Genomic DNA, 57,066 nt, shown 5'->3' with positions numbered 1-57,066 from the left:
TGTTCGATCTGGTGGAGGGCAAGGTCCGCGAGCGGGTGGCGCGCGACTTGAACCGGTTGATCGCGGACAACGATTACCATCTGACGACCGGCTTCGTCGGCACTCCGTATCTGTGCCACGTGCTGTCGGACAACGGCTATCACGATACCGCGCTCAAGCTGCTTCTTCAGGAAAGCTATCCTTCTTGGCTGTACTCCGTGTTGCAGGGCGCGACGACGATTTGGGAGCATTGGGACGGCATCAAGCCGGACGGCTCGTTCTGGAGCGACGACATGAACTCCTTTAATCACTACGCGTACGGGGCGATCGGGGATTGGCTGTACCGCGTCGTCGCCGGCCTGGATTCGGATCCGCGCGAACCCGCCTACAAGCGTTCGCGCATCCGCCCGCGATTTGGCGGCGAGCGGCTGACGAGCGCCCGCGCCCGCTTCGATTCGCCTTACGGGCGAATCGAAGCGTCCTGGCGCGCGGAAGGCGGCGCGCGCGTCGTCGAGGCCGTCGTGCCGCCGAACACGACGGCGGAAGTGCTGCTGCGCGACGCCACGCTCGATAAGCTCCGCGAGAGCGGACGCGCCGCCGCGGACGCCGACGGCGTGCTGACCGCCGCCGACACGGCGGAAGGCGCGCTGCTCACGGTCGGCTCCGGCTCGTACCGCTTCGAATATCCGCTCGCGTAGGGTTTCCGCCCGCGATCCGCCGAGGCTTCCGTTGATGCAGGATTCTGCATGATGCGCACAGCCTCGGCCTGTTTAGTTTTTTTTGATTCTCTGTGGCCTCTTCGATCTCTGTGGCCTCTTCGATCTCTGTGGCCTCTTCGATTCTCTGTGGTCTCTTCGATCTCTTTGACCTCTTTGATCTCTGTGGCCTCATTGGTCTCTTTAGCCTTTTTCAGCCGCTTGATTTTTTGGCCGCTTGCCTCTCCGTGCCGCTTCGATGGAGCGCAGTTCCCCAACCGGCTGATCGTTCGTTCGATGCGGACCGTGCTTCCCTTATGAAGCCGCAAAAGTTCAACATTCGAGGTTTGGCGGACATCGATTCCGTTATGGGGCCTCGAACCCACCGATTTCTGCGGATTGTGAGCCAATAACGAATCTGCTGTCCGAACGCAACGCCAACGCCGCGCAAAATCCGCAAAAAACGGATTCTCGGTCCGCCAGTCCGCCAGAGCTTCATTTCCCGTTGACATCCCGCCGCTTCGGTGCCATAATGTACGCGTGTACATTGTTGTGTTGCATTTTTCCATTTTAACGGCAAGAAAAAGAAAGGAAGCGATTAATGGCAACGCGCAAAGAAGTGGCCCGCATGGCCGGCGTATCGGAAGCGACGGTGTCGCGCGTGCTGAACGGCGTCGGCCCGATCAAGGAATCGACGCGCCGTCGGGTGCTTGAAGCCGCGGAAAAGCTCAACTACCAGCTCAACGCCGTTGCGGCCAGCTTCGCGCGCGGGAGAAGCGGCAATATCGGCGTTGTTCTGCCGCACGTGCCCAAGGTGCATCTGTTTTCCACGTACTATTTCGCGGAAATTCTGAGCGGCATCGGCGAGGCGGTCCAAGGCGGCGAGACCGGCGGCGGCTTGCTGCTGCTGTACCGCAAACCGGGCGAGGCGTACGATTACGTCTCCCTGTTTCGGTCGCGGCGGGTCGATGCCTGCCTCATTCTCGGCGCCAGCTCCCTGGAGCCCGAGCGGCAATCGATTTCGCGGCTGGCGGACGAAGGCGTGCCGTTCTGCGTCGTCGATCAGCGATTCGCCGAGGACCCGCGCATTCCGACGATCGTCGCCGATCATGTCGAAGGGACCTACCGGGCCGCGCGCCTTTTGCTTGACCTGGGCTACCGCAGGATCGGATTCCTCAACGGCGCCCCGCAGTACTCGAACAGCCGGGACCGCTTGGCCGGTTACCGCAAGGCGCTTGAGGAAGCGGGGATCGGCGGCGAAGCGGTTCCGGTCTTCGAAGGAAACTACAGCCGCAAAAGCGGCTACGAGGCGGCCGAGGCCGTCCACCGGGAGATGCACCGCCTGGACGCGATGCTTTGCGCCAACGACCGGATGGCGATCGGGCTCATTCAAGGGCTGCGCGAACGGGGCTGCCGAATTCCGCGCGACCTGCCGGTCGTCGGCTACGACAATTCCGATGCGGCCGCTTTGTTTGATCCGCCGCTGACGACGGTCGAGGTCCCTTTCTTCGAGATGGGGAAGCTCGCTGCCGAAAGGCTGATCAAACGGCTGTCCGGAAACGCCGGAGAAGAAGAAACGTTTCAGGCGGTGCTGCCGACCCGATTGGTCATTCGCAGCTCCAGCCCAATACGAGAGGAGAACGAGTCCGAATGAGAAAAGCGTTGATCGTTTGGGGAGGATGGGAAGGCCATCAGCCCCGCGAAGTGGCGGGCATTTTCCGCGGCATTTTGGAGAGCGAAGGCTTTGAGGTGGAAGTGTCGAACACGCTGGAAGCGTTCGCAGACGCGGACAAATTGAAAACGCTCGACCTGATCATCCCGGTCTGGACGATGGGAAGAATCGAGCAGCAGCTCGTTCAAAACGTGTCCGAAGCCGTGCAGAGCGGCGTCGGACTCGCCGGCTGCCACGGCGGGATGTGCGACGCGTTCCGCGAAAACGTCGATTGGCAGTTTATGACCGGCGGCCAATGGGTCGCGCATCCGGGCAACGACGGCACGGAGTATGTCGTCAATATCAAGCACAGCTCCAGTCCGCTCGTGGAGGGGCTGGAGGATTTTACGGTGAAGACCGAGCAGTATTACCTGCATATCGACCCGGCGATCGAAGTGCTCGCGACAACCCGTTTTCCCGTTGCGCCGGGTCCCCACTCGCTGAACAAGGCCGTCGATATGCCGGTCGTCTGGACCAAGCGCTGGGGGCTCGGACGCGTCTATTACAATTCGCTTGGCCATCAGGCGGACATTATGGAGATTCCGGTCGTCAAGGAGCTGATGCGGCGCGGATTTCTGTGGTGCGCGGAAGGCAAAGAGGCCGCAAAACGGGCCGGCGGCGGCGTCCAGGCCGCATATACGGGCATGGCGGACAACCAACTTTAAACGCTTGGAGAGGAATGAGGCCAAATGGGGAAAATGAAGGTCGGCATTATCGGTACGGGGAATATCAGCGGCATTTATTTTCAAAACGGCAGCCGGTTCGAATCGATGGAAATCGTCGCCTGCGCGGATCTTGACGTGGAAAGGGCGAAGGCCAAAGGGAGCGAATACGGCGTTCGCGGTTGTTCGGTCGAGGAACTGCTGGCCGATCCCGAAATTCAGCTTGTCATCAATCTGACGATTCCCCAAGCGCACGCTTCGGTCTGCATTCAGGCGCTGGAAGCCGGCAAGCACGTGTACGTGGAAAAGCCGCTCTCCGTCACCCGCGAAGAAGGCAAGCGGGTGCTCGAGCTCGCCAGGCAGAAAGGGCTCCGGGTCGGTAGCGCACCGGATACGTTCCTCGGCGGCGGCATTCAGACGTCGATCAAGCTGATCGAAGACGGTTGGATCGGCACGCCGATCGGCGCGACGGCGTTTATGATGTCCGGAGGGCACGAAAGCTGGCACCCGGCGCCGGAATTTTACTATCAGAAGGGCGGCGGCCCGATGTTCGATATGGGGCCTTATTATTTGACCGCGCTCGTGGCGCTGCTCGGGCCGATCGCCCGGGTTACCGGCTCCGCCCGCATTTCGTTCCCGGAGCGAACGATTACAAGCCAGCCGAAAGCCGGGCAAAAGATAACGGTCGAAGTGCCGACGCACGTGGCCGGCGTCATCGATTTCGCTTCCGGTCCGATCGGCACGCTGCTGACGAGCTTCGACGTCAAAGGCGGATCGGCGCTGCCCCGCATCGAAGTATACGGCAGCGCCGGGACGCTGCAAGTGCCGGACCCGAACACCTTCGGCGGCCCGATCCGCTACTGCCGCGCCGGTTCCAAGGAATGGTCCGAGATCCCGCTTGTTTACGGTTATGAGGAAAATGCCCGCGGCGTAGGCGCGGCCGACATGGCCAAGGCGATCATGACCGGCCGCCCGCACCGGGCCAGCGGCGAGCTCGCCTACCACGTGCTGGAGGCGATGCACGGTTTTCACGAGGCGTCCGAGCAAGGCAAGCACTACGTGATGGAAAGCACGTGCGAGCGCCCAGCGCCGCTTCCGCTCGGGCTTGCCCATTTTCAGTTGGATTGAGCTAGAACCAAAGGGCACAAGCCGCCTAAACACGGACAAATGAAGTAGAGCGGAAGCAAGAAATGGCGATGCAGGGATACCCCCCCTTGCACCGCCACTTCTTCATTTTTTACATGCTTGTTTTCAGCAAGCTAGCTGTCCGTCGTGACGTACACCGTTCGGTCCTTGATCTGGTACAGCACCAAGTGCCATTTCTCGACTACCATCTTGTGGTGCTTGTTCGGCGGAACAAACTCGGCTATGAGAAATGGGAATTGGCGCTCACGTCATTGACGGATTGTATTACCGACTAAAGACTAAACGCATAAAAACCCCCCAATTCGGGAAATGGTAACTACGTTCGCAAATCGCGGAGCGGACCAAAAGTTCTTCCGGCGAACGCTTCCGGAAGGGTTCGTTCCCGAAGCGTCATTTTCCCACATCAAGGAGGAAAACCCTATGAATCAAAACCAAAGCCAAAGCTTTCAAGCGCCCCATTACCAGCCTTTGAATGTCCAGCCTCAATATCAAAGCTATGGCGTGCAAAACCAAAATTGGTCGAACCAGCTCCATCAGTGTCAAAACATTATTCAGCAGCTGATCAATCAAACGCAGCAGGCTTCGCAGATGTATCAGCAAATGCTTCAGCAGGAGCAGCAAAATGCGACCCGGCTGGAGGAAATCGCGCAACGCGAGCAAAAAGCTTCTCAAATGATTCAAAACGTGCTTCAAGGCCACCACACGGCGGTTCAGCAAATGCAGCAGGTAGCGCAAATCTGCAGGCAGCTTGAGCAATCCGCGCACAGCTTCAGCCAACAAGCATGGTCTCATCAAGTCCAGCCGAGCCAACACCAGCCGTTCGGGACCGCTTCTTACGGCTCGATGGGTTCCGCAAACAGAAGCTTTCAGTAAATATCGGGCGCCGGCTGCGACGGAAAGGCCGCTGCGATCATCGCGGCGGTCTTTCCGTTTTCCGGCCTTCGGGCGGAAAACAACACGCGGCAGACTGCCTCAAACCTTCACCAGCTCGATCTGATGTTGGGCGCAAAGCGCGTCCCATTCCTCCGGCACCCCGTCATCCGTCACCAGAACATTCGCGGCTTCGAGGGGAGCGAAGAAGTTGAGCGAACGTTGCCCGAATTTCGTCGAATCGGCGACGAAATACGTGCGCGCGCTGGCTTTGGCCATGCAGAGCTTGATTTCCGCTTCGGCGAAATTGGCCGTAGAGAAGCCTTTCTCGGTAATGCCGCCTGTAGCGATAAACGCCTTGTTGACATAAATGTTCTCGAAAAACGAACGGCAGGTGCTGCCGACAAACGATTGGGAACTGTGCCGGAGCTCCCCTCCGCTTACGATCAGGCTGATATGCTCCGCATTCCGCAGCCGGTGGGCGGCGGCAAGAGAGTTGGTGATGACCGTAATATCGCGAATATCCGACTCCGCGATCGCCGTCGCGATCTGGATGGTGGTCGTTCCCGAGTCGAGAATGATGGTGTCGCGCGGCTGCAGTTGGGTCAGGCAGTAGCGTGCGATCCGCATCTTTTCCTCCTGTTGGCAAGCCTCCCTTTTATCCAGGTGCGTTTCATCGACAAACCGGATTCCCCCGTGAAAACGCTGAAATTTGCCGGTCTGCTCCAGTTTCTGCAAATCCCTGCGGATCGTCATGTCCGATACTTGAAAGTAATCCATCAGTTCCTGAACGGACATGCTTCCCTGCTGCTTGATCAGCTCGGAAAGCCTGTCCAGCCGTTTTTCCGACATTCGGGATTCCCCCTTGCATGATCCATCAAAACCAAACGTAAAACTGTTCGTTTACAAACATTTTATTGCAAATGAAGCTTCAATTCAACAAATATTATTTCAAAAACGGTGCCGTTTACGCAAAATTCGGTTTTAAGCCTTGGCGAAAAGGGACGGGATTACCGTGATCAAACGCGCAAAACCGGGACGGATTGGGGGAGGGGGCAAATGAAATTATTTGTTCGTTTGAAAACAAACAAAAAATGTTTTTTAATTGTTGACTATTTGAGTTTTATGATCTATTATAAACGACAAACAAACATGTAAGCGCTACAAAACAAGCGAGGTGGTAAAAAGGATTGGCGATTTGTTTTGCTTGTTTTTCGGAATGATCAATTAGGAAATCGGGAGGGTTTGACTTGAAAGGAACAAAGAAACGGATCGCGGGCTGGCTGGCGGCAATAGCCTTCATTTCAACGGTTGTCGGCGGCTGCGGATCGGGTTCCGGGAGCGGCGGCGCAAGCCCGTCCTCCTCGGCTTCGAAGCCGGCTGACGGAGAGAAGGTCACCATCCGCTTCGCGGGCATCAAGACGTTCGGGGAAGATTCCTGGACCGAGCTGGTCAAACAGTTCGAAGCCCGGAATCCCGGCATTCATGTGGAAGTGCATCAGCTGCCCCCTCCGTCCAAAAGCACGGAAATTCACCAATATCTCGTCACGGCGCTATCCTCCGGCCAGAACGATATCGACGTGTTCACCGGAGATGTGGTGTGGGTGCCGGAGTTCGCTTCGGCCGGCTGGACGGAAGCAATGGACGATTATGTGGAAAAGGATCAGTATTATCCGGGCGTCATCGAGGCTCTGACGTATCAAGGCAAGCTTGCCGCCATTCCGTGGTATGTGGACGGAGGCATGCTGTACTACCGCAAGGATTTGCTGGAAAAGTACGGCCGGCCGGTGCCGAAAACGTGGGAGGAACTGGTCGAAACGGCCAAGCTGATCAAAGAAAAGGAGCAAAATCCGAAGCTGGAGGGCTTCCTCTGGCAGGGCAAGCAGGCCGAAGTGCTCGTGTGCGATTTTGTCGAATTTCTGACCAGCGCCGGCGGGGCGATCGTCGACGAAAACGAGAAGAGCGTCATTAACTCGCCGGAAACGATCAAAGCGCTTTCGTTCATGAAAAGCACGCTTGACAACGGCATCAGCCCGAAATCGCTGTTGTCCTACGATGAGGAGCCGAGCCGCACGGTCTTTACGGACGGGAATGCGATCTTTCTCCGCAACTGGTCGTACGTATGGGACGCTTCGCAGGATCCGGCCAATTCGAAGGTCGCCGGGAAGGTCGGCGTCGCTCCGCTGCCGTCTTTCGAAGGGGGCAAAAGCGCGTCGACGATGGGAGGCTACCAGTTCATGGTGGCGAAAAATGCCAAAAACAAGGAAGCGGCGATCAAGTTTGCGCAATTTCTATCCAGCCGGGAGTCGCAGCTTTATTACGCCAAAAAGGTAGCGTTCAGCCCGACGCGTCCCGCCGTCCTGGAGGACGAGGAACTGCGCAAGGAATCTCCGTTCCTGACCGAGCTGGCCGACGTATTCAACGGTACGGTGGCCCGTCCGGTCACGCCGAAGTATCCGCAAATTTCTTTGAAGCTGCAGGCGACCGTATCGGCCGCGCTCACGGGCTCGCTAAGCGTCGAGAAAGCGGTGGAAATGCTGGACCGCGATATTCAAGCGATTTTGAACTAACGGACGTCAGGGGGGCGTGCAAGAAGCCGCCCCCTGACAGGCCCGAAAGGCGGTTGAATCCATGAAAAGATCGCGCAGGCATCGGGGAGCCGTCCTGACCGGCTACCTGTTTCTCGCGCCGTCGCTGGCGATTTTGACGGCGATCGGATTTTATCCGGTCGTCCGGACGCTGCTGCTTAGCCTGTACGACGCCACCTTTCTGAACGCGCCTTCCCGGTTTGTCGGCTTGGGCAATTATGCGAAGCTGCTGGATGACGTCTGGTTTCATTTGGCCTATCGCAATACGTGGCTGTTTACCGCGGTTTCGGTGGCGCTGGAGACGGCGATCGGACTGAGCTTCGCCGTGCTGCTGGACAAACGCCTGCCGGGCCGGAAGTGGGTTCGGGCAAGCGTGCTGATTCCGTGGGCGATTCCGACCGTCGTTTCCGCCAGCATGTGGCAGTGGCTGTTTAACGCCGATTTCGGCTTCATCAACTACGCGCTGGAGCGGCTGCATCTGATTTCTTCCTATCCGAACTGGCTCGGCGACCGGGCGAGCGCCATGTGGGCCGTCATTATCGCCGACGTGTGGAAAACGACTCCGTTCATGGCGCTGATTCTGCTCGCCGGCATGCAGACGATTTCCGAGGACATTTACGAAGCGGCCGCGATCGACGGCGCGACTTCTCTGCAGCGGTTTCGCCTGATTACGCTTCCGCTTCTGCTGCCGACGCTTGTGACGGCGCTGCTATTGCGAACGCTCGACGCGTTCAGGGTGTTCGACCTGATTTACGTGCTGACCGGGGGCGGTCCCGCCAACGCGACGGAAGTGCTGTCCAGCTATGCTTACAAGACGACATTCTCTTCCGCCCAAGTAGGCTACGGGGCGGCGATGGCGGCGGTCATGGCCGTTTCCGTGCTGATTCTCGCCAGGGTTTTGCAATATGTGCAGCGCCGCGCGTACGGGCGAATCGAAGGCGGGTGAACAAGATGACGCTCAATCGGCAAATAAAGGCTTTGGGACTCGGCCTGGCGGCGGCTCTCGTCGTGTTTCTGAACATTGGCCCGCTGCTGTGGCAAGGGATTACGTCGCTCAAGCTGGACCGGGATTTGAACACGCTCCCCCCGATCCTTCCCCGCGAGGTGACGTTTGACCATTACGCCAACGTATTTCATTCGGTTTTTGTCCGCTTTATCGCCAACAGCGCGATCGTGGCCTTCTCCGTTACCGCAATCAGCCTGCTGCTGGGCAGCATGGCGGCCTACGCGATCGCGAGGCTGCCGATCAAGGGCAAGAGCTTGTGGCTGGGGTTGTTTCTGGCGACGTCGATGTTTCCCCAGATCGCCATCATCGCGCCGCTCTATGCGATGATCCGCAAGATCGGCCTTTACAATACGCATGCCGGACTTGTGCTGTCCTACATGCTGTTCTGCCTTCCGCTTTGCGTCTGGCTGCTGTACGGCTTTTTCAAGGACTTGCCCGCGGGACTGGAGGAAGCGGCGGCGGTGGACGGGTGCGGCCCCGTTCGCACCTTTTGGCAAATTGCGCTTCCGCTGGCGATGCCGGGACTGGTGACGGCGGGATTGCTCGTTTTCATCGCTTCGTGGAACGAATTTCTTATCGCGCTTACGCTGACCAACAAGGTGAGCACGCAGACGATTCCGGTAGGCATCGCCTTGTTTCCGCAAATGTTTTACGTGCCCTGGGGAGATGTGTCGGCGGCTTCGGTCGTGGTGACGCTTCCGCTCGTTGCGCTCGTGCTGCTGTTTGAGAACAAGCTCGCCAAAGGGCTGACGGGAGGGGCGGTCAAAGGATGAAGGGAATTGCCTGCGGATTTACGGCCAATATCGACGCAAAGGCATCGCTCGACGGGAAGCTGCTGGAAAAGCTGCGGAGCCGCTGCGAATCGGGAAGCGAGCCGCCTACGCCTAAGCGGCCGGGCATGTATCTGCATTCCTGGACCGATCTGGCGGGCGCGGTCGAATGGAATATGCGCGCCGGACGCGGCGGCGAGTACATCGTGACCTGCGAGCGCATGCTGCGCGAACTGCGCGGTCTGGCGGACTGGACGTGGTCGGTCGGCGGAACGGGGCTTCAGGCCGCGCGGGCGGCTGCGGCGGCCGGCTGCCCCGCGATGGTCAACGTGCCGGCCTGGACGGCGGAGTACGATTTTCTGCTGAACCATGAAGGGCTCGAAGAGGAGCGGGGGAACGGAAAGGAAGCGCCCGTTCACTATATTCTGGAGTACAACCGGAACGGACGGGCAAACCGGATCATTTTGCGCGGCACCGGCGAATTCGCCGGCGGCCTGATCGCCCCGGAGTTCGCCGCGCGGCTTAAGGGTTCGGCGGACCGGTTCCGCGCCCTGCTCGTGTCCGGCTACAACGCCGCCGACTCGCCGGAGGAGGCTGCGGATCTGATCGGGGAACAGGTCCGGTTTCTTCGGTCGCTTGGCTCGCACCCGATTCCGGTTCATCTGGAACTGGCGGCCTTTTTTTCCCGGGAGGAACAGCTCGGCGTCATCCGTCGTTTCAAGCCGCTGGTGCGGAGCGTCGGATGCAACGAAGACGAGATGGCCGAGCTGCTCGGGCTGGAGGGCGCCCTGCTCAAGCTGCCCGACGCGGAGCTGCTGGACCGGCTCGGCGAAGCGAGAATTCGCCTCGGCGTGCGGAATTTGATCGTGCACACCCATCAGTTCGCGGTCTGCGTCTCGGACGGGGAAGCGCGGAAGTGGGAGCCGGCGCTTGGCGGGGGCATCCGTTTCGCCGCCGCGCGGGCGGCGACCGGTCGGTTTTGCACGGCGGAGGAAATCGAAGCGATCGCCTCCGGGCTTCCGCCGAACGCGAGAGGCGTCCGGCTGGCCGGCGCGGCAGCGGGGATGCGGCATATTTGCGTCGTGCCGGCGCTTGAGGTGAAGCAGGTCGTCGGCACGATCGGGCTCGGCGACACCTTCGCCGCCGGGCTGCTGGCCTTCGCTCCCGGCCTCGACGATTGAAGACGGCGGTTTCGTTTTCGAAAACGAATCGTCTCGGCCAAAACGGACGGGCTCCGGATCGTCGCTTGCGCAGTCGCTGGTCGCGTCTCAGCCATAAGGGGAGATTCGAGCATGCGCGCGATCGCAATTGCCATTTCCGCAACGGCAGCGCCCTTTTCGGTGAGGGAAGGCGATCGAAGTGTCGAAACAGCAACTAAACTTCGTATGAGCGTCCAATATCGTTCGGGCGGATGAAATACATGCGGAAAAGGCAACTGCACAGGCGAAAAAACGGCAACCGGTATCCCTGATTGCGATTGAGGCAACTAGAGAAGGGTTTTGCTCAATGAAAGAGCCGAACCTTCCCTGAAGCCTGAAGCGAAGTTCTGCCTAACCGAACGCGATCAGCCATTTTAAAAATCATAAACATAAGGGAGAGGAACAACTTGTTGATCACGATGAAAGAATTGCTGTCGGTCGCACAAAAGCACAGGTTCGCCGTAGGCGCGTTCAATGTCGGAAACGGGGAGTATTTGCGGGCGATCATGGAGACCGCCGAGCGGCTCGAATCCCCGGTCATTCTGGCCATTCACCCGTCCGAGCTTGAATTTCTCACGGACAGCTTCGTCGCCTACTGCCGGGACATCGCGAACAAGGCGAAGGTGCCGACCGTCATTCACCTTGACCACGGCGGCAGCGTGGAGCACATTGTCCGCGCCATCCGCTGCGGATTTACGTCGGTGATGATCGACGCTTCGACGAAGCCGTTCGAGGAAAATATCCGCATCACCCGGGAAGCGGTGGCGATTGCCAGAGCCGTCGGCGTCACGGTCGAGGCCGAGCTGGGAACGGTAGGCCAGGCGGAAGGCAGCATGGAAGGAGGCAGCGACGAAATCTTGTATACGGACCCGCAGGAAGCCCGGGAGTTTGTCGAGCGGACGGGAGCCGATACGCTTGCCGTCGCGATCGGTACGGCGCACGGCATGTACCCGAAGTCGCGGAAGCCGAAGCTGCAGCTCGACCGCCTCAAAGAGATCGCCTCGCTCGTGCCGGTTCCGCTTGTGCTGCACGGCGGTTCCGACAATTCGCCCGAGGAAGTGGCGGAGTCGATCCGTCTCGGCATTTGCAAGGTCAACATTTCGACGGAGATGAAAAAAGCGTTTTTCGGCCGGCTGCGGCAAAATTTAGCGGAACGGCCGAACGAGTGCGAGCCGACCGTCTTGTTCCCGTCCGCGATCGAAGCGGCGAAGGAGCTGATCGGCCGGAAAATGGAACTGTTCGGCTCCGTCGGCAAGCGCAGCTTGTATGCGTGAGGGGGGCAAGCGATGAGCGGTGGGCTCGATCCAGCCGAGGCAAGAAGGCGGGCGGCGGAGCTGCTGGTGGGCGAAAAGCCGCGTCCGGACTTCGCGGCATAGGGCGCTCAAGCAGCCCGGATGCCAAATTTCGAGGATGAATCTGCCTTTGGAACCATTGACCGCGTTTACGCCATTCAACCATAATGAAAGGGGCCGCATTGGCTTACGATTTTGGCAAGGGAGTGGGACAATGTCCAAAAGGGTGCTGATTTTGACAGGCGACGCCGTCGAGGTGCTGGAGGTTTATTATCCGTATTACCGGCTTTTGGAGGAAGGGTTCGATGCCGTCATCGCCGCTCCGGCGGCAAAAACGCTGCATACGGTTTGCCACGACTTCGTCGAGGGATGGGAAACGTATTCGGAGAAGCCCGCGCATCTGCTGCAGGCCCATGTCGCGTTCGCCGATGTGGATCCTGCCCGATACGACGCGCTTGTCATTCCCGGCGGACGCGCTCCCGAATATATCCGCAACCATCCCGAGCTGCCGCGCATTATCGGCCATTTCATCGAATCCGACAAGCCGATCGGGGCGATCTGCCACGGGCCGCTGGCGTTCCTGGCGCTTCGGGACCGGTCGTACTTCCAGGGAAAAACGATGAGCGCCTATTCCGCCTGCCGGCTCGATATCGAGTCGCTTGGCGCCCGGTATGCCGAAGGAACGGTGCACGTGGACGGCAAGCTCGTCACGGGACACGCCTGGCCCGACTTGCCCGGATTTATGCGCGAGCTGATCAAGCTGCTTCGATAACGCGGACCATCCGCATTTGGCCGCCGGCTGCCCTCGGTCCGCAAAGACCGGGGGCAGCTTTCCTTTTTCTTCGGACGCCGAAAGCGCCGTTCCCGCCGGAGCCGCTCCGAATACCGCTATTTCGATCCGCCCGCGAATGTAATAGAATATGAGTTTGGAAGGATAGGGAGCAAAACGCTTCGAAACGAACAGACTTCAAGAGACAAGCACCCGGGAGTGAAACCGCATTGAGGAAAGGATGGAAAGCGGCTGCGGCGGGGCTGGCGCTTCTTCTGCTCGGCGGCTGCGCAGCCGGCCAGCAAGGGAAGCCCGCCACGGCTTCCATGGAGGAAAATCAGATCGTTTGGGCTTTTACGCAGGCGGATCAGCATCCGGAGCGGGAATTGATCGCCCTGATCGACGGGGCAAAGGAAACGCTCGACATTGCGATTTACAGCCTGACGCATCCGGACATCGTGCAGGCGATTAAGAAAGCGCATCAGCGCGGCGTCGCCGTCCGCATCATTACGGACCGGTCGCAGTTGTCCGGCAAGACGCAAGGGGAAGCGGTCAAGCTGCTCGGCAGCGCGGGCATTCCGATGAAAGTCAACAAGCACGACGGCCTGATGCATTTGAAGATGACGATAGCCGACAAGAAGAAGGCGTCCACCGGCTCGTTCAACTATTCCAAAGCCGCCAGCACGAGAAACGACGAGATGCTCGTGGTGATCGACAATCCCACGATCGCCGGGGCGTTCGCGGACGAGTTCGAGCGCATGTGGAACGACAACGACCGGTTCGAGACGCTGGAAGCGCGGATTGCCCAGCCGGAACGGAAAGCTTCCTCCGGCGCCGGGCGGACGGCGAAGGAAACGGAGGCGGAAGAGGAGGCCGAGGAATCTTCCTCCGGGCCGTCCTCTCCGGCGCCGTGCACGAACCCGCAAATCAAGGGGAACATCAATGCCAAGGGGGACAAAATTTATCACGTTCCCGGCGGCCCGTCTTACGAGCAGACCAAGCCCGAAGAGATGTTCTGCACGGAAGAGGACGCCGTAGCGGCCGGATACCGTCCGGCGAAGTAAGCGCAGACGGCAAGCCGCTTGGTTCGCAGGCTGCCAATACGCGCGCAGCCAAATCTCGGGGGAGGATTCGAATGGAACAGTTGTTGTGGCCGGAAGGAGCGCCTTATGCGATGGGAGACGCGGACGAGGACCGTCCGGCGATTTTTCCGTATTTGCTGGAGGGGAAAGGAAATCCGGCGGTTATCGTTTGCCCGGGCGGCGGGTACGGGATGAGGGCTGCCCACGAAGCCGAACCCGTCGCATTGTGGCTGAATTCCATCGGCATTTCCGCGTTTGTCCTGCGGTATCGCGTCGCCCCTTACCGTTATCCGTGCGCCTTGCTGGACGCCCAGCGGGCCATTCGCACGGTGCGGCACGAAGCGGACCGTTTCGGGATCGATCCCGGCCGGGTGGGCATCCTCGGTTTTTCCGCCGGCGGTCATCTGGCCTCGACGGCGGGAACGCGCTTCGACGCCGGACGTCCGGAAGCGGACGATCCCGTGGAACGGCAGTCGAGCCGACCCGATCTGACGATCCTCTGTTACCCGGTCATCACGATGCGCGATCCGTTCACGCATGCCGGATCGCGCCTGAATTTGCTCGGACCGGAGCCCGAGGACGACCGGATTGCGCTGCTCAGCAGCGAAGATCAGGTTGCGGCGGACACGCCCCCGGTCTTTTTGTGGCATACGTCCGACGACGCGGCGGTCCCGGTGGAGAACAGCCTGATGTTCGCCGCTGCGCTCCGCAAGCGCGGGGTGCCGTTCGACCTGCATGTTTATGCGCATGGCCGGCACGGCCTGGGCCTGGCGGAAGACGATCCGCACGTCGGCGGCTGGACGGACGCGTGCGCTTCCTGGCTGAAGCTGAACGGTTTTTGAGTCGGCATGCGATTTCAACCAACTTCGCGATAAACCGCAAGGGGGGCTCCGGAAACGGGCCGCCGGAATCGGGACGAGCATCCAAATGGTGACAGCGAAGCGGTCGGACGGGCATTCGAACGTTTCTCCGCCTTTCCCGCCGGAGTATATTAATATGAATCGCAACTTTTCAAATCCCGCTGGCGGGAAAGGAGGACGACGTGCCGTGCATCCGCACTTCGGTATTGCATGCGTCATCTGCGGGTCCATACTGACGTTTGCTTTTGGAGTCTGGCCGGAATCGCTGACGTTTTTGCTTGTCGTGATGGGCATCGACTACGTGAGCGGAGTTGCCGCGTCGCTGCGGGAAGGGAAAGGCCTGAGCAGCGCCTTCGGATTTTGGGGGTTGACCAAAAAAGGACTCATGCTGCTCGTCATCCTTTTGGCGCACCGGATCGACGTATTGCTCGGCACCGAGCTGGCGATGGGCGGCGCGATTCTGTTTTATACCGCCAACGAGCTGCTGTCCGTTCTGGAAAACTACGGCAGGATAGGGCTGCCGATTCCCCCGCGCCTTCGTCAGGCCGTCCTCATTCTGCGCAACCGTGCCGAAGGGGACAAAAAGAACGATGCCTCCGGTTCCGGAAACGGTCCCCCGCAATCCTGAAATTGCCATCCTTTCCCTTTTTCCGGTCGTTTGAACGTTTTCTGCAGCCGATTGTTCATCATTTTGTCATATGTGAAAAAAAGTTGACGATATTTCCCAATCAATAGTTGAGTTCGATTGCCCATTTTAGGTAGAATAAGTGATGGACATTTGAAGAAGCAGGGGGAGCATCAATGCACAAGAGGATTATGCCAGCCTTGATTATCGTCGCCTGTCTGTTCGGCGTTTACTTGCTTGCGACCGGATTGCCGGAAAGACCGAAGGAAGAGGAACTGGCGGAAGGACAGGAACTGTTGAAAATATCGGCGACCAACTTCAATTTTGACCAAGCGGAATACCATGTGAAAGCGGGCACGACGTACGTCCTCAGTTTCTCGAACAAATTGGGCAACCACGGCGCGGAAATCAAGGAACTGGGCATTAACCTGACCAAGGACAATCCGAGAGCGGAAGTCACCTTCGACACCCCGGGTACGTATGAAATGCACTGTTCGATTATGTGCGGACAAGGCCATGCTGGCATGGTGTCCAAAATTATTGTAGAATAACAATAAAAAGGAGCCGCGCGGGCTCCTTTTTTGACGGATTCAGGTTTGTTTCGCGCCGCGGGACCGCTCCAGCAACCGATCGCACAAATAGCCGATAACCGCCCAGCTGAGCACCGTGAGCACGTACACGGTTCCTGTGCTGACCCGGTGTATGTCGGAGAAGACTTCGACGAACCAGACGGGAACGCTGAGCATAAACAGAAAGATGTTATGGGGATCGTAACCGGTGGCGTTAAACAGGCACAGCGCCAACCCGAAAAGCGTACACGTCAAGGTGACGGCATAGCGCATGCAAGTCTTCCTTTCTCGATGCGGCGTTTCTTCCGCCTTAGTATGCGCTTGGAGGAAAGCGCTCATTCGGCGAAGTCCCGGACATCTTCAAACTTAACCGAAGGAGACATGACCGATGATCACGCATATCGTTTTGTTCAAACTGAAGGACCGCAGTCCGGAGAGCGTCGCCAGAACGGCGCAGGTGCTGCGCGATATGGAAGGCAAAATCGACGAACTGCTCTCGATCGAAGTCGGCGTCGACGTGCTGCACTCGGAGCGTTCGTACGATATCGCGTTGACGACCAAGCACGCTTCGCTGGAAGCGCTGCAGGCTTACCAGGTGCATCCGGTACATAAAAAGGTTATCGAGCATATGGCGGCGGTGCGGGAATCGTCCGTCAGCGTGGATTACGAAAGCTGAGAGGGAGAATTGCGGTGAATACGACGGATTCCGGTGCCGGCGATCTGTATGAAATGCTGACGTATTTGCTCGTCATTCTCATCAGCGCCGTCGTAATGGTGGTATGGCTGAAACGGAAAAACAAACGCAAAGGCCGCGACGACAGGGGTTGAACCGAAATGTACTACGTAAACCGCGAAGGTATCGAACGCCGGCTCGACTGCATTCCCGAACTGGTCGCCGCGCAGCGGGAATTGAACGAAAGCTGGACGGCGTCGACGCTGCAGGGACTGGCTCAGGAACGAATTCTGCATCTGGCGCTGGAAATCGTGACGGATATCGGAAGCTCGCTTATCGACGGATTCATGATGCGCGACGCCAGCAGCTACGAGGATATCGTCGATGTCATCGCCGGAGAGGGCGTAATTCCGGAAGCGCGCGCGCAGGCGCTGCGGCGGCTGGTGACGCTGCGCAGACCGCTTGTGCAGGATTACGACCGCTGGCCGCGCCGCGAGCTGCATCCGCTGTCCGGCGAATTGCCGGAGCTTTTGACCGCCTTTGCGGAGGACATCAGGGCGTATTTGCGCCGCGAGCTTGATCCTTGGGAAAAGCGGTAGCGGGGACGGCGTTCCGCGAAAAACCGAAAAATCGTTTCGGATCATCCGAACGTTTCACGGGCCGATGCCGGCCCGTTTTTTTATGCTTTCCGTTCCTTTGTTCCGGCGTGGCGCATCGCCATGGCTAACTTTGCGAACGTTTATGTTTCATAAATAAATTTACGCGCCGGGCCTCTTCCGCTACAATAGGCTTATAAGTCCAAGTCAGGACGACAACTCGCGGCGCCGGTCTCAGGCCGAACCGGAAGGAGTGGGATGCACATGCTGCAGCAGGAAGAGGGATCGACGCGTTACCGCCTGATCCGGCTTCTGAAGACGCAGGGCGGCTTAAGCATAAGCGAGCTGTCAAAGGCGCTGGCGATTACCGAGGTGGCGGTTCGGCGCCACGTTCATACGTTGGAGAAGGACGGCCTGGTACGCTCGTCGCTTGTCCGACAGGCCATGGGCAGACCGTCCTATCGCTATAGGCTGACCGAACGGGCGGACGATTTGTTTCCGAAAAATTATCCGCACCTGACGCTTGAGCTGCTGTCCGAGCTGGAAGAGACGGCAGGCGCGGACGCGGTTGACCGGTTGTTTGCCGGCCGTCGGGATAAGCTTGCGTCCCGTTACCGCGACCGCATGACCGGAAGAAGTCTTAAGGAGCGCGTTGCGGAGCTGTCTTCCATTCAGAATGCCGGGGGGTACATGGCCGAATGGGAGTCCGGCAACGAGGAAGAGGTCTACTACCTGTACGAATACAACTGCCCGATCGCCATGGTGGCGGGCAAGTATCGTCAGGCCTGCCAATGCGAGAAATCGCTGTTCCGGCAGCTTCTGGAAGCCGACGTCGAGCGCACGGAGTGCCTTGCCGACGGCGGCATTCGCTGCGCCTACGCGATCAGGCCCAAAACGTAAAAAATAACGGCCGAATGGAACGGCCGTTATTTTTTGTCGGCGTGTGTCAAGACGAGCCCAATCTTCTTATACTGGTTGTAGCCGCATAGGCATTTGTCACGGCTGCCTGCGGCGGATGCCGCAACAAGGGGATGGGGAGGTGCTTCCCAAATGGCGTGGGAGCTGGCTGGTTACGCGGTGGCGTTCTTGTGCTTGACGGCCGCTGCGGCGATTGCGCTTGCGGTTGTCGCCTTGCTTCGGTCGCTTGACCGCTGGAACGCGGCCGTAAGCAGGCTCGACCGCGAAGCGGAAACGGCCCTGCGGCAATGGCGCCGTCTTGGCCGGGAAGCGGCCGAGTCAGCCGCCAAGGTCGGAGCGCTGCTGCAAGGACTCGAGGCGCTTGCGGAAGGGGGGCGGGCGCTCGGCGAGGCCGCCCGGCACGCGGCGCGGACGGCGGCGGATGCGGCCCATATGTGGAGCGGGCGAATCGCGCAGCATATGTCCGAAGCGGCGGAACGGCAGAGGCGCCATATCGGGGAAGCGATCGACTGGTCGGAGACGCTGTGGAGCCTGTGGCAGTACGCGCGCCGGCGCGGCAGCGGCGCACCGAACCCTCCGCCCGGGCAAAAGGACGAATGCGGGCGACAATAGGCGGGTCCGCTTGGAATCCGGGACGCGGGATCGCGCCACGAAGATCGACGGCGGCTTTCGCAAGGGAAGGAGAAAAACGAAAATGGCAGACAGAAAAATCGTCAAATCGTTCGTTTGGGGAACGGTGGCGGGCGCGCTGACCGGGGCCGTAACGGCTTTGCTGTTTGCGCCGAAGCCGGGCAAGGAGCTGCGCAAAGATATTGCCGACACGGCGCAGCTGACGATCGAGAAAACCGCCGATCTGGGGCGGCAGGCCGGGGCAACCGCCCAGTCGATCGCGAGAAAAACCTCCGATCTGGCATCCGGCTTGCGTTCGAAGTTCGGCAAAAAAGACGGCGGCGAAGAGACGGCTTTCGTTGCTTCCGCCGATCAGAACGAATCGGAAGAAACATCCGCTCTCTGACGCGCGTTGCCGCGCCAGACCGAACCGCCCGCTCCCGCAGGGCGGTTTGTTCGCGTAAGGGCCGAATAGGCGTCAACATAGGTACCTTTTGTCGCGCGGACTCATAAAGTATCATGTTCCTTTATCAACTCATGCAGAAAGCGGTGTTCACGTGCAACAAGCGATCGCAGTCCTGGACTCCGGCGTAGGAGGGCTGACTGTCGTTCGGGAAGTGATGCGTCAGTTGCCCAGAGAGAAAATATTGTATTTCGGCGACACCGCACGTGCCCCGTACGGTCCGCGTCCGGCGGAGGAAATCGTTCGCTTCACCCGCGAGATCGTCGATTACTTGATTCAGTACAAGCCGAAGATGGTTGTCATCGCCTGCAACACCGCTACCGCGATCGCCCTGGAGGATATCCGGTCAAGGGTCGGCATTCCGGTCATCGGCGTCATCAATCCGGGCGCCCGCGCCGCGATCGGGCGGACCAAAACAGGGGTCGTGGGCGTCATCGGCACCGAAGGAACAATCAACAGCGGGGCTTACGAGCAGGCGCTCAGGCAATTGTCCCCGCTTGTTCGCGTAGTGACCAAGGCCTGTCCGAACTTCGTTCCGCTTGTCGAAGACGGCCATTACCGTTCGCAGGACGCGCGCGATACGGTCGCGAACGATCTGCTGCCGCTTCGCGGCTTTCCGATGGACTGCCTTATTCTCGGTTGCACGCATTATCCGTTTCTGGCCGACACGATTTCCGAAGTCATGGGGCCCAAAGTCACCCTTATCAGCTCGGCATATGAAACGGCCCGCGAAATCAGCACGATATTGCATGAAAAGAATATGCTCGCAAGAAACGAAGAGGTGCCGGTTCATCAGTTTTTCTGCAGCGGCGATCCGAAGAAATTCCAGGTTATCGCCCAGGATTGGCTCGGCGAGCAGATCCGTCTTACGCCTGTCGTCTGGCAGGTTCGCCGCGTCGGCGCGTAACAATCGAAAATCGGAGCCGGTTTTCCCAGGCAGCCTGACGGCCGCCTTCTTTTTTTGCGGAATCATATCGAGGCCCCATCCTTCATATAACGAAAAGAATCCGGAACGAAGGGTGAGGAGAAGCATGAATACGATCGGTTATGTCGTGCAGCCCGGGGACACGCCAAGACGCATCGCCGCCCGTTTCGGCATCTCGCCGTCTTCCTGGGCGGCATTCAATCCGCAGTGGCACGGAGAGCCCCTCATTCCCGGGGAGCTCGTTCAGGTGCCCGTAAGGCTGCCTCGTCGATATGTCGTTCAGCGGGGAGAAACGTGGGAAACCATCGCCGGCAAAACGCAAGTCTCCTTGGCCCGCCTGCAGGAAATGAATGCGGAGGCATGGGGGCAGCGACTGGAGGAAGGCCAGATCATCGAAATTCCTTCGCCGGAAAGGGAGCGGGTTGTCCGTCTGACGGCGGAGTACGGCTCGCATCAGTTGGAGCGGGATCTGGACGCTTTGAAGCGGCTGTACCCGTTCATCACCACTTGCGTGATCGGCAAAAGCGCATTGGGAAAGCCGATCTATGCCTTGCGGATCGGGGAAGGCCCGTTTCGCCTGCAAGCGAACGGTGCGGTGCACGCGAACGAATGGATCACCTCGCTTGCGCTGATGCGCTTTGTCGAAGATTATGCGAAAGCGTGCAAAAGAAAAATCGCCTTCGGGGGCAAGCAGGCGACCGCCTTGTATGCGAAATGCACGCTGTGGGTCGTGCCGATGGTGAATCCCGACGGCGTCGACCTGGTCGTGGAAGGCATCGCTCCCGATCATCCCCGGTACCGGGAGCTTGTGCGCTGGAACGGCGGCAGCGACCGGTTTCACCGCTGGAAGGCGAATGCGCGCGGCGTCGATCTGAACGACCAGTTCCCCGCGCATTGGGAGGAAGAGCGGCTCCGAAGGGGCGCGGACGGCCCGGGACCGCGGGATTACGGCGGCACGGCGCCGCTTACGGAACCGGAAGCGAAAGCTCTTGCCGAATTTACCAGAGAGACGGATTTCCATGCGGCGATCGCTTTTCATACGCAAGGCGAGGAGATTTATTGGAACTACCGGGGGATGGAGCCGCGGCACTCGCTGGCATGGGCGCAGCGGCTGGGCAGGGCCTCCGGTTACCGGCCGGTGCGGCTGGAAGGCAGCGATGCGGGCTTCAAAGACTGGTTCATCTCCGAATTCGGACGTCCCGGCTTTACGGTAGAGGCGGGATGGGGACGAAATCCGCTGCCGCTCGAATCGCTTGCCGAATGGTACCCGGAAGTGCAGTCGTTGCTGGCGGCGGCGATGGAGCTGTCCGATTGATGGAAGAGGGGTTGAACGGGTACACTTTTCGTATGGAGGGCCCGCCGCGAGTGCGGGCCGCCGCGCGAAGGGGGAGATGGAATGTCCCGAAGATCTGCGAAATCGTGGGCGAAACTGTGGATGCGGCTGCCTTCCAGGGTATGGCGCATTTTGCGTTCGCCCCGGGTTTCCCTTGCGGACAAGCTGCTGCTTGTCGTGCCCGTCCTGCTGTATTGGGTGCTGCCCGATTGGATGCCGTTTATGCCCGTTGACGACATCGCCTTTACCGTGGCTCTGGCCGGGTGGTTCGCCGGCAGGATGGAGCGTAAATACGGTCTTGGCGCGCCGGAACTGCCGGATCGGAGCAAATGAGCGGTTGCGCAGCCGGTTCCGTTTCATTACAATAGAACAAGACCTTCATAAGGAACGGGAGCGATCGACAATGAAATGCAAAATTACGCGCAATGCCGCCAAAGTGCTGCGAAAGGAATTGGATAAGCCGGAGAATGAGGGATTGAAGCTGCGGGTATTCGTGACGCACAGCCACGGGGATCATGCCCATTACGGCCTCGATTTGGACAAACCCGGCGACGGGGACGAAATCGTGTCGACCGATAAAGGGATCGACGTGCTGCTGAAGTCGGGCGACGAGTTTCTCGACGGCGTCATGATCGATTATTTGTATTTTCCGCAGGAAGGCTTTGTCATCACCAATCCGTCGAAGGGCAATCATGGCGACCACTGAAACGACCGTCAAAAAAAAGAACGATATCCGCATCTGCGACAAATGCCGGCATCTTCGGCTGAAGACGGCTTTGGCGAAGCTGAAGAAGCTCGATCCCGATGCGGAAATCAAAGTGGGCTGCAAATCGTATTGCGGCCCCTGCGCCAAACGCGCCTTCATTTTCGTGAACGGCCGCTATGTCACGGCGCCGACCGAGGACGAAGCCATCGAAAAGGCCCGTTCTTTTTTGAAATAATCCCGCCATTCTACGGCTATTTGCCATAAAAGGCTGTCCTTGCGCAAAACGCTCGACGCGTTTTGCAAGGACAGCCTTTTTGGCGGTTCGGACCCTATTCGGTTATCGAAAGCTGCGTCGTTCCGTCCTCAAGCTGCGAAAGCTCGGTCTTGTAGCCCAGTTCCCCGGCGGCGAAGCCGAGCGGGACAAGCGACGTGCCGCCGATCAGCCGCGGCGCGTATTCCAGCTTGACGGTTTGGCCGGAGGAGACCGCGTCGGTGCTGCCCATCGTCAGCTTCAGCTCGCGATCCCCGCGCTTTAAGACAGCGGTCTTCGTCGCCTGGTCCCACGTCAGCTCCGCGCCCAGCTCGGAGGCGAGCTGCTTGACCGGCACGAGCAGGTCCTTGCCGTCCTCCTGGAGCAACCGTCCGGTGAAGACGTGCTTTTGGCCGCTCAGCAGCGTGGAGAAATTCACCACTTCGTATTCCGGGGTCATGACGGCGTTCTCCGCGGCCGCGATCAGGCTGTCGTTCAGCGCATCCACGTTGTCGTCCGTCACCCGGTACTTGGAATCGTCCTTGCCGATCGCTTCGGCGATCCACTTGTTGACGTCCATATGGTGGTGGGACAAGTCCTTGTACAAGTCCAGATCGTACGTCCAATCCGCCGTTTGGAAATCGTACAGCTTGACGTTCGGATATTGGGCGAATTGCTCGTACATCCATTTGCGCATTTCGATCTGGTAGCCGAACCGGGTCGGATTCGTGTTGTACCAGACGACCTGCCGCAGCACGCTGTAAGGCGGATAGTAGAAAATGAACTCCACGTCCGGGTGGTCCTTGACCAGCGACAGAATATTATGGTCGAAGTTGACCTTGAGCGATTCCGGCGCCTCTTCGTCCAGCCCGAAGTAGCCTTCCTCCGCGTTCGCCTTGTCGTAGGCTTTGGCCACCCGCTCCTTGCCGAAAGTGACCATCCAGTTCCAGTTGCTCAAATAGTCGAGGTTCTGTTTCGGCGTGCCTTTGAGCTGCAGCATGACGCTTTTGAAAAACTGCTCGTATACGGTGTAGTTGAACCAATACGGGTAATCGTTCCACCACTTGTCGTCGTACATGTATTTGGGCAGCTCGTAGTTGCTGTCGGCCGCCTTGCTTTTCAGCGAAAAATAATCGAGCCCCCACAGCACCTTTTTGACCTTGCCGGTGCTCAGCGCGAGGCGGGCCATTTGGTAATGCTCTTCCGAGATCGAGCCCTCCATCGACAGCTTCATCACTTTTCCGCCCAATTGCTCGCCGACTTGGGACGGAACGAAATTTTCGGTCATCGAGGTTCCGATAATGATGGTATCGTAATCGAAGTTTTTGGCCAGACCCGGATTCTGGTACCGTTCTTCGGTCGAGAACCGGGCGTTGTACCACGTCGCTTTATGGTAAAACTGCAGCGGGTCGATCCATACGGTAAGCAGTGCGACCGCAACGGCTACAATAATGGAATAGAACACAAACGAAAGACAAAAACGTCTGGCGCGGACCCGCTTGGGGACGCTTCGATTCGTTTGCAGCATAGCGTTGGACGATGAAGTCATCGAAGTGGTCACGCCTTTCCTAGAAATTGAAATACAGGAACTCGCTGATGCGATTCAAATAGAGCAGCGAGACGATGAACAGCACCGCCATCCCCAGCGCGGTCTTGACGCTCGGGCGGAAGGCTTCCGCCCGTTCGGACGAGTTCTTCGCGAAGAAGACGATCGGCAGAAAGACGGCGAACAGTAAAATCGGGAAGACGAAGCTGGAAAGCTGGTCCAGGCCGAGGCCGTTCATTCCCGCCATGCCTTTGAGAATGCGGAGCGCCTGATCGACGTTCTCCGCCCGGAAGAACACCCAGGTCACGTTCACGAACAGGAACGTAACCGCGATGGCCAGCCACTTGGGCAGCGGACGGCCCCGCCGCGTCCAGACGCGCTGCAGCGCTTGTCCGAAACCGTGCAAAAGTCCCCACAAAATAAAGGTCCAGCCGGCGCCGTGCCACAAGCCGCCTATGAAAAAGACGATGATCAGGTTGACGTTGGCCCGGGCGAAGCCTTTCCGGTTGCCTCCGAGCGGTATGTAGATGTAATCGCGCAGCCAGCGGCTGAGCGTCATATGCCACCGTCTCCAGAAATCGGTAATCGAGACCGCCTTGTACGGCGAATTGAAGTTTTGCGGCAGCACGATATTGAAAAACAGGGCGATCCCGATGGCCATGTCCGTATAGCCGCTGAAATCGAAATAGAGCTGAAGCGTATACGAGAGCGACGCTACCCACGAGTCCGTAAATTGAGTCGCCGACTTGAAGCCGTCGTTGGCGTAGATGGCGAACGTGTCGGCGATGACCACCTTTTTGAACAGGCCGATGCAAAACAAAAACAGTCCCTTGGCCGCGTTCGACCAGTTCCATACTTTATTGCGGAGCCGGTCGAACTGCGGCATCATTTCACCGTGGTGAAGGATCGGGCCGGCGATCAGGTGAGGGAAAAACGTCACGAACAGCACGTAGCTCACGAAGTTCGTTTCGTGCACTTTGCCGCGATAAGCGTCGACCAGAAACGCGATTTGGGTAAACGTGAAAAAGCTGATGCCAAGCGGCAATACGATTTGCAGCAGCGGATAATGATGCCCGGTAAGCTCGCTTAAGTTTTCCAGGAAAAAGTTCGCGTATTTGTAGTAGCCGAGCAGCGCCACGTCGACCACGATGCCGAAGGCGAGAATCGCTTTGCGCTTGCCGACGGCCGAGCCCGAAACGGACGCGATCCAGCGTCCGGTCAAATAGTTGAACAGAATCGAGCCCAAAATGAGCGGAACATACTTGTAGTCCCAGTATCCGTAGAAAAACAGCGATGCCAGCGCCAGCCAGCCTTTGGCCGCTAGCGTCCATCTGAATCGGATCAGCAGGAAATAGACGACGGCCGTCACCGGCCAGAATACGAAAATGAACGGATAAGAATTAAAAAGCATGACGTCCCTCTTTCTTTCGGCGGCTGCCTTTTGTCGGTTGCTGCTGAAAGTTGCAGAACCATCCTCAATAATGGTAAACAAAAGTCCACCCGTCGTCCATGCTTATTTTCTTAAACTTTGCCAGAGGGTTTCACGTCAAGGCGCGGCCGGCGGCGCCGCGTTCGACCCGGCTTCTTTTGCCGCGCTCGGGTTCTCTTCGTTCGCCTTCTCTCCGCCCGCGTTGCCGCCGCTCGTATCGCCGCTTGCGCCGTTCGCGCTGTCGAACAGCGTCGGGATGAGATCGTGCTCGACGACCAGGTCGGACACCTTCAATTCGAGCCGGGCCGCCTCGGCTCCGGCTTGGCAGGCGGACATTTCGGTCGGTTCGCCGGTTTCGGCCAGGTAGCACGTCCCGTGCTCCAAGATTCCGTCGTCGGAAGGCACGAAATAGACTTGCTTCGTCGCGAAGCCCCCGTTCCGGAAGACGACCGGAGCTTCCGCTTCCGACAGCATGCTGACGCCCATCAGCTTGTACCCGGAGGCGGGGATGCCCAGCAGTTGGAGCACCGTCGGCGTCGTGTCGATTTGCCCGACCGGTTTTTCGATGACGCCGGCATGCGCGTCGTTCGGAAAATGAATGAAGAACGGCACTTTGCGCTGAAGGGCGTCCTTCACCTGGTCGGACAGCTTGCGACCGAACAATTTCTCGTAGGGCTCCGCGTCATAAAGCGAGTTGTCGTGGTCGCCGTAGAACATGAGGATCGTGTTGTCCCACAAGCCTTCGTCCTTCAGCCGCTGCACGAGCTCGCCGACCGCTTCGTCGACGTAGTGGGACGCTTTCAGGTAATCGCCGAACGTGGTGCCTTCGAACGGTCCCGCGTCGAAATGGGTCGCCGTGGAAGGCAGGTTGTAAGGGTGATGCCCGGAAATCGTGATGGCAAACGCGTAAAAAGGCGATTTGTCGCGCTGCTTCAACTGGTCGATCGTCTGGCGGAAAAACGATTTGTCCCCGAGCGACCAGCCAAGCGGTTCGTCGTTCGTATAGTCTTTGATCGTGTAAAAATCGGCGTATTGCATATTGCGGTACATGTTGTTGCGGTTCCAGAAGCTGCCTTCATATGCGTGATGCACGGTCGTATCGTATCCTTGCCCGTTCAGGATCGACGGGAGGCAGTTGTAGGTATGGTCCGCGAACCGGATAAACACGGAGCCCGTCGGCATCGGATGCAGGGAACAGTTCGTCAGGAAGTCCGCGTCGGACGTGCGGCCTTGTCCCGTCTGATGATAGAAGTTCGGAAAATACAGGCTTTGGCCGATCAGCTTGTTGAGATTCGGGGTAATTTCCTTTCCGTTCACCGATTGGCCGATGACAAACGTCTGGAACGCCTCGGCCTGCACGATCAGCACGTTTTTGCCCTTGTAGGCGCCGAACATCGGCTCGGTCTCGGCCTGCTTCTGCAGGGCGGCCCGCTTGTCGAACCATTCCTCCGCTTCCTGGATGTCGGCTTGGCTCGGGCCGCTGCCGAACCAGTGCTCTTTTGCGTAGCGGTAAGCGTCGTAGCCGTGGAAGCCGAACAGTCCCGTCACGTTATAGATCGGAACGTTCCACCAGTTGCCGACAAACAGGCCTCTGGCCCAGCCGTTCTTTTGAATATTGACCGGCACGGCGATCATGTAGATGCCGCCGACGAGCAGCGCGACGCCGAGGGCAAGGCGCAGCAGGACGGCCTTGAGCGATTTTCGGGGGCGCGGTTGTCCCAGCCGTTCGAGCCTGGAGGGACGAAGCCTCCAGCAGACGAAGACGGCGATCGCCACGGCCGCCGGAAGGTCGGCAAGCAGAACCCAGTCTCCCGGATGGATCAAATTCCAGATGCTGTCTTCCAGTTCGCCGACTTGTCCGGCCTGAAGCAGCACGGGGACGGAAATGAAATCTTTAAAATAGCGGAAATAAACCAGATCGGCCAGCATGACGGCCGAGAAGACGATATCGAGGCAGGCGAGAACGACCGCGCGGGTCCGGCGGCCGAGCCATACGGTCCAGAAGGTCGCCAGCACCATCGCGCCGAGATTGACCGTCCATTTCCAGGGATTCATCCCGCCGACGTTCAATTGTCCGTCCAGCCAATTGAGCTTGTAGAGCATCGCCGCGATAAACAGCATGGCTCCCCCGTACGGCCACTTTCGCAGGCCGCGAAGCGAAAGCCGAATGCCGCTGCGCGCGGCGGTTTGCAATTGCGAAATCACGTTGAACCGCTTCCTTTCCCGATTTCAAGTCTCTTTTTGTTAGGAGAATGTAATCGTTCTGTAAATTTTTCGCCACAAAACAGTATATCGGAAACGGCAAGTCGGTTACAAATTCGCGAGGAAGCGCCGGAGGCGGCAAGGCGGAGGAAAATCGCCGCGATTTGCGCCGGTTCGGCGATCCGCTACAATAGAGAAGAACAAGGCCGGGAAAACAGAAAGCCGGACTTTCGGGGGATGCCGATTGTTTCGGCGCGGAAAGGATGAAGAAGGGATGACGGAGCCGGAGGTCTATTTCGAATCGTTGTTTCCGGAAGACCGGGAGCTTGCGCGAATCGAAGAATCGATCAGGGAAAGGGGAATGCCGGAAATATCGGTCGAGCCCGCATACGGACGGCTGCTGACGCTGCTTGCGGCCGCGACGGGCGCGAAGGCGGCGCTTGAGATCGGGGCGCTGGGCGGCTACAGCGGCGTGTGCCTCGCCAGAGGCCTGCGGGCGGGCGGGACGCTTACCTCGCTGGAGCTCAAGCCGGAGTATGCCGAGCTGGCCCGGGCGAATCTGGCCGCCGCAGGGTTCGCGGACAAGGTCGAAATGATCGTGGGCAACGCGGCGGACAGCTTGGAAAAACTCGAAGCGGACGGGAGGAAATTCGACTTTTTCTTTATCGATGCGGACAAGGAGAACTATCCGGCGTATCTCGAGTGGGCGATACGCCTGGCCGAGCCCGGCGCGGTAATCGCCGCGGACAACACGCTGCTGCGCGGTCGGACGCTGAATCCGGACAAGCAGGGGCCGGCCGTACGGGCAATGCGCGAATTCAACCGCCGGATCGCGCAGGACGAGCGGCTTATCGGCGCTCATCTGCCCGCCTTCGACGGCTTGGCGCTGGCGATGGTCAAGTGAAAGGGCGGCAGGGAGCGCCGTCCTTGAAACCGGCGCCGTTTGCATCCGGACCGGCCGGCACGGAAGTTCCGCCGGTCAGCGCCGCTCGGAGCCGGCGGAGAAGCCGCCGTCGCGGCGGATGAGCATGACATAAGTCCACAGCGACGTCGCGAACAGAAAGAGGCCCGACATGATGAACAGCCCTTCGATGCCGATCAGGCCGGACAGCACGCCCCCGGTTACGGGGCCGGTCATGTTGCCGAGCGCGAGGGCGCTGCTGTTGAAGCCGAAGGCCCGGCTGTCCTGGCCGTCCGGCGTGTAGCGCCGGATGAGGGCGTTGACGGTCGGAATCAGGCCTCCCATGAAGCAGCCGAGCAGAAAGCGGCAGACGAGCAGCTGTCCGACGGTGCCGACGAACGACTGCGGGATGAACATCAGTCCCGCGCCGATCAGCGAGACAAGCAAAATCCATTTCGGGCCGACGCGGTCGCTGATCCTGCCCAGAACCGGCGCGGACACCATGTTGGACAATCCGGTGACGGCGCCGACGAAGCCGGCCCAGAACGCCAGGTTTTCGGTCGTCCCATGCAACTGCTGCACGTAAATGGGGATCAGCGCCATCGGACTGAGCATGGCGAACTGAATGAGAAACGTTATGGACAAAAGCACGGGCATCTGCGGAATCCGCATCAGGTTGCGAAAGCCTTTGAGAAGGCTGGCCTGAGGTTTCCGGGCGGCGGCTTCCCGGTCGAAATTTTCCTTAATCATAAAACCGGACAGCGCCGAAGCGAGAAACAGCATCGTGCCGGTCATGTAAAAGATCGGACGGAAACCGAAGGTGTCGGCCATCAGCCCGCCGATCAAGGGACCCAGGATCGTCCCCGCCGTCGCGCCGGACTGAAGCGTGCCCATGGCAAAGCCCATCCGCTCTTTCGGCGTTCCCCCCGAGACAAGCGACACGGCGGCCGGCGAGAAGCCCGAAATGACGCCGTTTGCGATCCGGAGCAGCAGCAGATGCCAAGGAGAGGTGGCCATGCCCATCAGAACGATGACGATCGACATCCCGAACCCGGAGCGGAGAAGCATCATCTTGCGCCCGTAACGGTCCGACAGCTTGCCCCACAGAGGCTGGAACAGAAAAGACGTGACGAAGTTCGCTGCGAAGATTAGTCCGGCCCATAGCGAAATCCGGTGCTCGCCCGCGACCCCGAGATCCTGCTGCAGGTACAGGGAAAGAAACGGAGTAATCATGGTCATACCGGCCATGACGAGAAAATTGCCGACCCAAAGCACGGCCAGATTGATTTTCCATTGCTGCAAACCGTTCACCTTCTAGTCTGATGTAGCTGCATCGTTCTTCCAGTATATCACAATCTTTCGGATCGACCTTTAGGCGGCGATTGTCATAGCTTTGTCATACTCCGTTCCGGCATCCATGTTGTGGCAGCCTAGCAAAAAGGGCATAATGGAAGCATTGGGAACCTACAACTATCGAAGGGGAAGCTGAAGCATGTTTAATGACCGTTTCTTGCGCGCATGCCGCAGGCAGCCCGTGGACCGGGTGCCGGTCTGGTATATGCGGCAAGCCGGGCGGTACGACCCCGACTACCGGAAAATCAAAGAAAAATATTCGCTGCTGGAAATTTGCCGCCAGCCGGAACTGGCCGCGGAAGTGACGATGATGCCCGTCCGCAAGCTGGGCGTCGATGCCGCGATTCTGTATTCCGACATCATGAATCCCGTTTCGTCGATCGGCATCGATTTCGATATCGTCAAGGATGTCGGTCCGGTCATTCATAATCCGGTCCGCAGCGCGGACGACGTGGAGCGCCTGAAGCCGATCGACGTGGAAGGCGATCTGTCCCATGTGCTGGAGACGATCCGCATTCTCGTCCGGGAGCTTAAAGTGCCGCTCATTACGTTCGGAGGGGCGCCGTTTACGCTCGCAAGCTATATCGTGGAGGGCCGGCCGTCCAAATCGTACATGAACACCAAGGCGCTGATGTACGGTCATCCGGACGTTTGGCACAAGCTGATGGCGAAGCTGTCCGATATGGCGGCGGAATATTTGCGCGCCCACGCGGCTGCGGGCGCCCGCGCCGTGCAGCTGTTCGACAGCTGGGTCGGAGCGCTTGCGCCGCATGATTTCCAGGAGTACGTGCTGCCTCATGTGGAGCGCATTTTCGACCGGCTTTCCGATCTGGACATTCCGAAAATTTATTTTCCGGGCGTAAGCTCCGGCGAGCTGCTTCCGCTGCTCGGCCGGCTCGACGCCGACGTCATCGGTCTCGACTGGCGGGTGCCGATCGCCGAAGGACGTCGCCGCACCGGCGGGAAGTTCGCGGTGCAGGGCAATTTGGACCCGTATGTCTTGACGGCGCCGGAGAGCGTCCTCCGCGAGCATGCCCGCCGGCTGCTCGATGAAGGGATGAAAGAGCCCGGATTTATTTTTAACCTCGGGCACGGGCTGTTTCCGGACGCATCGCTGGACAAGTTGCGTTTGCTGACGGAATTCGTGCACGAATACTCCGAACAGCGGCTGAAGCCGGAGGTGTCGTTATGAGCGAATCGGCTGCCCGGCCGGTGGGCGTGCTGGTCATGTCCTACGGAACGCCGGAAAGTATGGACGAAATCGAAGCCTATTATACGCATATTCGCAGAGGCCATCCGCCGACTCCCGAGCAACTGGAAGACTTGACCGCCCGCTACCGGGCGATTGTCGGCGGCGTTTTTCCGCTTCGGGAGAACACGAACCGGCAGGTGGCGGCGCTTCAGCGCACGCTGGACGAACTGGCGGGAGCGGGCCGCTACGTCTGCTACCAGGGGCTGAAGCACGCGAAGCCGTTTATCGAGGACGGAATCGCCGCGATGGCGAAGGACGGCATCCGCGAGGCGGTCGGCATCGTGCTGACGCCGCAGTATTCTTCGATGAGCGTCGGCAGCTACCTGAAGCGGGCGAGGGAAGAAGCGGAGAAGCAGGGCATTGCGTTTGCGGGGGTGGAGCAGTACCATCTGCATCCCGAGCTGATTTCGGCGCTGGCGAAGCGGGTGGCGAGCGGCCTGGACAAATTCGGGGACGCCCGCGGCGACGTGCTCGTCCTGTTCAGCGCCCACAGCCTGCCGCAGCGGATTGTCGAAATCGGCGACCCTTACCCGGAGCAGCTGCTGGAAACGTCCCACGCCGTAGCGTCCGCCGCGGACGTGGGCCGCTGGCAGTTCACGTGGCAAAGCGCGGGGCAGACCGGCCAGCCCTGGCTCGGTCCGGACATTCTCGAGACGCTGGAATCGCTCGCCAGAGAAGGAATCCGCTCGGTGCTTGTGGCTCCGGTCGGCTTCGTCTCAGATCATCTCGAGGTCCTGTACGACATCGATATCGAAGCGAGCCGGTTCGCGAGCGAACGCGGCATCCGCCTGGAGCGGATCGAAATGCTGAACGACGATCCGCAGTACATGCGGGCGCTCGCCGACTCGGTACGGGCGGCGGAGAAGGAACTCGCCGGCTGACGCCGGGCGGGCGTGCGGCCGGGCGAGGGAGAGCCCGGAAGGCGGGTTCGGAAGGCGAGGGCTGGAGCGAAGGCGCTTCGCCCTCTGTTTGGTTTGCGGGCGAAAACGATAAAGGAGGCTGGCATATGGAACGGGATATTTGCCGGATTGCGGTGCTCGGCGGCGGCATAACCGGCCTGAGCGCGGCTTTTTATCTGTTGCGGATGGCCGAGGAGCGGGGGCGGAAAGTTGCGGTGACGGTTTTCGAAGGCTCGAACCGGCTGGGCGGCAGAGTCAATACGCTCAGGCGCGACGGCTTCGTTATCGAGCGCGGACCCGATTCGTTTCTCGGCCGCAAGCTTCCGATGCTGCATCTTGCCCGGGAGCTCGGGCTGCTCGGCGAACTGGTCGGCACCAACCCTGCCGCGCCCAACACGTACATTGCGGCCGACGGCAAGCTCAGGCCGATGCCCAAAGGGATGAATCTCGGTATTCCGAACGATCTGGGCGCGTTTGCGAGAACAAGCTACATTTCTCCCCGCGGGAAGCTCCGGGCGCTGGACGATCTGCGGCTGCCCAGGCGCGAGGAGACCGGCGACGAAACGGTCGGCGATTTTCTCGAGCGGCGCCTCGGCAAGGAAATGGTCGAGCGGATCTTGGAGCCGCTGCTTGCGGGCATTCATGCCGGCGATCTATACAAGCTCGGCCTGAACGCCACCTTTCCGCAGTTTGCGGAGATGGAGCGGAAATACGGAAGCGTCATTCGCGGCATGATCGAGGCGCGGCGCGCGGCGCCCGCGGCAGGGGCGAAAGCGGCGCAAATGCGTTCGGAAGCGGTAGGCGGGGCGAGCGTTCCGCCGACGGCGTTTCTGACGTTCCGCAGCGGATTGTCCGCCGTCATCGAAGCGCTGGAAAGGCGGATTCGCGCGCTGGGCGGCGAGATCCGGCTCGGCAGCCCGGTCGCGTCTTTGGCGCTAGCCGGCGGCGGGACGGCAGGCGGGGAGACGGAAGGACGTTACCGGCTTCAGCTGGCCGACGGCGCTTCCTTCGGCGCCGATGCCGTACTTTTTACGCTCCCGGCCTATGCGAACGCGAAGCTGTTGTCGCCTCATGTCGACGTATCGGCGATGACCGCCATCCGTTACGTTTCGGTTGCCAACGTCGTGCTGGCCTATGACGAAAAAGAGTTTAACCATAAGCTGGACGGCTCCGGCTTTCTCGTTCCCCGGTCGGAGGGGCGGACGATTACGGCCAGCACTTGGACGTCGGCCAAGTGGCTTCATACGGCGCCGGCCGGCAAAAGGCTCATCCGCTGCTACGTCGGACGGGCGGGCGACGAGGAGACGGTCGAACTGGACGACGAAGAAATGACGGCGGCGGTTTGCCGCGACCTGCGGCACTATATGGGGCTGACGGCGACGCCCCTGTTTGTCGAGATTACCCGTTTGCGGCAATCGATGCCGCAATATCCCGTCGATCATCTGAAGCATATCGCGGCGTTCCGGGAACAGCTGGCGCTCCGCCTGCCCGGCGTGTTTGCCGCCGGGGCGCCCTTCGAAGGCGTCGGGCTGCCGGATTGCGTCGAACAGGGCAAGGCGGCGGCCGAACGGTTGCTGGACAGCCTGCAGGCCGGTTGACCGTCTATAAGTAAAGAAGTAAAGCCGTCCCGATCCGGGGCGGCTTTTTGCCATTCTGCGGAAATTCGAAGAACCGCTCATCATGGCGGCCGGAATTGAATACGATGGAGTAACCGCTGTTGCAAAACGGATGGGCAACGAGAACCTTTCGGCCTTCTTTTGGCCCGCTGTACCAAACGAACCCTTGCGATCGTAACCGTCAGGCACAAAGTAAGCGATAAACGAATTGTAAGCGCTGACATCGACTGGACTCCGCGGTTGACACCATGTGGGAGGGGATTGGAATGGGGACGCGTTTGTTGTCGGAGCATCTGGTCAAAAGCCAATTTCCGCATTTGAGGTATGTTCGCATTCATTCGTGCGGCAAAAACGCCGCTGTCATCTACGCCTGGAACGAACGGCTGGAACTGCCGGAACGGGACGAAGAGGCACTGCTCCGCTTCGCTTCGTTATATCTGCTTCCTTACGTCTGCTTCAAAGTTAAGCCTTACGCCATGGTGCAGGCCGACGGGGTCCCGATCGCCGAACCGCTGCCGGAATGCGTCGAGCAGGCCGCCATGAGCCGGTCGTTGGATCAGCACCGGATTGCCGCCGTCATCAACGGCATGCTGGCCGGGGGGAGCATGCATTTCACCCGCTATGACGTTCATACGGGAGTCATTCATTTCGACATTCGCACCGGCTCCGCGATCACCGATGTCGAAAAAGAACTGATCGGCAAGTATCTGAGCGAGCTGATTCCGCTGGGCGCCAGCTACGTGATTACGTACAAGCAATTCATTCCTTCCTGAGCGGAATTGGCCGCCGCACGCGAACCCGCGCGGATAAGGCGCTGCCGGGGAGGTACGGCGAGATCCGGCGATTCAATCGGGGGATTGCGCGCAAACGGGCTTTTCAGTTGTTTTTGCGGCAACTGCAGTTGCGCCCGACCGGTGTGACGGGCCGGATGCGCAATTTAATTGCCGTTTAGGCACTTCAATCGAGGGTTCTCATGCAAACGGGTTTTGCAGTTGCTGTTATGGCAACTGCAGTTGCGCCCGACCGGTGTGGCGGGCCGGATGCGCAATTTAATTGCCGTTTAGGCACTTCAATCGAGGGTTCTCGCGCAAACGGACATTGCAGTTGCTGTTATGGCAACTGCAGTTGCGCCCGACCGGTGTGGCGGGCAAGCGGGGAAGGCTATGCGTTGTAAGTTCGGCGGATGACCGAGGCGGCTGATCAAGACGGAACGTGTATTTGGACAAATGCAGGGCAACCGGGGCCATAGACCGAAAGCAATAAAACGGCGATGCAGGGATAATCCCCTTGCACCGCCGTTTCTTCATTTTACCTGCATTTCTCATCAAGCCAGCTGTCCGCCGGATGAGCGGACTTGCTTTTGGGCGAGCCTCATTGTTTACAATGGCTTGAGATACGGCTGAATGTCCGCGTTCAGATTGTCCGCAAGCCTTTGGCCAAGCTCCGCGTCCGCCCGGTAGAAGTTGCAAATGGCGCGCAGCCGGGTCGCTTCCGCCACCTGCTTCAGATCGGCGGTCAGGTTTTTGACGAGCGCGTCTTTCTCCTCGTTCGAAAAGCGTCTCCAAACTTGGCCCGCCTGGCCGAAATCGTTCGTCTTGGCGATCTTCTGGCGGCCGGCCGCGCCGCCGATCGGCGTGCTTGCCTCCCGGTAGGCCGGGTCTTCCTTCGGCGTGTCCTGGTGGCGGTTGGGCTCGTAGTTCACCGGATGGGTCTGCTGCTTGAACGGCATCGCGCCGTCCCGCTGGTTGTTGCTGACTTTCGCGAACGGGCAGTTGATCGGAAGCTGCAGGTAGTTCGTGCCGATGCGGTATCGCTGGGTGTCGGAATACGAGAACAGGCGGCCCTGCAGCAGCTTGTCTTCGGAAGGTTCGATGCCGGGAACGACGACGCCGGGATTGAACCCGACCGATTCGGTTTCGGCAAAAACATTGTCCGGATTGCGGTTAAGCGTCATCGTGCCGACGAGCTGATAGGGAATGACGTCTTCGAACCAGTCCTTCGTGGCGTCAAGCGGATCGAAATCGAATTGATCCATATCGGCCGGGTCCAGGATTTGCACGTACAAGTCCCATTCCGGATAGTCGCCCCGCTCGATCGCTTCGTACAAATCGCGGCTCGCATGGTTGAAGTCCTTGGCCTGAATGGCGGACGCTTCCTCGGCGGACAGGTTTCGGATGCCCTGCTTCGGAACCCAGCGGAGCTTGACGTACACGGTATTTCCGTAGGCGTTGATCCATTTGAAGGCGTGAACGCTGGAGCCGCGCATATGCCGGTAGCTGGCGGGAATGCCTTCGTCCGAGAACAGATGCACGAGCATGTTCGTCGATTCGGGCGTAAGCGACATAAAGTCCCAGTAGCGGTCGGGATGCTGGATATTCGTTCGCGGATCGGGCTTTAAGGCGTGCACCATGTCGGGAAATTTCATCGCATCGCGGATGAAGAAGACCGGCAGGTTGTTGCCGACAAAATCGTAATTTCCTTCCGCCGTATAAAACTTGACGGCAAAGCCGCGGGGATCCCGCAGCGTTTCCGGAGAATGCTGGCCGTGAATCACCGTCGAGAAACGGACGAACACCGGCGTCTGCGTACCCTCGTCCTGAAGGAACGCCGCTTTCGTATACCGCTTCATGCTGTTCTTGAGCGTAAAAACGCCGTGCGCCCCGGCGCCCCGGGCGTGTACGACGCGTTCGGGAACCCGTTCCCGGTCAAAGTGGGCAAGCTTCTCCAAAAGCTGATAGTCTTCGAGAAGCGTAGGTCCGCGGATGCCGGCCGTCTTGGAGTTCTGGTTGTCTCCGATCGGCACCCCTTGATTGGTGGTCAGTCTGTCCATCAAGCATTCTCCCTCCCGCTAGGCATGATGAGCGCATCCCCCGGCGTTGTTTGTCCTGCGGTACCGTCCGGCCCCAAGCGCCGAGCCCGCAATCGGTTACAATATATTCGCCGAATTCGGGAAGCATGCCATCGAAGGGAAGGCGGATGACGCGTTAGCGGAACATGCTGATAAAATGGCGCGCGCTTTTGGATAAATACCGGTCTTTCAGCCAGACGATGCCGACTTCCGACTTGAAGACGGTATCCGCGATCGCGACGGTGGCGATATCGGGGTGGGGGAAGGAGGCCATAACGGATTTCGGCAAAATGGTCATGCCGATGCCGGCGGCCACCAGGGCGACTGCGATGGCGACGCTGCTGCATTCACACAAAACGCGGGGCTCGGCCCCGGATTGCCGGAATTGCTCCAGCACCCGTTCGTGCATGCCGGTCGTTTTATCGGTCTTCAAGGTCAAAAACGGACAATCCGCAAGCTGCCGCAGCGTAACGGAACCGGTACCAAGCTTGGCTGTCGCAAGCCAGGGGCGGGGAACGACGGCGACAAACGGATCGGAAGGAAGAGGCATGATTTCGTAAGCCTTTGGTGCAGGGACGGATTCGAACGGCAGGCGGGTGACGACCAGCTCGATGTTTCGGTGATGAAGCAGATCCCCGAGCAGAAAGTGGTCTCCTTCCCGGATATGGAAGGTGACATTCGGATAGCGTTCATGGAACAGCTTGATTTTCGGAGGAAGCAGGGAGACGCAAGAGACGACCGCCCCGATCGCCAACGTGCCGCGAACGCCTTCGTCCAGTTCCTTGACTTCGTTAAGCGATTCGTGGAATTGCTGGAGAAGGCTTTCGGCCTTTTGGCGCAGCAGTTCTCCCGCCCGGGTCAGCTCAAGCTGCTTGCCGCTGCGGTCGAACAGGGTGACGCCGAGCTCCTTCTCCATCTGCTTGAGCTGCCGGCTGAGCGGGGGCTGCTCCATATGGAGCCGTTTGGCGGCGCGCGTAATTTGCCCCTCGCGGGCAATCTCCAGAAAATAGCGAAGCTGGCGGATATCCATGTTTGCCCCTCTTTTCTCTATCGGCGCTATTGCGGACGCGATTTTCGAAAGGCGGCACAGCCGTTTAGGCCGGATACTTAAAAGGTATGGCCGACCGACAAAACCGATATTTTTAATATACGAATTCTCTTGCTATCATTCAACTAACAAACATTATTTTGCCAAAGGAGACGATATCAGGATGAATGTGACGATCTCCGTTTTTCCCAGTGCCGCCAAAAAGCCGAAAATTCCCGCCAGCCGGCTGGGCTTCGGACGCGTGTTTACCGATCATATGTTTATCATGAACTATAGCGCCGACCATGGCTGGCATGAGCCGCGCATCATCCCGTACCAGCCGATTGCGCTTGATCCGTCGGCCAAGGTGTTTCATTACGGCCAAACGGTATTCGAAGGCTTGAAAGCGCACTCAACCGCGGACGGGCGCACGGTGCTGTTTCGGCCCGACCGCCATATCGAGCGGCTGAACCGCTCGAATTACCGGCTGAGCATTCCGCCGATCGACGGGGAACTGGCGCTTGAGGCGATCAAACGGCTGGTGGCGGTCGACCGGGATTGGATTCCGGAGGAGCCGGGAACCGCGCTGTACATCCGTCCGTTCATCATCGCGACCGAACCGGCGCTCGGCGTGGCGCCTTCCGCCGAATACCGGTTTATCATCATCATGTCGGCGGTCGGTCCCTACTACGAGGCAGGCATCAATCCTGTTAAAATATACGTAGAATCCAATTATGTCAGAGCCGTGGCCGGAGGCGTCGGCGCGGCGAAGGCGGCCGGAAATTACGCGGCCGGCCTTTTGGCCCAGCGGGAAGCGGCGAAGGAAGGGTATGCCCAGGTGCTCTGGCTGGATGGGGTTCACCGCCGGTACATCGAGGAAGTGGGGAGCATGAACGTCTTTTTCAAGATCGGCGATACCGTCCTCACGCCGGCGCTGAACGGCAGCATCCTGGACGGGGTGACGAGAGACTCCGTCATTCGGCTGCTGGCAAGCTGGGGCGTCAGGGTCGAGGAACGGCAGATTTCGATCGACGAGCTGGAGCGGGCCAGCCTCGACGGCACGCTCGCCGAGGCGTTCGGCACCGGAACGGCCGCAGCGGTGTCCCCGATCGGGGAGCTTTGTTGGCAGGGGAACGTATGGAGCATCGGCAACGGCCGGACGGGAACGCTGACCGCGCGGCTTTACGAAACGCTGACCGGTATTCAGACAGGGAAAGCGCCGGACCCGTTCGGCTGGACGGTCGAGGTGTAAGTCCGCACATATTGCGTCCCGGGAGGGGCGAATTCGTGGCGAATGCGGGCCGCAAAGGGGATGAGGGCTTGACAAAGAGCGGGGGCGACAGCGTCAGCATAAAAAACGGCCAATTCGAGAGCGGCGAGATGGACGTTGCGGCCGTAATTTTGGCGGGCGGCCGCGGGCGAAGAATGGGCGGCCGCAACAAGGCGCTGCTGACGTACGGAAACGAGCCGTTTATACGCAGACAATGCCGACTCGCCCTGGAATGGGCGAAAGAGGCGATCGTCGTCGCGCCGCCGTCGGAGGAGCTGCTTCAAGCCGTTTGCGGCCTTGGGCGGGTGCGCGTCGTCCCGGACGAATGGACGGGCCTGGGGCCGCTTGCCGGACTTCACGCCGGCTTGAAGGCGTCGTCGTCGCCGGTTGTATGGGCTCTTGCGTGCGACCATCCGTCGCCGAGCCCCGAAGCGGCCCGGCTGCTGGGAGAGAAGCTTGCGGCCGGAACGCACCGGGCGGCCGTTCCGATTGTCGGCGGCCGAACGCAGCCGCTGCACGCGCTGTACCGCACGGACCTCGCCTCCGTCTGCGGGGCGCTTCTGGCCGCGGGCGAGCGCAGGCTCGGCGCGCTGCTCGAAGCCATCGCCTGGACCGGCGTGCCGGAGGAGGCGTTCATCCGCGCCGGCATCGGCCTTGGCTTCGCAACGGACGTGGACACGCCGGAGGAATATCGCCGGCTGCTTAAGGACGCGGCGGGCCCGGACGATTGACGCGGCCGGCCTTATTTGGAAGGTGCGGTTCCTTACCCATTTCTGCTTCCGGAGGAGGGGCAACGTGGACATTTTGCAAGTGGTCGGCTTCAAGAACGCCGGCAAAACGACGCTGCTGTGCGAGCTCGTCTCCGCGCTGGCGCAAGACGGGCTGCGGGTCGGGACCGTCAAGCGCGACGCGCACGATACGTTCGAGCCGGATACGCGGGGAACGGACAGCTGGCTTCACCGGCGGGCGGGGGCGCTTGTCACCGCCGTCTCCTCTCCGGCCAGGACCGCCTGGTTCGCCTGCGTTCCGCGGACGCTGGACGAACTGATCGACGGAATGAAGCCGTTCGGTCTCGACGTGGTGCTGGCGGAAGGCTTCAAAACCGCCCCCTATCCGAAGATCGCCATCGTCCGCACCGATGCGGACGCCGAGTTATTGCGGTTGCCCGGCGTTTTGGCGGTCATGCTGCGGGAACCTGCGCCCGCGGTTCAAGCCGAAGCCGCCGGGCTCGGCCTTGCCGCGTTCCGCTCCGAAGGGGCGGAACGGCAAGCCCTGATCGACTTCATCCGCAGTCGGTACTCTCGCCGCTGAGCGCAGCGAAGCGGCCTCAAGGAATTCTCCCTTAAGTAGAGGTTTTTATCCCCCCTTTGGATAAATAAGGACTTAAACCGCCGGGTTGAGCCTCCTATAATGGAGAGTGCAAGCGTATTCTTCCTGCCGGAACCGGAGGAAGCGGGCGGCCGAAAGGATGGCGCGGTAGACGATGAGTCTGGGGCGACGGGTGTTTACGGCTTTTTTCGTTTTCATTATCATCCCTTTGTTTGTGCTCGGCACCGTCTCCTATCTCGTATTCCAGCACGTGACCCGGGAGAAATACGAAGAGCAGCTCGAGCTGTCCATGAACGCCATCGGGCGCAACCTCAACAATATGATCAAGGAGGCCAATTATTTCTCCGATTTCTGGGTGACGACCAAGGACAGCGTGCAGAGCGTCGAGCAGTCCATCGGGATGGGAGGCGCGTCGCCGTCTGCGACGGACGATCCGTACATCGAAGAAATGCTGGAAAAGCAAAAGCTGAGCCAACGGGTTCTGCTGACGTATCCGGGCATCAAATCGGTGACCTTGTACGGCAACGACGGTAAAGTCGTCAATGTCAGGTTCATTCCCGATACGCCGGCTCCGCTGGAGAAGCTGAAGACGAATCCGCTGTACGCCGAAGCGCTGAAAAAAAACGGCGCGCCCGTCTGGATCGGCCCCTACGAAGACCGGCTGCTGACCGGGGAAAACAACCTGTTCACCCAGATCCGGGTGCTGCTCGACATCGACACGCTTCAGAGCAAGGGCCTGCTTGTCATCCGGTTCCAGATGAACGAGCTCGAGCGGATTTTCGATTTCTACAATACCGAAGCCAGCGACAACCGCCGCTACCTGCTCGTCGGACGGGGCGGCACGATCATTTACGACAGCGGGGAGCATCTGGCGGGACAGAACTTCTATCTGCATGCGGACCCGACGGGACAGCTCGATCTTACGCAAAGCTATCAAAGCTCGAAGATGAATTTTCTCGGCCGCAAAAGCCTCGTCTCCGTCCACAACCTCGGAGAGATCAAGCGCCTCGGCGCCGGAGACTGGACGCTCGTCACGGTGACCGACTGGAACTACCTGTCCGGGGATCAGACGCGCGTCCTCCGCTGGGTCGTCGGCATTACGGCCGCTTCGCTCGCCTGCGCCCTCATCTTCAACCTGATGTTCGTCCGGCGGACGGTGAACTCCTTCGTGCGCGTGGCAAGCGCCATGCGGCGCGTCGAGCGCGGCGATCTGTCCACGCGCGTGCCGGTGACCGGCAACGACGAGACGGTCATTCTCGCCAAAGGCTTCAACAGCCTTGTCGCCCGCGTCTCCGAGCTGCTGGACGAGGTCGTCCGGGAGCAGCGGCGCAAACGCAAGGCGGAGATGATGCTGCTGCAGGCGCAGATCAAGCCGCATTTTCTGTTTAACGCGCTGGAGTCGATCAACATTTTGGCCGTGCGGAACGAAGGGCGGAAAGTGAGCCGCATGGTGCAGCAGCTTGCCAATATTTTCCGCATCAGCATCCAGCAGAAGGAAGAGGTCCGCATCGACCAGGAGCTGGAGCATGTGCGAAGTTATCTGGAAATTCAGAAATTCCGGTTCGAGGAATTGTTCGAATTCGAAATCGACGTGCCGGACCGGCTGCTTCGCCACCGGATTTTGAAGCTGACGCTTCAGCCGCTTGTGGAGAACAGCATCCAGCACGGCTTCGAGGGCATCGACTACTTGGGACGCATCCGCGTCAGCGCGGTCGAGGAAGGGGACAACATCGCCTTCTACGTGGAGGACAACGGGATCGGCATACCCCGGCGCAAGCTGGCCATGTTCGCCTCCGGGGGGGCGACGACGCTCGAAGCGCTGTACGGGGAGTCGGCGGAAACCGGCGAAAGGCGGGGGCTTGGCGTCGGCAACGTCAACGACCGGCTCCGCATCCACTACGGTCCGGGCTACGGGTTGATTCTGTGCAGCGCGGAGGGGATGGGAACGGTCATCAAATGCTTGATCCCGAAGTCGGCGCCCTGATCCGGGCGGCGGACAGGCAAGCGAACGCACGGATGGTCCGAGGGGAGGATGAGCCATGAAGCTGAAGGTGCTGCTGGTGGACGACGAAATCAACATTTTGAAAAATCTTCAAGCCGTCGTGCCTTGGGAAGACGTCAACGCGGAGATCGTCGGATTGGCCAAAAACGGGAAAACGGCGCTGGAGCTGGCCCGGGAGCACCGCCCGCATCTGATTTTGTGCGACATCCGCATGCCCGTCATGGACGGAATCGAATTTCTGGGCGCCCTGCGGGAATTCGACGCCGACGCCGAAGTCATCATGATGACCGGTTACCAGGATTTCAGCTATGTCCGGTCGGTCATCCGTTACGAAGTCCGAGATTACATTTTGAAGCCGATCGACTACGAGGAATTGACCCGCACGATTCGGCGGCTGGCCGACGGCATCCGCGAGCGCGACGCCGAGCAGCGGACGATCCAGCGGGAATGGCGGCAGATGTTCCGGCTTGCCTACGAAAGAGTGCTTTACGATTTGCTGATCGACGCCGGAAGCGGGACGGCCAAGCCGCTTCTCAAGCTCAGCGAGCTATCGGGGGGAAATTTGGCGTTCGCGATGATGCTCATCGATGTGGAGGACTACGCCAAAAGGGGCGTCCGCTGGGACGAACGGGAGCGCAAGCTGTGGAACTTTGCGGTGCACAACATTTTGCAGGAGCATTTCGCCGGCCTCGAGGTTCCGCATTCCGTGCTGCAAATGCGCGGCGGCGAATGGTGCGTGCTGATCGAACGCACGCCGCCGGAGTCGTTCGACCGGAGCGAATGCGCGGCATGGGCCGAGGAGTTGCGCCGGAAGATTGGCGCCTACCTGAAGCTGAGCATCCGCGTTGCGCTTCATCCTGTCTCCGTTCCGCTCGAGCGGCTGGCCGGAACCTACAAACATTTGCAGCGCTCCCTGAATTTAAGCTTCGGCGGGGAAGGGGGCGTGATCGTGCCCGCGTTCCAGCGCGCCGGTCAGGAGGAGACGCAGCGCCTGTGGGATTGGATCGAAGAGATGGTCACCGGGCTTAAGCGCTGCGACAGGCGCAAGACGGAGGAGGCGCTGCGCGAGCTGAACGAAAGCTTCCGCAGGCTGCCGGAAAGCTCGTTCGAACGGATCGAGCCGATTCTGCATTACGTCTGTCTTCATCTGCTGCGGGAGATGCGGGCGATGGACGTGATCGGCCGGGACGACGAAGCCGAATTTTGGAGCCGGATCGACCGCAGTCCCGGCATCCGCGAAACGCTGGCGGTCATCAACCGCCTCATCGACCAGTCGATCGACAGCGCGATGAAAAAGAAAACGAGCGACGTGCTCATGCTGGCGGCCAAAGACTACATCGAGCGGAACCTGTCGTCGGATTTAAGCATCGACCTGCTGGCCGATTATCTCGGCATTAGCGGCAGCTATTTCAGCCTGCTGTTCAAGCAGCATTTCGGGGAAACGTTCGTGGAATACGTGACCCGGCAGCGAATGGAGATGGCGAAATCGCTGCTGGCCTTAAGCGACAAGAACGTAACGGCGGTCGGACAAATGGTCGGCTATTCGGAGCGCCGCTATTTCACGCGCGTGTTCAGCAAATATACCGGCATGCTTCCGTCGGAATACCGCGAGCTGTCGCATCGGCGGGAGATCAAGCCGGTTTTGTCCGGATGGGCCGACAAGGAGCAATGAGCGGCGGCTCCAACCGCGCCTGTTCGCCGGTTGCGCCGCGGCCGGGATTCATGCGATTGGTTGACAGTGCCAAAGGCTGCCCTTTATATTTGCACTGACGAGAATAAACCGACGATGATGAACGCGCCGGCCGGCGTCCTGCCGGAAAGTTGCGGCTCCGGGGCGTCCCGCCGGTCAGGATCGGCTCCCGGCCGTGCGGAGAACGGGCTTGCCGAACGGTTCCTTGTCGGGACACAAGTGGAGGCATGGACAAAATGACGTATACGATAGGCATTGACGTAGGCGGAACCAACGTGGTGGCCGGGCTGTTCGATGGCGACGGCGTTCTGCTCGCCAAGCTCAAAACGCCGACGGAAAAGTCTTCGGGGACGGAAGGCTTCTTGGACCAGCTGGCCGGACTGGCGCGCAAGCTGCTGAGCGAGCGGGGAATCGCGGAAGGCTCGCTTGCGGCGGTGGGCATCGGTCTGCCCGGATTCATGAACGAAAAGGACGGAACCGTCACGGCGGCGAACCTGCCGCTGTCCGGTACCCCGGTGGCGCAGCTCTTGTCCCGCAAGCTCGGCGTGCCGGTGGCGGTTCAGAACGACGTGAGGATGATCGTGTACGGGGAAACGATCCGCGGCGCCGGAGCGGGATACCGCCATGTGCTCGGCCTTACGCTCGGCACCGGCATGTCCGCGGCGTTCGTGACGGACGGGCGCATTCATACGGGCGCGGAGGGACTGGCCGGGGAGATCGGTCACGTCATCATGGACGGAGTCCAGTATACGTGCGGCTGCGGCATGACCGGCTGCCTCGAGACGATCGCGTCCGCCACGGGAATCGCCCGCCAGGCACAAGACGGCCTTGCGGCCGGACGGGGCGGCCTGCTCGCGGAGCGCTTCCCCGATCCTTCGTCGCGCGGCGAATTGACCGCCCGAGACGTCTGGCAGGCCGCGGTGGACGGCGACGACTTCGCGCTTTCCATCTACCGCTATACCGCCGAGAAGCTTGCGCTCGCGCTTGCGCCGGCCGTCATCCTGCTTTCTCCCGACGTCGTGATCGTCGGAGGAGGCGTCGCCGCGGCCGGCGATATCCTGTTCGGCCCGCTGCGCGAAGAAGTCTCGCGGCGCGTCCACCCGCTTTACCGCGAGCGGCTGCGCATCGTCCCCGGCAGCCTGGACGACGATGCCGGACTGATCGGCAGCGCGGCGTACGCGCAAAGCCTGCTGAGCCGTTGACGCTCGCGCCGCACCCGAGCCCGCCCCCTCGCTGCCGAGGATCGCGGGCTCGCTTCTTTTGCGGCTCGCGCCCTCGCCGCTAGAGGACCGCGGGAGGGCCCCGGCAGGTTCCCGGTGTGTTATACTTTGTGCGAACAGACATAGCGGACGGGAGAGAACGATGAAGCCTTTTACGTTAAAGGTTATACGACTCATTCAAAGCATACCCGAAGGCCGCGTTATGACGTACGGACAAATCGCCCGTCGTGCCGGCAGTCCGCGAGGCGCGCGGCAAGTCGTGCAGATTTTGCATTCGCTGAGCGGCAAGCACCGGCTGCCCTGGCATCGGGTCGTCAACGCCAAGGGAGAAATCGCGATACCGGACGAGGCGGGCCGGAAAACGCAGATGCGCCTTTTGAGGCAGGAAGGGATCGTTTTGGACGGCAGCGGACGGGTGGATCTGGCGCGCTATCTTCACGAACCGGAATGGGAGGCCGACATATGACCGTGCGCAATCGTCATCCTCCATGTGCACGGTTTTTATCCCGATTTCTTATATTTCCGTACATATAAATTCGACAAAACGAGCCTCAAACCCTTGTGGTTACTGGATTTTTTATCGTTCAGCAAGCCTTAAATAGGGTTATTGCCATTTGGAAGGAGAAACGTGTTAACCATTATCAAGAAGGATGTCGAGGTTATCTCTAGGGTTGACATTGATATGAACGAGTTGTTGTGTGATAACGCAGCTGTCCTCCGGACTCCAACTACACACTCTCTGCACCCGGGCAAGCGTCAAGGGGAACCAGCGCATGGCAGATCCTTTTTTGTTTTCATTCGGCTATCTTCCTCTAAGTTGTCGTTACTTTCGTATCCTAAGTGAAAGAAGCATATCGATAACCAACATAAGGAGCATAAGTAAGCAGCAACCGGCTACAAAGTTCAATCGGTACTCGGGAAGCACATTCAGAGGATAGGAAAGAAGCCAACCGACAACGATTCCCGATACGGTATGACCCAGACCTCGTTTCCATATCAGCGCTTTGCCAGACGGATTTCTTCGATGCAAGATGTTATCAACAAACACCGAAATCGGGCAAGCGATAAAGAAATAAAAAAACGACAGTTGAACAATCGCAGTCCCTATTACATACGTATTGGAGAAGGAAGCAAGAGACGACGACTCATCACTTGCATTCAGAACCATAACGATGAATAACAGTGCGATAGTGATGACACAAGCCAACAGTCTCTTTCCCATGGCGTAAAAACCCTTTCGCCGTATTTTCCTAATTATTTACATATTTTTCTTTATTAGTATATTATTAAATAGAAATACCTTACTATAAAACTAAATTACATTTTTCTTCTTAATAATGGGTTCGGTAAATGCCGCCCAAAACCCTAACGATGTTCAAGCAGAATCGACTCCTGCCGGTCTAAATGGTGCTCTTGAAATTCAAGCAAAATCGACGACTGCCAACTCTATCACGTTGAATGGGGACGTTTTCAACCTCCTTAACTGACAAGAAGCTAGATTTGTCGAACGAGAAATTAAACGAGATGTCCTTTAAACCCTATAGCATTATTAAAGTTGTTGGTACCCGGGAACTGCATCCGGATTCAGAGTTCAATGTTCTTGCCACGGTCGAGAAAAGTTACGGATTTACTTATAAGACATTTATTAAATATTATATTTTAAAGGGGATAATCGGGGCTTCGGAGGTGTACAAAATTTGATGCTATTTGCCCATCCGAACGAAGGAATTGAATATTTAGCAGGTCCATCTTCTCTCGCCCGGAGCTTCAACATAATCAACTGATTCTAAATCTTGAACCGGCCGGACAGGCCGGTTTTTGTTTTTTAACGTTCACTTCCCTAAGTTTTCTCATTATTCCAATACTTGTGGGAAAGGCGGCATACTATTGATTTTATTTTACAATTAAATAGACCTGCAAAATGAATCGTGTCGTTCCAGGAATGAGAAACATTCACCAAGCTGACGAACACCTTGGCTCCGAACCAAGTTACCCCCCAATTAAAATAAGTGACTTTATAGCAACTGCAATGGCCTTTTCTGCGGAAGGGTGCGGTCTAAGTGCTATAGCAGCAACTGCAACCCGTTTGAAGCCCAAAACGCTGTACGGCCTGGCCTTGAATTGCCGTAAAAGCAATTGCATGAGCTGAAAAAGGGGAAGCCGGTCCTGCAATTGCTTTTGAAGCAACTGCCGTGAACATTGTTTGTCAAGCCCCGTATTTGCATTTCATCTTCGCGTAAGAAAACGAGCCAGGGTAAACGGAAAAAACAAATCTTCTACTGCAAAAGGCGAGACCCAGGCCTGCTTGTCGTTAGAAACAATCCTGAGCGAATGGGATACCGGGAACAGGGCAAAGGGGGGCGAAAACGCCGCCAGGCTCCCGACGACGGGCAACGTACGAAAAAATTGCCGCTTGAACGCCGTTCGGGATATTGCGGCGAACCGGGAACAAGACGAAAAATGAGGGCGAGACAACGGGAAAAAAGAAGGAAGAGAGCGGGGCCGTCTCATGGCGGCCGGCGTTGCGTCCGGGCCTCTCCGCCATACGGGAATGCCCGATAATATCGCCAAGAAAAACAAGTCGGCGGCCCAGCATGCGTATGGTATAATGACGGCATGAAATGGAAAGGGGAGACGAACGTTCATGCCTTATTCCCGTACCCAGACGAGACGCAGGTTGCGAAGGCGCGCCCGCATGCTGCTTTATTTAAATTTGACGCTTATCGTTGCCATCGTTATCGTGGGCGGAATATGGGGCGCTTCGTGGCTGCAGGACCGCGGAGAACGGACAGCCGGCGGAGCTTTGGAAGGCGGCCAAAGCGGAGCGCTACCGGCGGCACAGACGCCGGCCGGATCGCCGCAGAATGCCGGAGGAGCCGCGAGCGAATATGCGGAACCTGCCGATGCTGCGAACGGATCCGCGGAACCGGCCGATGCCGTGAGCGAATCTCCGCAGCCGACTGATGATGGCGACGCGGCTGCGGGCGCCGAACCTTCCCGAGAAGCTCCGGGAAATGCGTCCGCCGTCCCGGCAGACGGGAAGACGGCTGCCGTGACGCTCGCGTTTGTCGGCGATTTGCTTCCGGCTGCACGGGTAGGGGAGCTGATGGACAAGAACGGTGTGGACTATCCGTTCGCCGCGTCCAAAAGCATTCTGGAAGCCGCAGACATCACCGCCGGCAATCTGGAAACGCCGATTACCCTTCGCGGCACGCCGGCGGAGGACAAAAAGTACGTATTCAAGGGCAAACCGGAATATTTGGCGGGACTGAAAAATGCGGGTTTCGACGTCGTCACGCTGGCGAACAACCATACGCTGGATCAGGGATGGGAAGGCCTGAGCGACACGATGGATCATTTGGACGACGCGGGCATTCGGCATGTCGGCGCGGGGCGGGACGACGAGGAGGCGTTTACGCCCGTTTACATCGAGAGCAACGGAATGACGGTCGCCTATATCGGGGTAACGAACATCGTTCCCGTCACCACCTGGAAGGCGGACAAAAACCATCCGGGCGTAGCCGAAGCCTACGATTTGACCCGCGCCAAAGCGGCCATACAGGCGGCAAGAAAGCTTGCGGACGTCGTCGTCGTGATGGTTCACTGGGGCGAGGAGCTGAACGAGCGGCCGGTATTGCGGCAGACGGAACGGGGCCATGCGTTTATCGACGCCGGAGCCGATCTGGTGATCGGCAGCCATCCCCATATTTTGCAAGGGTTCGAACATTACAAGGGCAAATGGATTGCGTACAGCCTGGGCAATTTCGTCTTTACGTCCAACGGCAATACGCTGACGCAACAGACAGGGGTGTTGAACGCGAAATGCGGCAAAAACGGGGAGTGCGCCCTTTCCTTTGTGCCGATGTTCGCCGAAAAATCGCAGCCGGCGCCGATGGTGCCGATCGATTCCCAACTGCTGCTGTCCCGGCTGTCCGATTTGTCCATTCGCGCCGATGTGGATGAATTGGGGAACCTTGTTCCCGCGCCCGGCAAAGCGCCGAAGACGCCGGCGGAAACGCCGAGGGCGTCCGCGCTGCCGGAAACGGCCGCAGCGCCGTCCGGCGCGGCCGCCGCGGCGCCCTAAAACGGAAGCCGCTCTGCTTGGCAAACGGCGCAAAGCAAAGGACCGATTCCGCAGCGCGGAAAACGTCCTGCCCACTTCTCGGCGAAGGGAGAGAACCATCGATGGAGCCGTGGCAACGAGCATTTCTTCATCCGTGCGTGGCGCATCGGGGTTGGTCCGGCGGCGCGCCGGAAAATACGATGGCGGCGTTCCGCCTGGCCATCAGCGAGCCGGCCGTCCATTGGCTCGAGCTGGACGTTCATCTGAGCAAGGATGACGTTCCCGTAGTCATTCACGATTCGACGTTGAACCGCACGACCAACGACAAAGGGAGGGTCCGGGACCGGACGGCTCGGGAGCTGTCGAGGGTGGACGCCGGAAGCTGGTTCCATCCGGTTTACGCCGGCGAGCCGGTACCCGTGCTGGAGCAGGTGCTGGCGCTTGCGGCCGGGCGCTGCCGCCTGAATATCGAACTGAAGGAAGACGGGCCCGACAAGGACCGCCTGGCGCGGAACGTAACGCAGCTCATCCGCCGCTATTGTCTGGAGCGCGACGTCGTCATCACGTCGTTCGACCCGGCGCTTATTGCCGCCGCCAAAAAACATCTGCCCGTCGTCGAGACTGGGCTCATTGTCGACAAACGGTCGGCAAGGCTCATGGACAAATTGCGTTCCCTCGGCGCAAGCAACCTGTCGATCGAATACCGGTCGGTGAACGCTTCGCTATTGAAAGAGGCGGAAGCGGCCGGCATCCGCATCATGGCCTGGACGGTGAACGACCGGCGCGATCTGTCGCGGCTGGTCGCGATGCCGCAGCCTTTTCAAATTTGCACCAATTACCCCGACCGCTGGCTGGCGGCGGTACAGGAAGGAGCAGGAAGCCGGGCATGAATGCGCCTATTCCCATTCGCAACCTTTATTGCGTCGGACGAAACTACCGGCTGCACGCCGCCGAGCTGGGCAATGCCGTTCCGGAGACGCCGCTGATCTTTACGAAACCGACGCATGCGGCCGTTTCCTGGGAAGGGGAGGTCGCGCTGCCCGGCACGCAGGGCTCCGTCCATTACGAGACGGAGCTGGTGCTGCTGTTCGGGCAGCCTTATGAACGCGGCGCTTCCCTCGACCGCGTCGTCTCGCATTTTACCGTCGGACTCGATTTTACGCTTCGCGACGAGCAGGAGAGGCTGAAGGCGGAGGGCTGGCCCTGGCTTTCGGCCAAAGGCTTCCGGAACTCGGCCGGCTTCGGCCGATGGGAAGCCTATCCGGGCGAGGAAGAGCTGGCCCGGCGGGATTTCACGCTGCGCATCAACGGAAGGGAGGCGCAGCGGGGCAACATTCGGGACATGGTGTTCGGCTTTGCGGAACTGGCGTCCTTTATCGGCGAGCGCTACGGCCTCGGGCCCGGCGATGTGCTGTTTACCGGGACGCCGGCGGGCGTAGGCGCCCTTCGCGACGGAGACGAGCTGACGCTCGCCTGGGACGGCCGCGAGGTCGGCAGCGCGAAAGTGAGGCTTGTTTGAGCAAGCGGCCGCAGACGCGCGCCGCGAAAGCGCGCATGGCGCCGCCGCACAAGGCGGCTGTACCGTCTTGCCGGCTGTCCGGTTGGTCGGCAATAAAGCCGGCTTCTCCCGGCGCGCGGAGCCGCAGCGATGCCGCCGGCGCGAACGCGCCTGCCGAACGGCAAAGGAGCCTCTCCCCGCAGCAATGCTGCGGGAGAGAGGCTCCTCGCCTTTTGGCTCAGAACGCCCAATTGCCTTTCCGGAACACCGGTTCTTCCTTTCCGTCCGCGGTGACGCCGAAAATATCCATCTCCGCCGAGCCGATCATAAAGTCGACATGGGTGAGGCTGCGGTTCAGGCCTTTGGCTTTGAGCTCATCCTGCGTCATGGATTTGCCGCCCTTCAGGCAGAAGGCGTAGGCGCTGCCGATCGCCAGGTGGTTGGACGCATTCTCGTCGAACAGCGTGTTGTAGTAGAGAATGTTCGATTCCGAAATCGGGGAGCGGTGCGGGACGAGCGCCACTTCGCCGAGGTAATGGGAACCTTCGTCCATCTCGACCAGCTTCTTTAACGTTTCCTCGCCTTTTTCCGCTTCAACGCCGACGATGCGGCCGTTTTCGAACGTCAGCTTGAAGCCGTCGATCACGGTGCCCCCGTAGCTGAGCGGTTTGGTGCTGGACACGTATCCGTCGACGCGTTCGGCATGCGGCGCGGTAAACACTTCTTCGGTCGGCATATTCGCCACAAACTTCGTGCCCTTCTCGTTGACGCTGTCGGCGGCGACCCAAATGTGGCCTTCGGGCAGCCCTACGAACAGATCGGTGCCGGGCGCGACGTAGTGCAGTTTCGCATATTGCTTGGCGTTCAAATAATCGGCCTTTTCGTTGAGCGTCCGGATGTGCCGGTCCCAGGCGGCCACGGGATTGTCCTCGTCGACTCTTACCGCTTTGAAGATCGAATCCCACAGCTTCTCCACCTGCCGGTCTTCCGGCTCGTTCGGAAATACCTTGGCGGCCCATGCTTGGGATGGAGCGGCGACGACGCACCAGCTGAATTTGTCCGACTGCGCGTATTCCCTGTACTTGGCCATCGCCTTGCCGTACGTTTTCTGGTGGTTCGCGATTTTCTCCGGGTCGATGCCTTTGAGCAGATCGGGATCGGACGATACGACGCTGACGACGGCTGCGTTGTTTTCAACCAGCTCCAGCATCTCGCCGGCATACCATTTCGGTTCCTCCAAAAAAGCCTCGTTCGGCGCAAATTCGTACCGCAAGCGGTTGACCGCATCATCGGACCAGTTCACTTTGACGGTGTAAGCGCCGGCTTCGTAGCCTTTGCGCGCGATTTCGCGCACCAGTTCGGCCGCGTCCAGGGCGGCGTTGACGACGAGCTTTTGCCCGGGTTGAAGCTGAACGCCGACATTGACGATCAGGTCCGCATAGCGGCTCAGCCTCTCTTGAAACGATGGCATCTCATGTTTCCTCCGTTTCGGTTTTCTTCTCGAACACATACAGTTTGCCGTTTTTCGCGATTTGAAAGGAAGGTCCTCTGAAGCCTCTGCGCACAAGCTCTTTGCGGAGATAGAACATCACCGCCGCGTGGCTGACGATCAGCGTGTCTTGTTGGGGCTCCGCCAGCGCCAGGTCGACGATGCGCTCGACGCGCCGCTTGGCTTCCCGAATATCCCCGCGCGACTTGCGGTTGTGCCATCCGGCCGTCCGGAGCAGCGCAAACCATAGCGGAACGGGCAGCTTCAGCCCGCTGCGGAACGCGGGTGCCGGAATTTCCCTCAATTCGGGAAGGTAGCGGATTTCGCCCCGATAGAGGTGTCCGGCCGTTTTCGCCGCTCTGGGCATATCGCTGGAAAAGCATCGGGCCCAGGACGAATCGTGCAGCGCGGCGTTCCCCGGCTCAATATCCGCTTCGTCGTATTCTTCGAACCAGCGCCGAAGCTCCTCTCCCGTAACGAGCGCGCCCCGGGGCAACGCCTTCAGCACCCGATAGTGGCGAATCAGTCCGATTTTCAGCTTGTTTCCGCCTTTCCCGGTTGGTTTTCGCTTTTTCCGCGGCATGACGGCCGCGCCTTCCGCGCGCAACTGGCGAGGCGCTTCAAAGTCATCGCCAACGCTGGCTTTATGTGGAATGATAGCCCATTTGCGGATTCATTTCAACATGACGGCTCTTGCAAGACGATTGTATCCCTGTTTTGTGGGAATGACGCACTTTCTTTGGCGGCGTTAGCTTTTACAATAAAGATGTAGCAAGAAAACCCATTTTATCCTTTAGGAGGGTCCCCAGCGTGAAAAAGAAACTGACTTCCGTCCTGGCCGCAGCGGTCGCGTTAGCCGCGTTATTGGCCGGATGCGGCGGAGGAGGCAACGAGCCGGCCGCTTCCGGCAGCTCTCCCGCCAGCGAAAGCCCGCCGGCTTCCCCGAGCGAGTCCCCCTCGCCGGCCAAGGCGGAGAATTTCACGATGTCGCTTCGCCATATCCAGATCGGCGAGCCGCAGAAATTCAGGAAAGCGATTCTCGACGACGTCGTCAAGAAAACGGAAGAAGAAGTGCCCGGCCTGAAATTCGAGCTGGACGGCGTGGAAGACAGCGTCAACCGGTTCACGAAGCTGCCGGCCGAGATGGCCGCGGGCAATCCTCCGAAAATCATGTCCATCTTCGGCGGCGCGGGCGACACGCAGAAATACGCCAAAGCCGGACGGCTGCTCGATCTGACGCCGATTCTCGAGGAGCTTGGCCTCAAGGACAAATTCCTCAACGTGCTCGATCCGTTCTCGGTCGACGGCAAAGTATACGGGCTGCCGATCGGGGGCAACACCGAAGGCATTTTTTACAATACGGAAATTTTCGGAAAATACGGCCTGAATCCGCCGACGACCTGGGACGATCTGATCAAGGCCGCCGACACGCTGAAGGAAAACGGGATTACGCCGTTCGCCGTCGGCTCCAAGGGCGCATGGGTGCCGAACATGACGATCAACACGTTTATCGGCCGCCTGGCCGGACCGGAGACGATCACGGGCTTTACGACAGGCGCCAGCAAGTGGAATTCGCCGGACGTCGTGGCCGCGTACACGCTGTATAAAGAATGGGTGGATAAAGGCTACTTCACCAAAGGCGAGCTCGGCAAGGAATACGGCGATATGCTGAACGATTTTGTCGCCGGCAAGGCGGGGATGATGTTCGACGGCTCGTGGCGCTCCTCGGCGTTCAAGAACGACGCCGTCGGCGCGGCCGTCGCGGGCAAAGTCGCGTTCGTTTCGCTGCCGCCGCTGCCGAACGGCAAAGGCGACCAAACTTCGGTCAACGCCAACTACGGCGAAGGCTACGGCTTCTCCTCCGATATGAACGAGAACGAGCTGAAGGCCGTCAAAGCGTTCATCAAAAACATGTACAGCGACGAAATGCAGCTTCGCGGCCTGCTGGAGGACGGCGTGCTGCCTTCGATGAAGTTGTCGGAAGAATCCATCGCGCAGGTGAGCGATCCGATCGTCAAGCAGGTGCTGGACGTGCTGAACGGCGCGGGCGTGACGTTCCCGCACTTCGACTCGGTCGTCCAATCGAAGGTGTATACCGAGACCGAAACGCAGCTGCAAAAGCTCATTGCCGGCAAAGCGACGCCGCAGCAGGTGGCCGACGCCATCCAGAAGGTGCAGGACGAAGAAAACGCGGCCGCGGCGAAATAAGCCCGGAGCAAGAGAGGAGCCGCCCGCGGTCCGGGCGGCTCCTTCCGCGTCAGACTTTAAACGACGGCGGGGGAATCCTCAATGAAAAACGCGCTTCGCAATCCTTATGTTTATGTGGCCTTTATCCTTCCGACGATCGCGCTTTATTTTCTGTTTTTCATCTATCCGATGATCATGTCCGTTTATTACGGGTTTACGGATTGGGATGGCCTGAACAAGCCAAACTTCATCGGATCGGATAACTTTGCCACCGCCTTCCGCGATCCCGAATTCCGCTCCTCCATGTTGAACAACGTCTATATTTTGCTTTTCTCCTGCTGCGTCCAGGTGCCGCTCATCGTCGTCTTTTCCTTGGTGATCAGCAGCGTCAAACGCCTTCAGGGCTTCTACAAAACGACCGTGTTCATGCCGTCCATTCTGTCCACCTCGGTCATCGGCATTTTGTGGGGCTATATTTACGATCCCGACGTGGGGTTGCTCAACAACCTGCTCAAGCTGTTCGGCGCGGGACCGATTTACTGGCTGGCGGAGTCGAAATGGGCGATGCTTTCGATTCTGATCACCAACGCCTGGCAGTGGATGGGCTTTTATATCGTGCTGATTTTGGCGGCGATTCTGGCCATCCCGAAAGAGATCGACGAGGCGGCCAGGATCGACGGCGCAAGCGGCGCGCAGCGGGCATGGCATTTGACGGTGCCGCTGATCAAGCCGGTCGTCAACGTCGTCATTATGCTTTCCATCGCGGGCGCGCTGCGGGTCGTGGACATCGTGCTGGTCATGACGGGCGGGGGGCCGGCGGGGGCGACGGAAGTGATGGCTTCTTACATGGTCAACAAGGCGATCAAATACGGGGAATACGGCTACGGCACGGCGCTGGCGATCATCATTTTCGTGTTTGCGCTCGTATTGACCGCGGCTTACCAGATTCTGTTCGCCAGAAGACAAGAAAGGTTGGAATACTGATGCCGGCGGCGATCAAAAAAACCATTCCCCATGTCGTCCTGTTGGCGTACGTCGCGGTCATCCTCGTTCCGTTTCTGTTCGTGCTGTTGTCCTCGTTCAAAGCGAATAACGTCGAGATTGCGACGAGGCCGTTCGGGCTACCGAAGATATGGGCGTTCGAAAACTACAAAGAGGCTTGGGTCAAGGCGAAAATCAGCGTGTATTTCTGGAACAGCCTTTACCTGTCGCTGTCGTCCGCCGTTGCGGGCGTGCTGCTGGCCGCGGCTACCGCTTTCGCGCTTACGCGCATGAAATTCGAATCGGCCAGCCGCTGGATTTACCAGTTCGTGCTGATCGGCATGCTGATTCCGGGCAACGTCCTGTTTATCGCCCAATATTTGCTCGTGCGCAACCTGGGCATTCTGAATACGCACTGGTCGCTGTTTCTGCCCTATACGGCCGGCGCGCTGCCGATCAGCGTGCTGCTGATCGCGGCGTTCATGCGCTCGATTCCGGGCGAGCTGGAAGAGGCGGCGATCGTCGACGGACTGAGCGCGCCGGGCCTGTTCGTCCGGATTCTGCTGCCGCTGACGCTGCCCGCGCTCGTGACCGTGTTCATCGTGAATTTCCTGGGGAATTGGAACGAGTATTTGCTGGCCAATTTCTTTTTGAACAAGGACTCGCTGCGCACGCTGCCGACCGGCATGGTCGGCTTTCGGGACGCGTTTCAGACCAACTATGCGCTTATCTGCACAGGCATCGTGTTCAGCGTCGTCCCGGTTCTGGTCCTCTATGCGCTCCTTCAGAAAAACATCATCGAAGGCCTTACGGCGGGCAGCGTAAAAGGGTAAGGCGGTCCGGCGCCGGTTCTTTGCGGAAGGGGCGGTGAAGGAGGGGATGGTGAAGGAGGGGATGGTGAAAGCAGTGGCGGCGAAACGCGGGCGATTTGCCTCGGGCGGGATGGCGGCCGATAATAAAGGGAAAGCTCTCATGGAAAGCAGGTGAATGCGATGCCTGACCGTGCGAGAGTCAGCTCGTTCCCGCCCGTGGCGGACGGGCGTTCCCGCGTATTGATTCTGGGCAGCATGCCGGGGGTCGCGTCGCTGAAGGCGCAGCAATACTACGGCAACTCGAGAAACTATTTCTGGCGGATCGTTTACGCGCTTTTTGGCGAGTCCGCGCCGCACGAGCGTTACGAGGACCGGCTTCGGTTCGCCTTGGCGCACGGGATCGCGTTATGGGATTCCATCGCGTCATGCGAGCGGAAGGGGAGCCTCGACAGCGATATTCGCGATGCGGTGCCGAACGACATTCCGGGGCTGCTCCGGCAATACCCCGGCATCGCCGTGCTGGCCTGCAACGGGGCGCAGTCGCATGCGGTGCTGCTTCGCCATTTCGGGACCGCGCCTGAGGTAATGGAGCGGACGGTGCTCCGCCTGCCGTCGACCAGCCCGATTCCGACTCCGCAATTTCGCGGGCTGGATGAGCGGCTGCGGGCATGGCGCGAAGCGCTGGCCCCGTTTCTGTCCCTAACTTCGTAAGCACTTCGCGTAAGCACTTCGCAGCGGCTTGCGGCCATCTTCTTTTCGCCGGCCGGTCCTGCGGGCCGATGCCGATTTAATTGCCGTTTGGGCACTTAAATCGGGGGTACACGCGAGAACGGGTTCTGCAGTTGCTGTTATAGCAACTGCAGTTCCGCCCGGCCGGTCCTGTGGATCACTGTCAAGAAAGTGGACACAACTTTTATCCTGCCTGGAGTTGCTCATAGTACCTTTTTTCGTACAAATACGGAGTCAGATAACCGATCGACGAATGGATACGGATGCGGTTATACTCCAATTCAATGTACTCGTAAATCGCATCATACGCCTGTTTACGAGTGTTAAATTTCGTTTGGTAAATGAGCTCTTTCTTGAGAACGCTGTGGAAAGATTCGATGCAGGCATTGTCGTAACAGTTGCCCTTGCGACTCATGCTGCCAATCAT

Annotated in this window: 56 protein-coding genes (1 of these 56 only partly in view); 45 read left to right on the top strand and 11 right to left on the bottom strand. The window is 59.3% G+C overall.

Translation table 11 applies throughout. The features are described from left to right. The 5 genes from F560_RS0102720 to F560_RS0102695 form a co-directional block, all read left to right on the top strand. Positions 1-677, top strand: partial view of an alpha-L-rhamnosidase gene (locus F560_RS0102720; RefSeq protein WP_019004172.1) — the 3' end only. 1,999 nt of this gene lie to the left of the window's left edge; 677 of the gene's 2,676 nt are visible here — the last part of the coding sequence; the start codon falls outside the window, past its left edge; the stop codon is at positions 675-677. Between the two features lie 598 nt (positions 678-1,275). Then, positions 1,276-2,328: a substrate-binding domain-containing protein gene (locus F560_RS0102715; RefSeq protein ID WP_019004171.1), complete on the top strand. Its 1,053-nt coding sequence runs from the start codon at positions 1,276-1,278 to the stop codon at positions 2,326-2,328. Next, positions 2,325-3,050, top strand: a complete 726-nt coding sequence (locus F560_RS0102710; RefSeq protein ID WP_019004170.1) for a ThuA domain-containing protein — start codon at positions 2,325-2,327, stop codon at positions 3,048-3,050. The genes F560_RS0102715 and F560_RS0102710 overlap by 4 nt, the downstream gene beginning before the upstream one ends. A gap of 24 nt (positions 3,051-3,074) precedes the next feature. After that, entirely contained in the window at positions 3,075-4,175 is a 1,101-nt protein-coding gene (locus F560_RS0102705; RefSeq protein ID WP_019004169.1) for a Gfo/Idh/MocA family protein, read from the top strand. A gap of 438 nt (positions 4,176-4,613) precedes the next feature. Next, the gene (locus F560_RS0102695; RefSeq protein WP_019004167.1) at positions 4,614-5,066 is read left to right on the top strand and encodes a hypothetical protein; all 453 of its coding nucleotides are present in this window, start codon (positions 4,614-4,616) and stop codon (positions 5,064-5,066) included. Positions 5,067-5,165: 99 nt separating this feature from the next. On the opposite strand, the gene F560_RS0102685 is transcribed toward F560_RS0102695, so the two are convergent. After that, a complete protein-coding gene (locus tag F560_RS0102685) occupies positions 5,166-5,915 on the bottom strand; it encodes a DeoR/GlpR family DNA-binding transcription regulator (RefSeq protein ID WP_019004165.1) in 750 nt (249 codons plus the stop codon). Positions 5,916-6,313: 398 nt separating this feature from the next. On the opposite strand from F560_RS0102685, the gene F560_RS22310 reads away from it, so the two are divergent. From F560_RS22310 to F560_RS0102630, 10 genes are all read left to right on the top strand, one after another. Beyond that, positions 6,314-7,633, top strand: coding sequence for an ABC transporter substrate-binding protein (locus tag F560_RS22310; RefSeq protein WP_019004164.1), 1,320 nt, complete (start codon positions 6,314-6,316; stop codon positions 7,631-7,633). 61 nt (positions 7,634-7,694) lie between these two features. Then, positions 7,695-8,597, top strand: a complete 903-nt coding sequence (locus tag F560_RS0102675) for a carbohydrate ABC transporter permease (protein WP_019004163.1) — start codon at positions 7,695-7,697, stop codon at positions 8,595-8,597. Between the two features lie 5 nt (positions 8,598-8,602). Next, positions 8,603-9,430 carry a carbohydrate ABC transporter permease gene (locus F560_RS0102670; protein WP_019004162.1) on the top strand — a complete coding sequence of 276 codons (828 nt, stop codon included), beginning with the start codon at positions 8,603-8,605 and terminating at the stop codon, positions 9,428-9,430. After that, entirely contained in the window at positions 9,427-10,608 is a 1,182-nt protein-coding gene (locus F560_RS0102665; protein ID WP_019004161.1) for an ADP-dependent glucokinase/phosphofructokinase, read from the top strand. Before F560_RS0102670 ends, F560_RS0102665 begins: the two co-directional genes overlap by 4 nt. Positions 10,609-11,033: 425 nt before the next feature. Continuing rightward, complete coding sequence (locus F560_RS0102660) at positions 11,034-11,900, top strand: ketose-bisphosphate aldolase (protein WP_019004160.1); 867 nt, start codon at positions 11,034-11,036, stop codon at positions 11,898-11,900. A gap of 232 nt (positions 11,901-12,132) precedes the next feature. Continuing rightward, complete coding sequence (locus tag F560_RS0102650) at positions 12,133-12,690, top strand: DJ-1/PfpI family protein (protein WP_019004158.1); 558 nt, start codon at positions 12,133-12,135, stop codon at positions 12,688-12,690. A gap of 227 nt (positions 12,691-12,917) precedes the next feature. After that, positions 12,918-13,751, top strand: coding sequence for a phospholipase D family nuclease (locus F560_RS0102645; protein ID WP_019004157.1), 834 nt, complete (start codon positions 12,918-12,920; stop codon positions 13,749-13,751). Positions 13,752-13,822: 71 nt separating this feature from the next. Next, entirely contained in the window at positions 13,823-14,611 is a 789-nt protein-coding gene (locus tag F560_RS0102640) for an alpha/beta hydrolase (RefSeq protein ID WP_019004156.1), read from the top strand. A gap of 205 nt (positions 14,612-14,816) precedes the next feature. Next, the gene (locus F560_RS0102635) at positions 14,817-15,257 is read left to right on the top strand and encodes a phage holin family protein (RefSeq protein ID WP_019004155.1); all 441 of its coding nucleotides are present in this window, start codon (positions 14,817-14,819) and stop codon (positions 15,255-15,257) included. Positions 15,258-15,430: 173 nt separating this feature from the next. Continuing rightward, a complete protein-coding gene (locus F560_RS0102630; protein ID WP_019004154.1) occupies positions 15,431-15,805 on the top strand; it encodes a cupredoxin domain-containing protein in 375 nt (124 codons plus the stop codon). Positions 15,806-15,844: 39 nt separating this feature from the next. Here F560_RS0102630 and F560_RS0102625 read toward each other — a convergent pair whose 3' ends face one another. Then, a complete protein-coding gene (locus F560_RS0102625; protein WP_019004153.1) occupies positions 15,845-16,096 on the bottom strand; it encodes a hypothetical protein in 252 nt (83 codons plus the stop codon). A gap of 115 nt (positions 16,097-16,211) precedes the next feature. On the opposite strand from F560_RS0102625, the gene F560_RS0102620 reads away from it, so the two are divergent. The 11 genes from F560_RS0102620 (at position 16,212) to F560_RS0102570 (ending at position 22,281) form a co-directional block, all read left to right on the top strand. Next, the gene (locus F560_RS0102620; RefSeq protein WP_019004152.1) at positions 16,212-16,499 is read left to right on the top strand and encodes a Dabb family protein; all 288 of its coding nucleotides are present in this window, start codon (positions 16,212-16,214) and stop codon (positions 16,497-16,499) included. Between the two features lie 14 nt (positions 16,500-16,513). After that, positions 16,514-16,651 (top strand): hypothetical protein, encoded by a 138-nt coding sequence (locus tag F560_RS25450; protein WP_019004151.1) that lies wholly within the window; start codon positions 16,514-16,516, stop codon positions 16,649-16,651. A 6-nt stretch (positions 16,652-16,657) separates the two neighbouring features. Continuing rightward, positions 16,658-17,095 carry a DUF86 domain-containing protein gene (locus F560_RS0102610; RefSeq protein ID WP_019004150.1) on the top strand — a complete coding sequence of 146 codons (438 nt, stop codon included), beginning with the start codon at positions 16,658-16,660 and terminating at the stop codon, positions 17,093-17,095. 261 nt (positions 17,096-17,356) lie between these two features. Further along, positions 17,357-17,992: a helix-turn-helix transcriptional regulator gene (locus F560_RS0102605; protein ID WP_019004149.1), complete on the top strand. Its 636-nt coding sequence runs from the start codon at positions 17,357-17,359 to the stop codon at positions 17,990-17,992. A 150-nt stretch (positions 17,993-18,142) separates the two neighbouring features. Further along, positions 18,143-18,622, top strand: a complete 480-nt coding sequence (locus tag F560_RS0102600; protein WP_019004148.1) for a hypothetical protein — start codon at positions 18,143-18,145, stop codon at positions 18,620-18,622. 82 nt (positions 18,623-18,704) lie between these two features. Then, positions 18,705-19,025, top strand: a complete 321-nt coding sequence (locus tag F560_RS22305) for a YtxH domain-containing protein (RefSeq protein ID WP_083931955.1) — start codon at positions 18,705-18,707, stop codon at positions 19,023-19,025. 151 nt (positions 19,026-19,176) lie between these two features. After that, positions 19,177-19,989 carry a glutamate racemase gene (gene racE / locus F560_RS0102590; RefSeq protein ID WP_026298056.1) on the top strand — a complete coding sequence of 271 codons (813 nt, stop codon included), beginning with the start codon at positions 19,177-19,179 and terminating at the stop codon, positions 19,987-19,989. 124 nt (positions 19,990-20,113) lie between these two features. After that, the gene (locus F560_RS0102585) at positions 20,114-21,322 is read left to right on the top strand and encodes a M14 family metallopeptidase (RefSeq protein ID WP_019004145.1); all 1,209 of its coding nucleotides are present in this window, start codon (positions 20,114-20,116) and stop codon (positions 21,320-21,322) included. Between the two features lie 81 nt (positions 21,323-21,403). Further along, the gene (locus F560_RS0102580) at positions 21,404-21,673 is read left to right on the top strand and encodes a hypothetical protein (protein ID WP_019004144.1); all 270 of its coding nucleotides are present in this window, start codon (positions 21,404-21,406) and stop codon (positions 21,671-21,673) included. A 70-nt stretch (positions 21,674-21,743) separates the two neighbouring features. Then, positions 21,744-22,046, top strand: coding sequence for a heme biosynthesis protein HemY (locus F560_RS0102575; protein WP_019004143.1), 303 nt, complete (start codon positions 21,744-21,746; stop codon positions 22,044-22,046). Next, positions 22,033-22,281, top strand: coding sequence for a YuzB family protein (locus F560_RS0102570; RefSeq protein WP_019004142.1), 249 nt, complete (start codon positions 22,033-22,035; stop codon positions 22,279-22,281). The genes F560_RS0102575 and F560_RS0102570 overlap by 14 nt, the downstream gene beginning before the upstream one ends. Before the next feature lie 94 nt (positions 22,282-22,375). Here the strand turns inward: F560_RS0102570 and F560_RS0102565 are convergent, their stop codons facing one another. From F560_RS0102565 to F560_RS22300, 3 genes are all read right to left on the bottom strand, one after another. After that, on the bottom strand, positions 22,376-23,845 hold the full coding sequence (locus F560_RS0102565) for a copper amine oxidase N-terminal domain-containing protein (RefSeq protein WP_083931943.1): 1,470 nt from the start codon (positions 23,843-23,845) through the stop codon (positions 22,376-22,378). 19 nt (positions 23,846-23,864) lie between these two features. Beyond that, positions 23,865-25,253, bottom strand: a complete 1,389-nt coding sequence (locus tag F560_RS0102560) for an MBOAT family O-acyltransferase (RefSeq protein ID WP_019004140.1) — start codon at positions 25,251-25,253, stop codon at positions 23,865-23,867. 135 nt (positions 25,254-25,388) lie between these two features. After that, complete coding sequence (locus F560_RS22300) at positions 25,389-27,476, bottom strand: LTA synthase family protein (protein ID WP_019004139.1); 2,088 nt, start codon at positions 27,474-27,476, stop codon at positions 25,389-25,391. 271 nt (positions 27,477-27,747) lie between these two features. Between F560_RS22300 and F560_RS0102550 the strand changes: the two genes are divergently transcribed. Further along, entirely contained in the window at positions 27,748-28,377 is a 630-nt protein-coding gene (locus F560_RS0102550) for an O-methyltransferase (protein ID WP_026298054.1), read from the top strand. A gap of 75 nt (positions 28,378-28,452) precedes the next feature. Here the strand turns inward: F560_RS0102550 and F560_RS22295 are convergent, their stop codons facing one another. Beyond that, positions 28,453-29,676: an MFS transporter gene (locus tag F560_RS22295; protein WP_019004137.1), complete on the bottom strand. Its 1,224-nt coding sequence runs from the start codon at positions 29,674-29,676 to the stop codon at positions 28,453-28,455. 190 nt (positions 29,677-29,866) lie between these two features. Between F560_RS22295 and hemE the strand changes: the two genes are divergently transcribed. From hemE to F560_RS0102525, 4 genes are all read left to right on the top strand, one after another. Continuing rightward, entirely contained in the window at positions 29,867-30,919 is a 1,053-nt protein-coding gene (gene hemE / locus F560_RS0102540; protein ID WP_019004136.1) for a uroporphyrinogen decarboxylase, read from the top strand. Beyond that, positions 30,916-31,860: a ferrochelatase gene (gene hemH, locus F560_RS0102535; protein WP_019004135.1), complete on the top strand. Its 945-nt coding sequence runs from the start codon at positions 30,916-30,918 to the stop codon at positions 31,858-31,860. The genes hemE and hemH overlap by 4 nt, the downstream gene beginning before the upstream one ends. Before the next feature lie 125 nt (positions 31,861-31,985). Next, positions 31,986-33,476, top strand: a complete 1,491-nt coding sequence (hemG, locus tag F560_RS0102530; RefSeq protein WP_019004134.1) for a protoporphyrinogen oxidase — start codon at positions 31,986-31,988, stop codon at positions 33,474-33,476. A 284-nt stretch (positions 33,477-33,760) separates the two neighbouring features. Beyond that, positions 33,761-34,267 carry a hypothetical protein gene (locus F560_RS0102525; protein ID WP_019004133.1) on the top strand — a complete coding sequence of 169 codons (507 nt, stop codon included), beginning with the start codon at positions 33,761-33,763 and terminating at the stop codon, positions 34,265-34,267. A 605-nt stretch (positions 34,268-34,872) separates the two neighbouring features. On the opposite strand, the gene F560_RS0102520 is transcribed toward F560_RS0102525, so the two are convergent. Then, positions 34,873-36,324, bottom strand: a complete 1,452-nt coding sequence (locus F560_RS0102520; protein WP_019004132.1) for a catalase — start codon at positions 36,322-36,324, stop codon at positions 34,873-34,875. Between the two features lie 154 nt (positions 36,325-36,478). Then, positions 36,479-37,372, bottom strand: a complete 894-nt coding sequence (locus F560_RS0102515; protein ID WP_019004131.1) for a LysR family transcriptional regulator — start codon at positions 37,370-37,372, stop codon at positions 36,479-36,481. 181 nt (positions 37,373-37,553) lie between these two features. Here F560_RS0102515 and F560_RS0102510 point away from each other — a divergent pair, with 181 nt between their 5' ends. The 10 genes from F560_RS0102510 to F560_RS0102450 all read left to right on the top strand — a co-directional run bounded on the left by F560_RS0102510 (position 37,554) and on the right by F560_RS0102450 (position 50,462). Beyond that, complete coding sequence (locus tag F560_RS0102510; RefSeq protein WP_019004130.1) at positions 37,554-38,621, top strand: branched-chain amino acid aminotransferase; 1,068 nt, start codon at positions 37,554-37,556, stop codon at positions 38,619-38,621. 35 nt (positions 38,622-38,656) lie between these two features. Further along, a complete protein-coding gene (gene mobA, locus F560_RS24425) occupies positions 38,657-39,370 on the top strand; it encodes a molybdenum cofactor guanylyltransferase (protein WP_019004129.1) in 714 nt (237 codons plus the stop codon). A 64-nt stretch (positions 39,371-39,434) separates the two neighbouring features. After that, the gene (mobB, locus tag F560_RS25870; RefSeq protein WP_019004128.1) at positions 39,435-39,950 is read left to right on the top strand and encodes a molybdopterin-guanine dinucleotide biosynthesis protein B; all 516 of its coding nucleotides are present in this window, start codon (positions 39,435-39,437) and stop codon (positions 39,948-39,950) included. Between the two features lie 172 nt (positions 39,951-40,122). Next, the gene (locus F560_RS0102495) at positions 40,123-41,952 is read left to right on the top strand and encodes a sensor histidine kinase (protein ID WP_019004127.1); all 1,830 of its coding nucleotides are present in this window, start codon (positions 40,123-40,125) and stop codon (positions 41,950-41,952) included. A 55-nt stretch (positions 41,953-42,007) separates the two neighbouring features. Continuing rightward, positions 42,008-43,642: a response regulator gene (locus F560_RS22280; protein WP_019004126.1), complete on the top strand. Its 1,635-nt coding sequence runs from the start codon at positions 42,008-42,010 to the stop codon at positions 43,640-43,642. Between the two features lie 254 nt (positions 43,643-43,896). Then, positions 43,897-44,862 (top strand): ROK family protein, encoded by a 966-nt coding sequence (locus F560_RS0102485; protein WP_019004125.1) that lies wholly within the window; start codon positions 43,897-43,899, stop codon positions 44,860-44,862. 160 nt (positions 44,863-45,022) lie between these two features. Beyond that, positions 45,023-45,346 (top strand): MGMT family protein, encoded by a 324-nt coding sequence (locus F560_RS0102480; protein ID WP_019004124.1) that lies wholly within the window; start codon positions 45,023-45,025, stop codon positions 45,344-45,346. A 2,178-nt stretch (positions 45,347-47,524) separates the two neighbouring features. Then, positions 47,525-48,964 (top strand): CapA family protein, encoded by a 1,440-nt coding sequence (locus F560_RS24120; RefSeq protein WP_156828870.1) that lies wholly within the window; start codon positions 47,525-47,527, stop codon positions 48,962-48,964. Positions 48,965-49,065: 101 nt separating this feature from the next. After that, positions 49,066-49,833, top strand: a complete 768-nt coding sequence (locus F560_RS0102455; protein ID WP_019004119.1) for a glycerophosphodiester phosphodiesterase — start codon at positions 49,066-49,068, stop codon at positions 49,831-49,833. Further along, complete coding sequence (locus F560_RS0102450) at positions 49,830-50,462, top strand: fumarylacetoacetate hydrolase family protein (protein WP_019004118.1); 633 nt, start codon at positions 49,830-49,832, stop codon at positions 50,460-50,462. The genes F560_RS0102455 and F560_RS0102450 overlap by 4 nt, the downstream gene beginning before the upstream one ends. A gap of 217 nt (positions 50,463-50,679) precedes the next feature. Here the strand turns inward: F560_RS0102450 and F560_RS0102445 are convergent, their stop codons facing one another. Together F560_RS0102445 and F560_RS0102440 are read right to left on the bottom strand one after the other, a co-directional pair. Further along, on the bottom strand, positions 50,680-51,912 hold the full coding sequence (locus tag F560_RS0102445) for an aminopeptidase (RefSeq protein ID WP_019004117.1): 1,233 nt from the start codon (positions 51,910-51,912) through the stop codon (positions 50,680-50,682). 1 nt (position 51,913) lies between these two features. Further along, complete coding sequence (locus F560_RS0102440; RefSeq protein ID WP_245554798.1) at positions 51,914-52,513, bottom strand: histidine phosphatase family protein; 600 nt, start codon at positions 52,511-52,513, stop codon at positions 51,914-51,916. 227 nt (positions 52,514-52,740) lie between these two features. Between F560_RS0102440 and F560_RS0102435 the strand changes: the two genes are divergently transcribed. From F560_RS0102435 to F560_RS0102415, 4 genes are all read left to right on the top strand, one after another. Further along, the gene (locus F560_RS0102435; RefSeq protein WP_019004115.1) at positions 52,741-54,138 is read left to right on the top strand and encodes an extracellular solute-binding protein; all 1,398 of its coding nucleotides are present in this window, start codon (positions 52,741-52,743) and stop codon (positions 54,136-54,138) included. Between the two features lie 81 nt (positions 54,139-54,219). Beyond that, on the top strand, positions 54,220-55,101 hold the full coding sequence (locus tag F560_RS0102430) for a carbohydrate ABC transporter permease (protein ID WP_019004114.1): 882 nt from the start codon (positions 54,220-54,222) through the stop codon (positions 55,099-55,101). Then, positions 55,101-55,931 (top strand): carbohydrate ABC transporter permease, encoded by an 831-nt coding sequence (locus F560_RS0102425; RefSeq protein ID WP_019004113.1) that lies wholly within the window; start codon positions 55,101-55,103, stop codon positions 55,929-55,931. Before F560_RS0102430 ends, F560_RS0102425 begins: the two co-directional genes overlap by 1 nt. Before the next feature lie 159 nt (positions 55,932-56,090). Next, positions 56,091-56,621: a DNA-deoxyinosine glycosylase gene (locus tag F560_RS0102415; protein ID WP_019004111.1), complete on the top strand. Its 531-nt coding sequence runs from the start codon at positions 56,091-56,093 to the stop codon at positions 56,619-56,621. A gap of 202 nt (positions 56,622-56,823) precedes the next feature. Here F560_RS0102415 and F560_RS22270 read toward each other — a convergent pair. Further along, positions 56,824-57,066 (bottom strand): integrase core domain-containing protein (locus tag F560_RS22270; RefSeq protein WP_019004110.1); only part of this gene is annotated, 243 nt, incomplete at its 5' end.

This window comes from Cohnella laeviribosi DSM 21336 (assembly GCF_000378425.1).
GTDB lineage: Bacteria > Bacillota > Bacilli > Paenibacillales > Paenibacillaceae > Cohnella > Cohnella laeviribosi.
The sequence above is the reverse complement of the archived record's forward strand: the minus strand, read 5'-3'. Positions and strand labels throughout refer to the sequence as shown.

What these genes read in the sequence shown, in the direction of transcription:
- F560_RS0102455 (WP_019004119.1), top strand. Translation starts at nt 49,066, where the DNA reads ATGGAGCCGTGGCAACGAGCATTTCTTCATCCGTGCGTGGCGCATCGG.
- F560_RS0102430 (WP_019004114.1), top strand. Translation starts at nt 54,220, where the DNA reads ATGAAAAACGCGCTTCGCAATCCTTATGTTTATGTGGCCTTTATCCTT.
- F560_RS22280 (WP_019004126.1), top strand. Translation starts at nt 42,008, where the DNA reads ATGAAGCTGAAGGTGCTGCTGGTGGACGACGAAATCAACATTTTGAAA.
- F560_RS0102685 (WP_019004165.1), bottom strand. Translation starts at nt 5,915, where the DNA reads ATGTCGGAAAAACGGCTGGACAGGCTTTCCGAGCTGATCAAGCAGCAG.
- F560_RS0102610 (WP_019004150.1), top strand. Translation starts at nt 16,658, where the DNA reads ATGTACTACGTAAACCGCGAAGGTATCGAACGCCGGCTCGACTGCATT.
- F560_RS0102695 (WP_019004167.1), top strand. Translation starts at nt 4,614, where the DNA reads ATGAATCAAAACCAAAGCCAAAGCTTTCAAGCGCCCCATTACCAGCCT.
- F560_RS0102565 (WP_083931943.1), bottom strand. Translation starts at nt 23,845, where the DNA reads ATGACTTCATCGTCCAACGCTATGCTGCAAACGAATCGAAGCGTCCCC.
- F560_RS0102710 (WP_019004170.1), top strand. Translation starts at nt 2,325, where the DNA reads ATGAGAAAAGCGTTGATCGTTTGGGGAGGATGGGAAGGCCATCAGCCC.
- F560_RS0102520 (WP_019004132.1), bottom strand. Translation starts at nt 36,324, where the DNA reads ATGGACAGACTGACCACCAATCAAGGGGTGCCGATCGGAGACAACCAG.
- F560_RS24120 (WP_156828870.1), top strand. Translation starts at nt 47,525, where the DNA reads ATGCCTTATTCCCGTACCCAGACGAGACGCAGGTTGCGAAGGCGCGCC.
- F560_RS0102630 (WP_019004154.1), top strand. Translation starts at nt 15,431, where the DNA reads ATGCACAAGAGGATTATGCCAGCCTTGATTATCGTCGCCTGTCTGTTC.
- F560_RS0102515 (WP_019004131.1), bottom strand. Translation starts at nt 37,372, where the DNA reads ATGGATATCCGCCAGCTTCGCTATTTTCTGGAGATTGCCCGCGAGGGG.
- F560_RS0102485 (WP_019004125.1), top strand. Translation starts at nt 43,897, where the DNA reads ATGACGTATACGATAGGCATTGACGTAGGCGGAACCAACGTGGTGGCC.
- hemE (WP_019004136.1), top strand. Translation starts at nt 29,867, where the DNA reads ATGTTTAATGACCGTTTCTTGCGCGCATGCCGCAGGCAGCCCGTGGAC.
- hemH (WP_019004135.1), top strand. Translation starts at nt 30,916, where the DNA reads ATGAGCGAATCGGCTGCCCGGCCGGTGGGCGTGCTGGTCATGTCCTAC.
- F560_RS0102600 (WP_019004148.1), top strand. Translation starts at nt 18,143, where the DNA reads ATGGCGTGGGAGCTGGCTGGTTACGCGGTGGCGTTCTTGTGCTTGACG.
- F560_RS0102525 (WP_019004133.1), top strand. Translation starts at nt 33,761, where the DNA reads ATGGGGACGCGTTTGTTGTCGGAGCATCTGGTCAAAAGCCAATTTCCG.
- F560_RS0102640 (WP_019004156.1), top strand. Translation starts at nt 13,823, where the DNA reads ATGGAACAGTTGTTGTGGCCGGAAGGAGCGCCTTATGCGATGGGAGAC.
- F560_RS0102705 (WP_019004169.1), top strand. Translation starts at nt 3,075, where the DNA reads ATGGGGAAAATGAAGGTCGGCATTATCGGTACGGGGAATATCAGCGGC.
- F560_RS0102450 (WP_019004118.1), top strand. Translation starts at nt 49,830, where the DNA reads ATGAATGCGCCTATTCCCATTCGCAACCTTTATTGCGTCGGACGAAAC.
- F560_RS0102605 (WP_019004149.1), top strand. Translation starts at nt 17,357, where the DNA reads ATGCTGCAGCAGGAAGAGGGATCGACGCGTTACCGCCTGATCCGGCTT.
- F560_RS0102675 (WP_019004163.1), top strand. Translation starts at nt 7,695, where the DNA reads ATGAAAAGATCGCGCAGGCATCGGGGAGCCGTCCTGACCGGCTACCTG.
- F560_RS0102620 (WP_019004152.1), top strand. Translation starts at nt 16,212, where the DNA reads ATGATCACGCATATCGTTTTGTTCAAACTGAAGGACCGCAGTCCGGAG.
- F560_RS0102440 (WP_245554798.1), bottom strand. Translation starts at nt 52,513, where the DNA reads ATGCCGCGGAAAAAGCGAAAACCAACCGGGAAAGGCGGAAACAAGCTG.
- F560_RS0102415 (WP_019004111.1), top strand. Translation starts at nt 56,091, where the DNA reads ATGCCTGACCGTGCGAGAGTCAGCTCGTTCCCGCCCGTGGCGGACGGG.
- F560_RS0102585 (WP_019004145.1), top strand. Translation starts at nt 20,114, where the DNA reads ATGAATACGATCGGTTATGTCGTGCAGCCCGGGGACACGCCAAGACGC.
- F560_RS0102495 (WP_019004127.1), top strand. Translation starts at nt 40,123, where the DNA reads ATGAGTCTGGGGCGACGGGTGTTTACGGCTTTTTTCGTTTTCATTATC.
- F560_RS0102670 (WP_019004162.1), top strand. Translation starts at nt 8,603, where the DNA reads ATGACGCTCAATCGGCAAATAAAGGCTTTGGGACTCGGCCTGGCGGCG.
- F560_RS0102425 (WP_019004113.1), top strand. Translation starts at nt 55,101, where the DNA reads ATGCCGGCGGCGATCAAAAAAACCATTCCCCATGTCGTCCTGTTGGCG.
- F560_RS0102570 (WP_019004142.1), top strand. Translation starts at nt 22,033, where the DNA reads ATGGCGACCACTGAAACGACCGTCAAAAAAAAGAACGATATCCGCATC.
- hemG (WP_019004134.1), top strand. Translation starts at nt 31,986, where the DNA reads ATGGAACGGGATATTTGCCGGATTGCGGTGCTCGGCGGCGGCATAACC.
- F560_RS0102650 (WP_019004158.1), top strand. Translation starts at nt 12,133, where the DNA reads ATGTCCAAAAGGGTGCTGATTTTGACAGGCGACGCCGTCGAGGTGCTG.
- F560_RS0102510 (WP_019004130.1), top strand. Translation starts at nt 37,554, where the DNA reads ATGAATGTGACGATCTCCGTTTTTCCCAGTGCCGCCAAAAAGCCGAAA.
- F560_RS0102625 (WP_019004153.1), bottom strand. Translation starts at nt 16,096, where the DNA reads ATGCGCTATGCCGTCACCTTGACGTGTACGCTTTTCGGGTTGGCGCTG.
- F560_RS0102550 (WP_026298054.1), top strand. Translation starts at nt 27,748, where the DNA reads ATGACGGAGCCGGAGGTCTATTTCGAATCGTTGTTTCCGGAAGACCGG.
- F560_RS0102715 (WP_019004171.1), top strand. Translation starts at nt 1,276, where the DNA reads ATGGCAACGCGCAAAGAAGTGGCCCGCATGGCCGGCGTATCGGAAGCG.
- F560_RS0102445 (WP_019004117.1), bottom strand. Translation starts at nt 51,912, where the DNA reads ATGCCATCGTTTCAAGAGAGGCTGAGCCGCTATGCGGACCTGATCGTC.
- F560_RS0102665 (WP_019004161.1), top strand. Translation starts at nt 9,427, where the DNA reads ATGAAGGGAATTGCCTGCGGATTTACGGCCAATATCGACGCAAAGGCA.
- F560_RS0102580 (WP_019004144.1), top strand. Translation starts at nt 21,404, where the DNA reads ATGTCCCGAAGATCTGCGAAATCGTGGGCGAAACTGTGGATGCGGCTG.
- F560_RS0102575 (WP_019004143.1), top strand. Translation starts at nt 21,744, where the DNA reads ATGAAATGCAAAATTACGCGCAATGCCGCCAAAGTGCTGCGAAAGGAA.
- F560_RS22305 (WP_083931955.1), top strand. Translation starts at nt 18,705, where the DNA reads ATGGCAGACAGAAAAATCGTCAAATCGTTCGTTTGGGGAACGGTGGCG.
- F560_RS0102560 (WP_019004140.1), bottom strand. Translation starts at nt 25,253, where the DNA reads ATGCTTTTTAATTCTTATCCGTTCATTTTCGTATTCTGGCCGGTGACG.
- F560_RS0102480 (WP_019004124.1), top strand. Translation starts at nt 45,023, where the DNA reads ATGAAGCCTTTTACGTTAAAGGTTATACGACTCATTCAAAGCATACCC.